At 61.7% G+C, this 56,888-nt stretch carries 46 protein-coding genes, 1 rRNA gene and 3 pseudogenes (1 of these 50 running past the window's edge); 25 read left to right on the forward strand and 25 right to left on the reverse strand.

Going from position 1 to position 56,888, the window contains the following annotated elements; all coding sequences use genetic code 11:
• Positions 1 to 194: 194 nt before the first annotated feature.
• From rrf to ACP7E3_RS07360, 4 genes are all read left to right on the forward strand, one after another.
• Positions 195 to 310 (forward strand): 5S ribosomal RNA (gene rrf, locus ACP7E3_RS07345).
• A 169-nt stretch (positions 311 to 479) separates the two neighbouring features.
• Entirely contained in the window at positions 480 to 1,139 is a 660-nt protein-coding gene (locus ACP7E3_RS07350) for a paraquat-inducible protein A (RefSeq protein ID WP_046384830.1), read from the forward strand.
• Positions 1,126 to 1,749, forward strand: coding sequence for a paraquat-inducible protein A (locus ACP7E3_RS07355; protein WP_046384829.1), 624 nt, complete (start codon positions 1,126 to 1,128; stop codon positions 1,747 to 1,749). Before ACP7E3_RS07350 ends, ACP7E3_RS07355 begins: the two co-directional genes overlap by 14 nt.
• The gene (locus ACP7E3_RS07360; RefSeq protein WP_057005632.1) at positions 1,742 to 4,045 is read left to right on the forward strand and encodes a PqiB family protein; all 2,304 of its coding nucleotides are present in this window, start codon (positions 1,742 to 1,744) and stop codon (positions 4,043 to 4,045) included. Before ACP7E3_RS07355 ends, ACP7E3_RS07360 begins: the two co-directional genes overlap by 8 nt.
• A 186-nt stretch (positions 4,046 to 4,231) precedes the next feature.
• On the opposite strand, the gene mksF is transcribed toward ACP7E3_RS07360, so the two are convergent.
• Genes mksF through mksB form a run of 3 tightly spaced genes read right to left on the reverse strand, consistent with a single transcriptional unit; the run spans position 4,232 to position 9,043 of the window.
• Positions 4,232 to 7,072 carry an Mks condensin complex protein MksF gene (gene mksF / locus ACP7E3_RS07365; RefSeq protein WP_017844513.1) on the reverse strand — a complete coding sequence of 947 codons (2,841 nt, stop codon included), beginning with the start codon at positions 7,070 to 7,072 and terminating at the stop codon, positions 4,232 to 4,234.
• The gene (gene mksE / locus ACP7E3_RS07370; RefSeq protein WP_046384827.1) at positions 7,069 to 7,776 is read right to left on the reverse strand and encodes an Mks condensin complex protein MksE; all 708 of its coding nucleotides are present in this window, start codon (positions 7,774 to 7,776) and stop codon (positions 7,069 to 7,071) included. The genes mksF and mksE overlap by 4 nt, the downstream gene beginning before the upstream one ends.
• Positions 7,766 to 9,043 (reverse strand): Mks condensin complex protein MksB, encoded by a 1,278-nt coding sequence (mksB, locus tag ACP7E3_RS07375; RefSeq protein WP_017844511.1) that lies wholly within the window; start codon positions 9,041 to 9,043, stop codon positions 7,766 to 7,768. The genes mksE and mksB overlap by 11 nt, the downstream gene beginning before the upstream one ends.
• Positions 9,044 to 9,230: 187 nt before the next feature.
• Here mksB and ACP7E3_RS07380 point away from each other — a divergent pair, with 187 nt between their 5' ends.
• Both ACP7E3_RS07380 and rimI read left to right on the forward strand, forming a co-directional pair.
• Positions 9,231 to 9,974 (forward strand): energy transducer TonB, encoded by a 744-nt coding sequence (locus tag ACP7E3_RS07380; RefSeq protein WP_104904014.1) that lies wholly within the window; start codon positions 9,231 to 9,233, stop codon positions 9,972 to 9,974.
• Positions 9,967 to 10,419, forward strand: a complete 453-nt coding sequence (rimI, locus tag ACP7E3_RS07385) for a ribosomal protein S18-alanine N-acetyltransferase (RefSeq protein WP_046384825.1) — start codon at positions 9,967 to 9,969, stop codon at positions 10,417 to 10,419. Before ACP7E3_RS07380 ends, rimI begins: the two co-directional genes overlap by 8 nt.
• A gap of 53 nt (positions 10,420 to 10,472) precedes the next feature.
• Here rimI and ACP7E3_RS07390 read toward each other — a convergent pair whose 3' ends face one another.
• Positions 10,473 to 10,847, reverse strand: coding sequence for a hypothetical protein (locus tag ACP7E3_RS07390; protein ID WP_046384824.1), 375 nt, complete (start codon positions 10,845 to 10,847; stop codon positions 10,473 to 10,475).
• Positions 10,848 to 10,998: 151 nt separating this feature from the next.
• Here ACP7E3_RS07390 and can point away from each other — a divergent pair, with 151 nt between their 5' ends.
• Positions 10,999 to 11,643: a carbonate dehydratase gene (can, locus tag ACP7E3_RS07395; protein WP_017844507.1), complete on the forward strand. Its 645-nt coding sequence runs from the start codon at positions 10,999 to 11,001 to the stop codon at positions 11,641 to 11,643.
• On the opposite strand, the gene ACP7E3_RS07400 is transcribed toward can, so the two are convergent.
• From ACP7E3_RS07400 to ACP7E3_RS07415, 4 genes are all read right to left on the reverse strand, one after another.
• Complete coding sequence (locus ACP7E3_RS07400; RefSeq protein WP_177030647.1) at positions 11,640 to 12,164, reverse strand: SET domain-containing protein-lysine N-methyltransferase; 525 nt, start codon at positions 12,162 to 12,164, stop codon at positions 11,640 to 11,642. The genes can and ACP7E3_RS07400 overlap by 4 nt on opposite strands.
• A 147-nt stretch (positions 12,165 to 12,311) precedes the next feature.
• A complete protein-coding gene (locus ACP7E3_RS07405; protein WP_057005635.1) occupies positions 12,312 to 13,481 on the reverse strand; it encodes a hypothetical protein in 1,170 nt (389 codons plus the stop codon).
• Between the two features lie 122 nt (positions 13,482 to 13,603).
• On the reverse strand, positions 13,604 to 15,304 hold the full coding sequence (acpA, locus tag ACP7E3_RS07410) for an acid phosphatase (RefSeq protein ID WP_108525186.1): 1,701 nt from the start codon (positions 15,302 to 15,304) through the stop codon (positions 13,604 to 13,606).
• A 141-nt stretch (positions 15,305 to 15,445) separates the two neighbouring features.
• On the reverse strand, positions 15,446 to 16,864 hold the full coding sequence (locus ACP7E3_RS07415) for a short-chain fatty acid transporter (RefSeq protein WP_017844502.1): 1,419 nt from the start codon (positions 16,862 to 16,864) through the stop codon (positions 15,446 to 15,448).
• A 185-nt stretch (positions 16,865 to 17,049) separates the two neighbouring features.
• On the opposite strand from ACP7E3_RS07415, the gene ACP7E3_RS07420 reads away from it, so the two are divergent.
• From ACP7E3_RS07420 to ACP7E3_RS07450, 7 genes are all read left to right on the forward strand, one after another.
• Positions 17,050 to 18,354: an MFS transporter gene (locus ACP7E3_RS07420; RefSeq protein ID WP_046384821.1), complete on the forward strand. Its 1,305-nt coding sequence runs from the start codon at positions 17,050 to 17,052 to the stop codon at positions 18,352 to 18,354.
• 72 nt (positions 18,355 to 18,426) lie between these two features.
• Entirely contained in the window at positions 18,427 to 19,563 is a 1,137-nt protein-coding gene (locus ACP7E3_RS07425) for an XRE family transcriptional regulator (protein WP_046384820.1), read from the forward strand.
• Complete coding sequence (locus tag ACP7E3_RS07430) at positions 19,560 to 20,057, forward strand: DUF4411 family protein (protein ID WP_017844499.1); 498 nt, start codon at positions 19,560 to 19,562, stop codon at positions 20,055 to 20,057. The genes ACP7E3_RS07425 and ACP7E3_RS07430 overlap by 4 nt, the downstream gene beginning before the upstream one ends.
• A 137-nt stretch (positions 20,058 to 20,194) precedes the next feature.
• Positions 20,195 to 21,100, forward strand: a complete 906-nt coding sequence (locus ACP7E3_RS07435) for a cation diffusion facilitator family transporter (RefSeq protein WP_046384819.1) — start codon at positions 20,195 to 20,197, stop codon at positions 21,098 to 21,100.
• Positions 21,101 to 21,209: 109 nt separating this feature from the next.
• Positions 21,210 to 22,433, forward strand: a complete 1,224-nt coding sequence (locus ACP7E3_RS07440; protein ID WP_046384818.1) for a TolC family protein — start codon at positions 21,210 to 21,212, stop codon at positions 22,431 to 22,433.
• An 18-nt stretch (positions 22,434 to 22,451) separates the two neighbouring features.
• Positions 22,452 to 23,558 carry an efflux RND transporter periplasmic adaptor subunit gene (locus ACP7E3_RS07445; RefSeq protein WP_057005637.1) on the forward strand — a complete coding sequence of 369 codons (1,107 nt, stop codon included), beginning with the start codon at positions 22,452 to 22,454 and terminating at the stop codon, positions 23,556 to 23,558.
• Between the two features lie 18 nt (positions 23,559 to 23,576).
• Positions 23,577 to 26,723, forward strand: coding sequence for a CusA/CzcA family heavy metal efflux RND transporter (locus ACP7E3_RS07450; protein ID WP_057005638.1), 3,147 nt, complete (start codon positions 23,577 to 23,579; stop codon positions 26,721 to 26,723).
• Here the strand turns inward: ACP7E3_RS07450 and ACP7E3_RS07455 are convergent.
• The 3 genes from ACP7E3_RS07455 to ACP7E3_RS07465 form a co-directional block, all read right to left on the reverse strand.
• Positions 26,647 to 28,083, reverse strand: coding sequence for a heavy metal sensor histidine kinase (locus tag ACP7E3_RS07455; protein WP_426122735.1), 1,437 nt, complete (start codon positions 28,081 to 28,083; stop codon positions 26,647 to 26,649). The two genes, ACP7E3_RS07450 and ACP7E3_RS07455, sit on opposite strands and share 77 nt — an antisense overlap.
• The gene (locus ACP7E3_RS07460; RefSeq protein ID WP_046384814.1) at positions 28,080 to 28,754 is read right to left on the reverse strand and encodes a heavy metal response regulator transcription factor; all 675 of its coding nucleotides are present in this window, start codon (positions 28,752 to 28,754) and stop codon (positions 28,080 to 28,082) included. The genes ACP7E3_RS07455 and ACP7E3_RS07460 overlap by 4 nt, the downstream gene beginning before the upstream one ends.
• A 343-nt stretch (positions 28,755 to 29,097) precedes the next feature.
• Positions 29,098 to 30,417 carry an OprD family porin gene (locus tag ACP7E3_RS07465; protein WP_177031396.1) on the reverse strand — a complete coding sequence of 440 codons (1,320 nt, stop codon included), beginning with the start codon at positions 30,415 to 30,417 and terminating at the stop codon, positions 29,098 to 29,100.
• Between the two features lie 225 nt (positions 30,418 to 30,642).
• Here ACP7E3_RS07465 and ACP7E3_RS07470 point away from each other — a divergent pair, with 225 nt between their 5' ends.
• The 3 genes and pseudogenes from ACP7E3_RS07470 (at position 30,643) to ACP7E3_RS07480 (ending at position 31,930) form a co-directional block, all read left to right on the forward strand.
• Entirely contained in the window at positions 30,643 to 30,975 is a 333-nt protein-coding gene (locus ACP7E3_RS07470) for a DUF2790 domain-containing protein (protein ID WP_046384813.1), read from the forward strand.
• 151 nt (positions 30,976 to 31,126) lie between these two features.
• Positions 31,127 to 31,282, forward strand: a pseudogene (locus ACP7E3_RS07475) (chemotaxis protein); the annotation flags it as partial.
• 60 nt (positions 31,283 to 31,342) lie between these two features.
• Positions 31,343 to 31,930, forward strand: coding sequence for a flavin reductase family protein (locus ACP7E3_RS07480; RefSeq protein WP_426122737.1), 588 nt, complete (start codon positions 31,343 to 31,345; stop codon positions 31,928 to 31,930).
• Between the two features lie 6 nt (positions 31,931 to 31,936).
• Here ACP7E3_RS07480 and ACP7E3_RS07485 read toward each other — a convergent pair whose 3' ends face one another.
• The gene (locus ACP7E3_RS07485; protein ID WP_108525188.1) at positions 31,937 to 32,746 is read right to left on the reverse strand and encodes an AraC family transcriptional regulator; all 810 of its coding nucleotides are present in this window, start codon (positions 32,744 to 32,746) and stop codon (positions 31,937 to 31,939) included.
• A gap of 140 nt (positions 32,747 to 32,886) precedes the next feature.
• Between ACP7E3_RS07485 and ACP7E3_RS07490 the strand changes: the two genes are divergently transcribed.
• Positions 32,887 to 33,525: a LysE family transporter gene (locus ACP7E3_RS07490; RefSeq protein WP_426122740.1), complete on the forward strand. Its 639-nt coding sequence runs from the start codon at positions 32,887 to 32,889 to the stop codon at positions 33,523 to 33,525.
• Positions 33,526 to 33,569: 44 nt separating this feature from the next.
• On the forward strand, positions 33,570 to 34,664 hold the full coding sequence (gene ddlA, locus ACP7E3_RS07495) for a D-alanine--D-alanine ligase (RefSeq protein ID WP_017844486.1): 1,095 nt from the start codon (positions 33,570 to 33,572) through the stop codon (positions 34,662 to 34,664).
• Between the two features lie 27 nt (positions 34,665 to 34,691).
• Here ddlA and ACP7E3_RS07500 read toward each other — a convergent pair whose 3' ends face one another.
• The 9 genes from ACP7E3_RS07500 to ssuD all read right to left on the reverse strand — a co-directional run bounded on the left by ACP7E3_RS07500 (position 34,692) and on the right by ssuD (position 44,864).
• On the reverse strand, positions 34,692 to 35,006 hold the full coding sequence (locus ACP7E3_RS07500; protein ID WP_426122742.1) for a helix-turn-helix domain-containing protein: 315 nt from the start codon (positions 35,004 to 35,006) through the stop codon (positions 34,692 to 34,694).
• 124 nt (positions 35,007 to 35,130) lie between these two features.
• Positions 35,131 to 35,853, reverse strand: a complete 723-nt coding sequence (gene pgeF, locus ACP7E3_RS07505) for a peptidoglycan editing factor PgeF (protein WP_057005643.1) — start codon at positions 35,851 to 35,853, stop codon at positions 35,131 to 35,133.
• Positions 35,854 to 35,878: 25 nt separating this feature from the next.
• Positions 35,879 to 37,708: a gamma-glutamyltransferase gene (gene ggt / locus ACP7E3_RS07510; protein WP_169881867.1), complete on the reverse strand. Its 1,830-nt coding sequence runs from the start codon at positions 37,706 to 37,708 to the stop codon at positions 35,879 to 35,881.
• A gap of 34 nt (positions 37,709 to 37,742) precedes the next feature.
• Complete coding sequence (locus ACP7E3_RS07515; RefSeq protein WP_017844482.1) at positions 37,743 to 38,522, reverse strand: PhzF family phenazine biosynthesis protein; 780 nt, start codon at positions 38,520 to 38,522, stop codon at positions 37,743 to 37,745.
• Positions 38,523 to 38,715: 193 nt separating this feature from the next.
• Positions 38,716 to 39,966, reverse strand: coding sequence for an acyl-CoA dehydrogenase family protein (locus ACP7E3_RS07520; protein ID WP_426122745.1), 1,251 nt, complete (start codon positions 39,964 to 39,966; stop codon positions 38,716 to 38,718).
• A 31-nt stretch (positions 39,967 to 39,997) separates the two neighbouring features.
• Complete coding sequence (locus ACP7E3_RS07525; RefSeq protein WP_046384804.1) at positions 39,998 to 41,425, reverse strand: LLM class flavin-dependent oxidoreductase; 1,428 nt, start codon at positions 41,423 to 41,425, stop codon at positions 39,998 to 40,000.
• 200 nt (positions 41,426 to 41,625) lie between these two features.
• A complete protein-coding gene (locus ACP7E3_RS07530; RefSeq protein ID WP_426122747.1) occupies positions 41,626 to 42,798 on the reverse strand; it encodes an acyl-CoA dehydrogenase family protein in 1,173 nt (390 codons plus the stop codon).
• 78 nt (positions 42,799 to 42,876) lie between these two features.
• On the reverse strand, positions 42,877 to 43,722 hold the full coding sequence (locus ACP7E3_RS07535) for an amidohydrolase family protein (protein ID WP_201021779.1): 846 nt from the start codon (positions 43,720 to 43,722) through the stop codon (positions 42,877 to 42,879).
• Complete coding sequence (gene ssuD / locus ACP7E3_RS07540; protein WP_108525204.1) at positions 43,719 to 44,864, reverse strand: FMNH2-dependent alkanesulfonate monooxygenase; 1,146 nt, start codon at positions 44,862 to 44,864, stop codon at positions 43,719 to 43,721. Before ssuD ends, ACP7E3_RS07535 begins: the two co-directional genes overlap by 4 nt.
• A 433-nt stretch (positions 44,865 to 45,297) precedes the next feature.
• Between ssuD and ACP7E3_RS07545 the strand changes: the two genes are divergently transcribed.
• The 6 genes from ACP7E3_RS07545 to ACP7E3_RS07570 all read left to right on the forward strand — a co-directional run bounded on the left by ACP7E3_RS07545 (position 45,298) and on the right by ACP7E3_RS07570 (position 52,256).
• A complete protein-coding gene (locus ACP7E3_RS07545; RefSeq protein WP_046384800.1) occupies positions 45,298 to 46,389 on the forward strand; it encodes an AMP-binding protein in 1,092 nt (363 codons plus the stop codon).
• 8 nt (positions 46,390 to 46,397) lie between these two features.
• Positions 46,398 to 47,198: an ABC transporter ATP-binding protein gene (locus ACP7E3_RS07550; protein WP_046384799.1), complete on the forward strand. Its 801-nt coding sequence runs from the start codon at positions 46,398 to 46,400 to the stop codon at positions 47,196 to 47,198.
• 2 nt (positions 47,199 to 47,200) lie between these two features.
• The gene (locus tag ACP7E3_RS07555) at positions 47,201 to 48,082 is read left to right on the forward strand and encodes a branched-chain amino acid ABC transporter permease (protein ID WP_169865240.1); all 882 of its coding nucleotides are present in this window, start codon (positions 47,201 to 47,203) and stop codon (positions 48,080 to 48,082) included.
• Positions 48,083 to 48,104: 22 nt separating this feature from the next.
• Complete coding sequence (locus ACP7E3_RS07560) at positions 48,105 to 49,172, forward strand: branched-chain amino acid ABC transporter permease (RefSeq protein ID WP_046384797.1); 1,068 nt, start codon at positions 48,105 to 48,107, stop codon at positions 49,170 to 49,172.
• A gap of 48 nt (positions 49,173 to 49,220) precedes the next feature.
• Positions 49,221 to 50,552: an ABC transporter substrate-binding protein gene (locus tag ACP7E3_RS07565; protein WP_057005651.1), complete on the forward strand. Its 1,332-nt coding sequence runs from the start codon at positions 49,221 to 49,223 to the stop codon at positions 50,550 to 50,552.
• A 351-nt stretch (positions 50,553 to 50,903) separates the two neighbouring features.
• Positions 50,904 to 52,256, forward strand: coding sequence for an OprD family porin (locus tag ACP7E3_RS07570; protein WP_046384795.1), 1,353 nt, complete (start codon positions 50,904 to 50,906; stop codon positions 52,254 to 52,256).
• 104 nt (positions 52,257 to 52,360) lie between these two features.
• Here ACP7E3_RS07570 and ACP7E3_RS07575 read toward each other — a convergent pair whose 3' ends face one another.
• From ACP7E3_RS07575 to ACP7E3_RS07590, 4 genes and pseudogenes are all read right to left on the reverse strand, one after another.
• Positions 52,361 to 53,155: a methyl-accepting chemotaxis protein gene (locus tag ACP7E3_RS07575; protein WP_371928141.1), complete on the reverse strand. Its 795-nt coding sequence runs from the start codon at positions 53,153 to 53,155 to the stop codon at positions 52,361 to 52,363.
• A gap of 63 nt (positions 53,156 to 53,218) precedes the next feature.
• Positions 53,219 to 54,235, reverse strand: a pseudogene (locus ACP7E3_RS07580) (HAMP domain-containing protein); the annotation flags it as partial.
• Between the two features lie 446 nt (positions 54,236 to 54,681).
• On the reverse strand, positions 54,682 to 56,223 hold the full coding sequence (locus ACP7E3_RS07585) for an AAA family ATPase (protein ID WP_426122752.1): 1,542 nt from the start codon (positions 56,221 to 56,223) through the stop codon (positions 54,682 to 54,684).
• Positions 56,224 to 56,611: 388 nt separating this feature from the next.
• Positions 56,612 to 56,888: pseudogene (locus ACP7E3_RS07590) on the reverse strand (hypothetical protein); its annotated part runs 227 nt beyond the window's last position; the annotation flags it as partial.

Consider the following 56,888-nt stretch of genomic DNA (forward strand, 5'->3'; position numbering starts at 1 on the left):
GAGCTAACCAATACTAATTGCCCGTGAGGCTTGACCATATAACACCCAAGCAATTTGCGAACTCGAAAGAGACCAGATTGCGGTGTGTGAAGACGAAACGAACCGAAAGTTCGACTCTTACAAAACACCGAAAGCTATCACATACCCAATTTGCTGAAGCGAGGCCAACAGGCCACGACTCAGTACCCGAATTTCTTGACGACCATAGAGCATTGGAACCACCTGATCCCATCCCGAACTCAGCAGTGAAACGATGCATCGCCGATGGTAGTGTGGGGTTTCCCCATGTGAGAGTAGGTCATCGTCAAGATTAAATTCCGAAACCCCTGTTTGCTTACGCAGACAGGGGTTTTGTTTTGGGCGGTCGGAAAGGGTCAAGTGGCTCGCACCCCCTCGGTACTCGACAAAATTGCGCAGTTATTTCTGAACCAGACCACTAGAATAGGTACCTAACCTTTTTTAGCGTCCGAGCCCTATCTATGCCCGATCCGGTTGATGCCCCCAAGGTGTCGGATTTACCCCTGGACGACCTGGTGGCATGCCATGAGTGCGATTTATTGATGCGCAAACCTGTGCTCGCCCTCGGCGAAAAAGCCCAGTGCCCGCGCTGCGGTTACGAGCTGTACGCGCATCGCCACAACGTCGTCGAACGAAGCCTCGCCTTAGTCTTGGCAGCGCTATTGTTGTACATCCCCGCGAACTTTTTGCCCATCATGCAGCTCAATCTACTCGGGCAGTCCTCGGAGGACACCGTGTGGACCGGCGTCGTCGGCCTGTTCGACACCGGCATGCACGGCGTCGCTGCCGTCGTGTTCCTGTGCAGCATGGGTATTCCCCTGCTCAAGTTGCTCTGCCAATTGGCGGTGTTGCTCAGCATCCGCTGGAACATCGGTCGCAGTTACGGGCTGCTGCTCTACCGCATTTACCATCACCTGAGAGATTGGGGGATGTTGGAGGTGTACCTGATGGGCGTCCTGGTGGCGATCGTAAAGCTCGCCGACATGGCCTCCATCACGATTGGCCTGGGTCTGGTCTGCTTCGTCAGCCTATTAATGGTTCAGGTTCTGCTTGAGGTGGTGATGTCGCCCCACCAGATCTGGCAAGCACTGTCAGGAGAGGATGATCATGCGGGCGATTGATGCAGGCATTCTGATTTGTACCGAATGCCACGAATTGAACAAGCAAGAACCGGACACCGATGAGCAAACCTGCACCCGTTGCGGTGCGCTGGTCCATGCCCGTCGTCCCAACAGCCTGACGCGCACCTGGGCCTTGCTGATCACCGCTGCGATTCTCTATATCCCGGCCAACCTGTTACCGATTATGACCGTCAATTCCCTCGGCCAGGGCGATCCCAGTACCATCATGTCCGGCGTGATCCAACTGGTGCAGCACGGCATGTTCCCCATCGCCGCCGTGGTGTTCATCGCCAGCATCCTGGTGCCGACGTTCAAGCTCGTAGGTATTGGTCTGCTACTGTTCTCGGTGCAGCGTCACCAACCGCTGTCCGCGCAACAACGGATTATCATGTACCGCTTTATCGAATTCATCGGCCGCTGGTCCATGCTGGATATCTTCGTGATCGCCATCCTGGTGGCGGTTGTAAACTTTGGACGGCTTGCCAGTGTCGAGGCCAACCTCGGCGCGGCGGCGTTCGCCAGTGTGGTGATCTTGACGATGCTTGCCGCAGTAACTTTTGATCCCCGACTGATTTGGGATAACACGGAGTCGGACGACGACCATGAGTGATTTGCCTAAAGCTAAAACCCGCCCGGCTTCCAACTGGTCGGCTATTTGGGTACTGCCCCTGATCGCCCTGATCATCGGCGGTTGGTTGGGCTGGCGTGCCTATTCTCAGCAAGGCATCGAGATCCAGGTACGCTTCGAAAGCGGCGAAGGCATCCAGGTCAACAAGACCGAAGTAGTCTACAAAGGCATGCCCGTGGGCAAGGTCAAGACCCTGGCCCTGGACGACGAAGGCAACAATCGCGGGGTGATTGCCACCATCGAGATGAACAAGGACGTCGAGCAATACCTCAAGACCAACACGCGCTTCTGGCTGGTCAAACCCAGCGTCAGCCTCGCCGGCATCACCGGCCTGGAGACCCTTGTGTCGGGGAACTACATTGCCGCCAGCCCCGGCGACGGTGAGCCCACACGCAAATTCAAGGCGCTGTCCGAAGAACCGCCCTTGTCCGACGCCAAGCCAGGCCTGCACCTGACCATCAAGGCCGACCGCCTTGGCTCGCTCAACCGCGGCAGCCCGGTGTTCTACAAGCAGATCCAGGTCGGCCAGGTCAAAAGCTACCTGTTGTCCGAGGACCAGAGCACCGTCGAGATCAAGGTCTACATCGAACCGACCTACGCCAGCCTGGTGCGCAAACACACGCGTTTCTGGAACGCCAGCGGCATCAGCATCGACGCCAACCTCTCCGGCGTGAAGGTGCGCAGCGAATCGCTCTCCAGCATCGTCGCCGGCGGTATCGCCTTCGCCACCCCGGAGAATCGCAAGGACAGCCCGCCGACCGACTCGAGCCTGCCCTTCCGTCTGTATGAAGACTTCGACGCCGCCGCCGCCGGCATCAAGGTCAAGGTCAAACTCACCGATTTCGAAGGCCTGCAGGCCGGGCGCACCCCGGTGATGTACAAAGGCATCCAGGTCGGCAGCCTGAAAACCCTGAAGATCGATCCGGACCTGTCCAGCGCCAACGCCGAGCTGACCCTCGACCCATTGGCCGAAGACTACCTGGTACAGGACACCCAGTTCTGGGTGGTCAAGCCGTCGATTTCCCTGGCCGGTATCACTGGGCTCGAGGCGTTGGTCAAAGGTAACTACATCGCGGTTCGTCCCGGTGACAAAGGTTCTCCGCCCCAACGGGAATACGTGGCTCGAGCCAAGGCGCCGCCCTTGGACCTGCGTTCCCCTGGCCTGCACATGGTGCTGTTCACCGACAGCCTCGGCTCCTTGGATGTCGGCAGCCCGATCCTCTACAAGCAGGTCAAGGTCGGCTCGGTGCAGAGCTATCAGTTCTCGCGCAAGAACAAACAGCTGGTGATCGGCGTCCATATCGAGAAGGAGTACGCCAACCTGGTCAATGGTTCGACGCGTTTCTGGAACGCCAGCGGCGTGACCCTGACCGGCGGCCTCACCGGCGGTATCCAGGTGAAAAGCGAATCCCTGGCCAGCCTGATGTCCGGCGGTATCGCCTTTGAAACGCCGGAACCGAACGTGCCGCTGAAAAAACGTATCCCGCGTTTCCGCCTGTTCGCCGATCGTGAAGCGGCCAATCAGAGTGGCACCCTGGTGACCATCAAAGTCGACCGCGCCGACGGCCTGCGCCCCGGCACCCCGGTGCGTTTCAAAGGCCTGGACGTCGGTAAGATCGAGAGCGTCGACCTCAGCGCCGATCTGCAATCGGTGCTGCTCGGTGCGCGCATCACCCAGGTGACGGATCGCATCGCACGCGTCGGCAGCCAGTTCTGGGTGGTCAAGCCGGAATTGGGCCTGATGAAAACCTCGAACCTGGAAACCCTGGTCACCGGCCAATACATCGAAGTGCTGCCCGCGCTGAAAAACGCCGGGCCGCAGAAGAGCTTCGTCGCGTTGGACCAGCCGCCCGAAGCCGTCCACCAGGAGGCTGGCCTGAGCCTGGTACTGAGTGCCGCACGCCGTGGTTCGCTCAAAGAAGGCGTGCCCGTCACTTACCGCGAAGTCACCGTGGGCAAAGTCACCGGCTACGAATTGGGCCAGACCGCCGACCGCGTGCTGATCCACATCCTGATCGAGCCCAAGTACGCGGCGTTGGTGCGCAGCGGCAGCCGCTTCTGGAACAGCAGCGGTTTTGGTCTCGACTTCGGCCTGTTCAAAGGCGCGACGGTACGCACCGAGTCCCTGGAAACCCTGGTTGCCGGCGGCATCGCCTTCGCCACGCCCGATGGCGAACGCATGGGCAGCGCCGCGCGGCCGCAGCAAACCTTCCCGCTGTTCGACAAGTTTGAGGATGAGTGGCTGACCTGGGCGCCTAAGATTCCGCTGGGCAAGTAGACCGAGGCGCGGCTATCGCGGGCAAGCCCCCTCCCACAGATGAGCGCATTCCTACAGGATAAACGCGGTCACTTGTGGGAGGGGGCTTGCCCGCGATGAGGCCCTCAAAAACACCACCAAACCCCAGCCCACAAAAAAGGCCGCGATCCATAAGATCGCGGCCTTTTGGCATTTCACCGCCGAACGTCAGACCTCATCCAACTCCGGCTCATCCGCCTGCACCGTCACCGTTGCCTTCACCGCATCATGGCGCCGGATGTACTTCCAGTCCGCCTCATCGATGTAGATCCCGTTCGGCCCGCTGCCGCCTTCCAGGTCGATCGCCACCTGGGCCGACACCTGCGGCTTCACGCTCGCCAGGATCGGCACGAAGCCCAATTGCAGGCTGGTCTCCAGCAGCGCCGCCTGGTTCTTCTCATCGATGTCGGCCGCTTCGTCGAGGTAGTACGGCAAGCGCACGCGCCCGGCCTGGTCGCGGTCCATCAAGTGCAGCAACAAATACATGTTGGTCAGCGCCTTGATGGTCATGGTGGTGCCGTTGGACGCCGCGCCATCGATGTCGGTGTGAATCACCGGCTGGCCATGCACCTTGGTGATCTCGAACGCCAGTTCGAACAAGTCCTTGAGGCCCAACTGGTTGTGGTTGGCCGCCACCAGGCGCGCCAGGTATTCCTTGGCCTCTTCGTTCTTGTTGTCCTGCTCGGCGCTCTGGCTCAAGTCGAACACCGACAGGGTTTCGCCTTCTTCGTACTGACCGGCGCTGTGGATGATCTGGTCGATATGCTTGAGCGCTTCCTTGTTCGGTGCCAGCACGATGCGGAAACTCTGCAGGTTCGACACCTGGCGCTTGTTGATCTCACGGTTGAACAAGGCCAGTTGGTGTTCCAGGCTGTCGTAGTCGCTGCGGATATTGCGCAAGGTCCGTGCGATATCGGTGACCGCCGCGCGCCGTGCCTTGCCCAGGGTCAGGGCTTCGTCGGTACGGTGAGCATAGGCGTTGATCAGCAGTTGCAGACGCCGCTCCACGTCATCCTCGCTGTCGAATTTGGCCACGCCCTTGAGGCGAACCTGGGCGTACAGCGCTTCGATCTGGCCATCAGCGCGCAGCAAGCCTTGCCAACTGTCCTGATAGTCATTGAGCAGCGGCAGCAGGTTGTCCATGGAATCGTCGACCGGGTCCATGAACGGCGTGCCGAACGGCAAGTCCGCCGGCAGCAACTGGCGACGGCGCAAAGCGTCATCCAGGGTGCGTTGCTTGGCTTCCATATCGCCGATCTGGCGACCGACCAGTTGCAGCTTGGCCGACAGTTGCTGGACACGTTCGGTGAACGCATCGCTGGAGCGTTTCAATTCATCCTGGGCGGCTTCCATCTGCGCCAGCTGTTCCAGCTTCTCGCCTTCTTCGGCGCTCAGGGTTTGCGCACGGCGGAAATCTTCCAGGGCCTTTTGCGCGTCCAGCACTTGCTGGTACAGCGCTTCGGTCTGGGTTTTACTCGCGGCGCGGTCAGAGGCCACCGCCTGCTGCGTCTTGAGCTGCTTGAGTTCTTTTTCCAGGCGCTCTTTCTGGTCGCGCAACGCCGCACGATCCGCCAGGGCCTGCAAGGCGGGCGGCTCGATGTGGGAGATGTCGATCGACAGCCCCGGCACTTCAAAGCGCTCACCCTTGAAACCATCAAGGATCAGTTCCAGGGATTTGACCCACTGGCCGTCCTCATCCAGCGTGATGCCATGCTCACCCAGCGGCAGGCTGAACAGCGAACTGTTGAACAGACGCATCAGACGCTCGACATCTTGCTGTGAGAATTCTTCGCGCAGCTTGGCGTAGCTGTTGTTGTCTGCGTGATCGAGCTGTTGCTTGACCGACTTCAGGCGTTTTTCCAGCTCGCGCAGGCGCTCGTCCAAGTCCTCGGCGCTGAACTGCCGCGACTGCGCCAGCGCGCCGGCGAGTTCATCGTGGGCATCCTTGGCTGCCAGCAGTTGCTGTTCCAGCACCCTGACATCATCGACCAGCGCAAAGCGATGCTTGAGCACCGACAGCTCGCCCAGCCAACGCTGGATACCGCTGATTTCGCGCTCCAGGCGCATCAGCTCCTGGGTGCCGCCACGTTGGTCGTGCTGCAGCGCGTCCTGCTCGTTGCGGTAGTGCTCGGCCTGGATGGTCAGCTCTTCCTTGCGCGCACTGGCGTAGTCCGACCAGGTGCCCAGCAGCGAGTCCAACAGCGGCGACAGGCGATGCAATTTACCGCGCAGGATGTCGCGTTGTTTCACGCCATTGGCCAGGGCCTCGACCAGCGGGCCGGCGGCGACCAGGGAGTTGTAGTCCTGCTCCATGCGTCGCACGTCGCGGAAGGCTTCTTCACACGCGGCGATGTAATCGACACTGCCGGAGCGCAGGCTGTGCTCGAACGCATCGAGGAACAATTGCTTGAGCTTGGCTGCGGTGATTTCGCGCATGTGCAACAGGTTGATAAACAGCGCGCGGAAGGTCTTCAGGCTCTGTTCGCTGGTGGAACGCAGCGGGATCAGCGTCAGGTCCAGTGGGATCGACGTGTGGCCGCCGACCAGCAAACGACGTAGTTCATCGGGCTTGAGTTCGTAGGCTTTCAGGCCCTCGCGCTCCAGGTTGGTGAACAGCTCTTTCTGGCGCAGGCAGGTGTCGTTTTTCTGGTAGTGGGCCAGGTCGAGCTTGCCGGCGTAGGCAAAGAACTGGTGACCGAAACCACCGCCCGGGCCGCGCCCGACCACGCCGATCACATGCGGGCCGTGGGGCAGGGAGACTTCCACGAGGATGTAGCTGGTGTCGGTGGCGAAGTAGAAGCGCCGCGATTGTTCCAGGGTGTACTTGCCGAAACTCATGTCCGACATGCGCGCCAGGATCGGGAACTGCAAGGCGTTGATCGATGCGGATTTACCCAGGTTGTTCGCGCCGTACACCGACAGCGGCTCTTCGAGCGGGAACAAACCGAGGCTGTAGCCGGCGGTATTCAATAGGGCGAAGCGGCGGATGCCGTAGCGTTCCTTGCTCATGCGTCGGTCTCCTGTTCTTCGGCAATGGCGCGGGCCAGGGCGTCTTCTTCGCTTTCGTCGGCAAAGTCGCTCAAGTCCAGCGGGTCATCGGTCTTCAGCAGTTTTTCATCGCTGTCTTCATCGATGAGCACCGGTGTCGGCAATGGCAGCACGCTGTGGATGCTGGCCGCGAGGTCGCGGTCCTGTTGCACCGACAGGCACACATCGAGGAAGCGATGCATCGGCGGCAGAAAGCGATAGATGCCGTTTTCTTCGCTGGCAAAACCCAGTTGGGTCATGCGGCGCATGATTTTCTCTTCGAGCTCTTCCTGGGTTTGCACTTCGGCCTGGATAAACAGGTCGCGGTATTTTTCCAGCAGTGACGGCAGTTCATCGCGGCCGAGGCTGCCGCCGTCGAGCACGGCAATCGGGTCGCGGCCCTGGTCGGCCAGGTGCTCGACGATGATAAAGGTGAACAGCGCCAGGCGCTGCGCGGTCTTGTTCACCTGCGCGCTGGCGATGGCCGAATCCGGCACGAAGTAATAGAAACCACGGGTATCGCACACCAGTTCAAAGCCCAGGGCCTTGAACAGCGTGCGGTACTGGTCCTGGAAATTCGACAGTTGCGCGTACAGCTCCGGGTCGCGGCGGCTGACGTGGTAACCCTTGAACAGCTCGCGAAAGATCGGCGCCAGCTGGGACAGTTCGGATAGATCAAGATGCATAAGGGGTGCTCGCAGAATTCTCGGCGGCGTCGGGCGTGGCCGGGAGCAGGGCGAATGAGCGCAGGCTGACCTGATGCTCGTGTGTGTGGTAATCGCGGCGTTCCAGGCGCTCGCGCTTGAAGCGTTTTTCGCGGGACAGGCGCGAGAACCAGTAGAGCAATTCGTCGGTGGCGCCGTCCGGTTCCTGTTCCAGCAGCCAGGTCATCAGGTCCGGCATCGGCAGCGCGTCTTCGCAGCGTTCGAGCATTTCCTTGACCGTGCGCGGTGCGCGCTGGGCTTCGCCTTTATGGGACTTGTGCGCCTTGGGGAAGCGCGCCGGTTTCGGCTCGAAGTTCGCCAGGGCGTACACGTAGGCCTCGACCTGACTCGCACTGCCGAGGAAGGTGCTTTGCGGCCGGGTGAACATCGGCATCGCGGCCTGCGGCACCGCGTCCAGGCCTTTACGGCGAATGGCCGACAGCGCCAGCGCGGCGCCACGGGTCACGGCGTTGTGCCGACGCGCTTCTTCACGCAGCGGCAGCAGCAGCTCGCGGGCGTGACGCAGGGTCAACTGGGCGCTGGTCTGCATTTCGAGGATGCGCGCGTGGGTGCGCAACAGCATGTCGTCGTCGACCAGATGGCCGAGGCGCTGCTGCTCGGTGAGCAGGCGCAGCAGCACGTTTTCGACCTTGCGCACGCCTTGTTCGAAGGCGCCGTCGGCGTTCACCAGTTGGATCATCGGTTCGACGTATTCGTCCCAGGTCGCCAGCACTTCGGCGTAGCGCTGACGCAACGGGATCTGCCGGTCGCTGGTCTTGGCGCGGTCGGCCACGGCGGCGAGGGCTTGTTCGTCGTTGGCGAGTTTTTTCAGCACGTCGCGCACGCGCATGTCGAGCAAGCGCAGTTGCCGGGCCAGGTCGTGGCCGTCACGGATGTCGAAGGCGTCCTGGATATACCCGGCCAGGCGCTCGAGGTGGCGCAGGTAGGCTTCGATTTCCAGGCACAGGCCAAGCCGGTGCTCCTTGCGAAGATAGGCGAGGAAGTCGTGGATCTGCGCATTGAGCTCGAAACGGTTCGGGCTCTTGGCGACAGGCACCAGGATATCCAGGCGAATCCACACGTCCAGCAGGCTGGTGATGTCCTGGGGCGTGCTGTCCAGTTGTTGGGCGGCCAGTTGTGCGCGCAGCTCGCCGAGGCTCAGGGTGCCTTGGTCGAAGTGTTCGCACAGTGGCTCAAGTAAGGCCCAGTGTTCGGCGAGGGCGCGCAGGACGCGCTTGGGTTCGATCATGGGAATGGCCGGCTGGTTGGCGATTAAAAGTCGCGATTGTACTGCATCAGGCGCGGGATTTATCCACAGCCGGTCAGTGCGCAGTGGGCGATTGTTACCGAACAGCGGTAGAATCCCCGCTCTTTACTTATCCACAAGTGGCCGAGCTGTGCTTATCGAGTCCCGACGTCGCGCTTACTTGACTGCCATGCAGGTGGTCAACTGGCTGCCCCGCACCGAACTGCCGTTTGCCGCCCCGTCGCGGCCCGAGCTGCTGCAGGCGCTCGAGCCCGATGACGGATTGGAAATGTCGGGCGAGGAGGCGGCTGCGCCCGTGGCGGTGGTCAAGCCTGAGCCGCCGACGCGGCCGGTGGTCGAACGCGCCAAGGTCGAGGTGCCACGCCCGTCGCCGATGGCCAAGCCTGCGGTGGCTGAAGAGGCGGCCCCGGTGGTCAAGGCGCCTGTCGTCCCACCGCCGCGGTTTGCCCTGCAATTGCTGCGGGCCGGGCGTTGCCTGTTGCTGGTCGAGCTGCCTACCGGCGAGCGCTTCCAGACCCGCGATCCGGCCTACATGTTGCTCAAGGACATGCTGCGCGCCGCCGGCCTGCCCGACAGCCCGCAAATCGTCGGCGACCCGGTGCGCTGGCCGTTGCTGGTGCGCGGCACCATGGACCAGGGCCCGGACGCCGCGCGGGATTTTGTGCAAGGTTTTGTGTCGGCACGCCTGGAAGACGAACCCTGCGTGTGCCTGTGGCTGATCGGCCTGCCCGCCGTGCGGTTTGCAGGCGAAGCCGATGCCGAAGTCTGGTACCGCGAGCTGCAGGTCGAAGGCCTGGGCTCGGTATGGGCCCTGCCGGGCCTGGAATTATTAATGGAAGAGCCACAGCGTAAGGCTGATGTCTGGCAAGCCATGCGCCGGCTGATGGCGCGCTGGAAAACAATCGATGAGTGAGGCTTTATCCTTCCGCCCGATGACCGAGGCCGACCTCGACGCCGTGCTGAAAATCGAATACGCGGCATACAGCCACCCCTGGACCCGTGGGATCTTTCTCGACGGGCTGGGCAAGTACCAGATCTGGCTGATGTTCGAAGGTGAGCAGCAAGTGGGCCACGGGGTGGTGCAGATCATCCTCGATGAAGCGCATTTGCTGAACATCACCGTCAAACCGGAAAACCAGGGCCGCGGTCTCGGCCTAGCGCTGCTCGAGCACCTGATGTCCCGCGCCTATGCCGCCAGCGCACGGGAATGTTTCCTCGAAGTGCGTGACAGCAATGCCGGCGCGTTCCGGCTGTATGAACGCTATGGCTTCAATGAAATCGGCCGTCGGCGCGATTACTACCCAGCCGTCGGCGGTCGCGAAGATGCGGTCGTGATGGCCTGCACCCTCGTCGACTGAACACGCAACCCATGTGGGAGCCAGCTCCCTCCCACATTTGGAACTACAGGGTGTCAGCGGTTGCCGTCGACAGGATCTCGCTCGGCCAATTCGGCCTCATCCAACCCGTTGCCGCCGCCGATGTCATCTTCATTCACGATGCTCAGGTCCCAATCGGCCTGTTCGCCTTCGCCTTCTTCCTGTGCATCCCGTGCGCCGTCCTCGCGGATCAGGTTCTCCGGGCTCATCTCGTCATCGGTCGTCTCGGCCTCGCCCACCCGTTTATCGCGCATCCGGTGTTTGCGCTCGACAAGCGGCAGTTCATCGCCGATTTGCGCCGTCGGCTCTTGATCGTCAAAGTCCAGCTCGCGCACCGAGCCCATGCGATCCTCATTGTCATCAATCGGTTCCGGCTGTGTAGCGCCGTATGGACGTCGTGATTCAGTCATGGCCAATCCTCATACTGTGGGGCTTATAGTGTGTGGACAGGCCTGGCGCACCAAGATTCAAGTCATCGCCTGCCGTCTATCTTTATTCCGGGCGTGACCCGGACGGGCGGTCGTCTGTCAAAGCTGCGCATCATTCCTGAGGCTTTCCCTGATGAACGAACTACAAGAGCTGCTTGATAACAACGAACGCTGGGCGGATGCGATCAAACAGGAAGATCCCGAATTCTTCGCCAAACTGGCCCGCCAGCAAGCACCGGAATACCTGTGGATCGGCTGTTCCGACGCCCGCGTACCGGCCAACGAAATCGTCGGCATGCTGCCGGGTGATCTGTTCGTACACCGTAATGTGGCCAACGTGGTGCTGCACACCGACCTTAACTGCCTGTCGGTGATTCAGTACGCCGTCGATGTGCTCAAGGTCAAACATATCCTGGTCACCGGCCACTATGGCTGCGGCGGTGTGCGGGCGTCGATGCAGGACCGTCAGTTCGGCCTGATCGACGGCTGGCTGCGCACCATTCGCGACCTTTACTACGAAAACCGCGATCTGCTGGCCAAGTTGCCGACTGAGGAAGAGCGCGTCGACCGCCTCTGCGAATTGAACGTGGTTCAGCAGGTGGCCAACGTCGGTCATACCAGCATCGTGCAAAACGCCTGGCACCGGGGGCAGAGCCTGTCGATCCACGGTTGCATCTACGGCATCAAGGATGGCCGCTGGAAGAGCTTGAACACCACCATCACTGGTTTTGAGCAGTTGCCGCCGCAGTATCGCTTGCGCCCGCTGGGTGAAGCCTAAGGGCGCTTGCGCTCGCGCCACAGGGTCATGAACGTCTGCCCTTCGGCGTTCAGTGGCTCCTGGCTGCCGGTGATCCAGCCCCGGCAGTTCAGCTCGCCGCATTGGCACGCGAACTGCCGGAACAGCGCGTCCTCGGTGCTGGCGTAATCCAGGGTCAACAGGGCGCCGGCCGCGATGGGCTGCACGGTCCAGAGCTCCAGGTAGGTGGTGTCCAAAAATACATTCGGGTTGCAGGAGTGGCGCAGCAGGCCGCAGAACCAACAGTCGTACAAGTGGATGCGCGGCGACAGTTGCAAGGTGTGCGGGCGTCGCTCGTTCACCGCGTAGCCGGAGACCTTGGCAATGCGTATGCGACTCTCAAAGGTGATGCGTGCCTTGACCCTGGCCCCGGCGCCGTCCCTGGCGTGGGTGACCTGGAAGTGTTTGGACGAAGGGTAGCCCTGCCCGACGAACAGTGTCTTGAACGGGTAAAGGCAGTCATTCACAGGGTTTACAGCCTTATCCATGGCGCGAGTTTTCATAACTCTCCTGGGTTGGGCTGCATCGACCTGCGGGTGGTGTCTGACTGCCAGTCTTGCAGCGGATGGGCCCGGATCAAGACTCGCTGAACATAACGCCGATTTCTACTGTCAACTTTGACAGTAGAAATCGGTTTTTTTTTTGCGCTTTTACAGCGCCGGGGCGCTGATCGTCGGGGTGGGCGCGGCGTCTTTCAGTTGTTTGAGCTGGGCTTTGATCGCGGACGTGGCGCATTTGGCGTTGGCCTGTTCCGGGGTCAGGTTGCGCACCGAGGTGTAGAACAATTCGCAGGTCTGTTCTTTACGCGTGACCTGCCAGGTGTTCATGCACGCCTTGAGCAGCACATTCGCATCGCTCGCCGGTTTCTGGCCCATTCCGGCTTGCCAGCAGGCGGCGCTCAAATCCTGGCCCATCACTTTCAAACCGGCCTCGTCGGCCTTCTGCTCGTTACCGTCATACGTGTCGGGGCTTGCCGCATACCAGATGTAACTGGGGTGGTTGGCGCCCAGGACCGAGACGGTTTTGCCGGGGATCGGGCTGATCTGCGCCAGGCCCAGCACACCCACGGTTTGCCCGTATTGTTGCTTGATCCAACTGCGCACCGGTGCGCCGAACGCGACCATCGGCAACGCACCTTTGGGCGGCAGGCTCAGTTCCTTGACCATGCGTGTCTGGTAGTCGGTGAAGTAGCTGTAGACGTTTTCCAGGTCTTTTCCGGCGTTGGACGGCGCGGCGATCGGGGCGATGTCGATGATGGTCTGGTAGGCCGGGGTTTCGGTGGCCGGAATGCCATTGTCGACGAGCAGGGCGGCCCAGCGGTCGGTGGTGGCCGATTCCAGGTAATCCTGGGCCTGGGTCAGTGAGTAATCTGGCGGAAAGTGCAGCAGTTCGATGCTTTTGCGGTTTTCCAGGGCCATGCCCAGCGGCAGGAACAAGTACCAGTTGTAGGCCCACTTGCCATCGCTGTTAAGCCGGCTCGCGCCCTGGTAGGCCAGGTCGGCGGTAGCGAGCAAGCTCGTCAGCGGCTGGCCATAGTTGTCGGGCACGCCGCTGAAGGTCGCCGCGACCTGGCCGTCATGCTTTCTGACGCTGACCTTGGCGCGGCTGTAACCGTCGCGCTGCAGGCTCTGGTTGAGGTAGTGCTCGACGGTCTGCTCCAGCGTCCACGGCCGGAAGCAGATCACGTTGCAGTTATTGGGGTAAGCGAACAACTGGGTAACCCGTTGCGTGCTGCCCAGCGGTACGTCGATGTCGGCCTGTACGACCGCACTCGCGATCAGTGCGGCCAAGGTGAAGGACAACCTGGTCGGTTTAAACATAGATGATTCCTTGTCAGCGAGAGCCCGTCTGCGCGGGGTGAAAGCCCACCTCCACACAGTAGCGGCTGACCAGGAAAACCGCGTGCAAAATCGCCGGGCGTGTCGCTATTGGATAAGCCGTCCTACATCTCGAACTGCAACGCATTGCTCAAGTCGCCCATCGGTTTCTGGCCGCGGGCGATCATGGCGTCGTCGCGCCGCTTGAGCCCGTCCAGTGTCTCCAACTGGAAGACGCGGGTGATCAGGCGCAGGATCGACGCGGTGTCGTACACCGTATGGTCCACCGTGCCTTTGCGCGCGAACGGCGACACCACCAGGGTCGGAACCCGTGTGCCAGGGCCCCAGCGGTCGCCTTTGGGCGGTGCCACGTGGTCCCACCAGCCGCCGTTTTCATCGACGGTCACCACCACCACCATGTTTTTCCACTGCGGGCTTTCCTGCAGCACCTTCAGGGCGCGGGTGATATGGCGGTCGCCCGAGGCTACGTCGGCATAACCGGCGTGCATGTTGAGGTTGCCCTGGGGTTTGTAGAAGGTCACGGCGGGCAGCTTGCCCGCCTGCGCGTCGGCAAAGAACTTGTTGGTGCTCGACTCATCGCCCAGGCCCGCGTCGCGCAGGCGCTTGTCACGCTCCGCGCGGTTTTCCGGGCCCTGTTGCTTGAAGTAGTTGAACGGCTGGTGGTGGTACTGGAAGTTGGGGATCTTCGGAATGCCGCCCGAGTCCTTGAACTGTTCCAGCGTCGCTTGCCAGGCCCCGGCGTACCAGGCCCAGTCGATGTTCTTTTTCGACAGCTTGTCGCCGATGTGTTCGTGGGTCTGCGGCACCAGCACGTTGGGCAGGTCGGGCTTGGCGTAGTCCGGGTTTTGCGGGTCGCGAATCCAGGTCGGCCAGTAGGGCGGGGCCAGGGTGTTCACGGCGTAACCGTCCGGGGTCAGCGCGCTCGGGCCGAACTGCGGCGGGCCGCTCATGGCGCTGGCCGGGGATTTGTCCAGGGGCTTGAGGCGTGGGTCGGTGGGATCGTCGCTTTGCAGCGTGGCGATCTGCGCCTTGGCCACCGACTGCGCGGCGTTCGGATAAACCGGCGCGGTCGCGCTGATCAGGTATTGGTGGTTGAGGAACGAGCCGCCAAATGCGCCCTGGAAGAAGTTATCGCAGAGCACAAACTCCTTGGCCACGTCCCACAGGCGCAGGGAATAACGGCTCTGGGCGTAATGCCCCATCACCAGGCCGCCGGAATCGGCCCAGGCGACGAAATTGTCGTTCTTGCCGCCGTTGATCTGCATCTGGTTCTGGTAGAACACGTGCCACAAATCCCGGGTGACCAGGCTCAAGGGCAGGTCTTCGGCGTTCGGGCCCTTGAGGGCGAACGGGGCGTTGGGCAGGTTTTCCTGGAATTGCACTTCGCTGGGGTAGGTCACCCCGTCGACGCTTTGCGAGCCGACTTGCAACACACCACCCCACACCGGGGGCAGGGTGGTCAATACGCTGGCGTCGCGGTCGCGCTGCTGATAGTCGGCGGGAGACAATGCCGACAGCGGTTTCTCCAGCCCGGGGAAATCGGCAAACAGGTTGTTGAAGCTGCGGTTTTCGGCGTAGATCACCACGACGGTTTTCACTTGGTCGTGTAATGCCTTATCCAACTCTTGCGGCGTGAGCGGCCGAGGCAGCGGTTTGCCCGGCGCGTCGCCGGGATTGCCGCAGGCACTCAAGGTCGCGCCCACCCCCAGCACCGCTGCGCCGCCGAGGAAGCGCCGCCGGCTGGTGTCTACCGGCGGTTGATCGATGGAATCGGGGGCCGGGCGGTCTTCGTGCTCGTCACTCATTGCGGGAGTCCTTGCTGGCGGTTTGTTGCAAGATATTTCGCCAGGACGGTAGCAGTGGAATGTGACGCAGGGAAGACAGCTTGAAGTTACACGCTTTAAGCGGAAAGCCTGGAGCTACAAACCTCAAGCTTGCCGCTGCGTTTAAGGCATCACCGGCGGCAAATACTTCAACGTCGTCCCCAACGCCCACAACAGAAACAACACCAACGGCGCGTGTACCAGCAACTGCACGAACGAAAACCCGATCAGATCCCGCGCCTTCAGCCCCAACACGCCCAGCAGCGGCAGCATATAAAACGGGTTGATCAAATTCGGCAGCGCCTCGGCCGCGTTGTAGATCTGCACGGCCCAGCCCAGGTGGTATTGCAGGTCAGTGGCCACTTGCATCACGTAGGGCGCTTCGATGATCCACTTGCCGCCGCCCGACGGGATGAAGAAACCCAGCACCGCCGAGTACACGCCCATCAACAGGGCATAGGTGTCGTGGGAGGCGATGGAGGTGAAGAAGGTCGAGATATGGTGAGCCAGGGTCTGGCCGTCGCCGCCCTTGACCACCGTCATCAGCGCGGCAATCGAGCCGTACAGCGGGAACTGGATCAGCACGCCGGTGGTGGTCGGCACCGCGCGGGCGACCGCGTCCAGAAAGCTGCGCGGGCGCCAGTGCAGCAACGCACCGACCATGATGAACAGGAAGTTATAGGTGTTCAGCCCGGAAATCGCGCTGATCGCCGGTTTGGTCGAGAACTCGTGGAACAACCAACCCGCCGCCAGCACCGCCAGCAGGATCGTCAGCACCGGGCTGTGTTCCAGCCATTCGCCCGGGCGTGTCGGGGCCTGCGGCGTGGGCAGGTTGAAGGCCGGGTCGACCCCGCAGGCCTTGGCGTCACGGGCGCTGTTCGGGCCGGGCGCGGTGGCGTAGGCGATGATCAGCGAGACCACGATCAGCGCCAGCAGCAGCACGCCGGATTGCCACAGGAAGATGGTGTCGGTGAACGGGATCACCCCGGTGATCGACAGGATCGACGGCGGCAAACTGGCCGGGTTGGCCTGCAACTGCGCGGCCGACGACGACAGCCCCAGCGCCCATACCGCGCCGAGCCCCAGGTAGGCCGCGGCACCGGCAGCGCGGTAGTCCATGCGCAAGTCCGTGCGCCGCGCCAATGCGCGCACCAGTAAACCGCCGAACACCAGGGACAGCCCCCAGTTGAGCAACGAGGCAACCATGGAAATCAACGCCACCCAAGCCACGGCCGAGCGGCCGTTCTTCGGGATGCGCGCCAGGCGGTCGATCAGTTTCACCGCCGGTGGCGAACTGGCGACCACGTAACCGCCGATCACCACGAAGGCCATCTGCATGGTGAACGGGATCAGGCTCCAGAACCCATCGCCAAACGCCTTGGCGGCTTCGGTCGGCGCGGCGCCCATGCCCAGGGTCGCCACGGCGACAATGATCACGGCGAGGGCGGCAAACACCCAGGAGTCGGGAAACCAGCGTTCGGCGAAATTGGAGCAGCGCAGGGCAAATCGGGCATAGCGGCTTTCTTCGATAGCATCGGCCACGAGTCATTCCTCTTGTAATTGTTATGGTTTTGGCAGTTTTACGGCATGTTCCGCTACGGCCATTGATATGGGAATGCAGTTATCTTCATCGATCATTGAGGAAAACAAATATATCCGCCGCGATTGCCATCATCCGGCGCAGCTCATAACCTGCACGCCATTTTGTTTGTCTGCCGAGCCTCAACATGACTGCCACCTCGCTTGCCCAGGCGCAGCGTTTTTCCCGCTCCGACTACAAAACCCTGGGCCTGGCCGCCCTCGGCGGTGCCCTGGAAATCTACGACTTCATCATTTTCGTGTTTTTCGCGCTGACCCTCAGCCAACTGTTCTTCCCGCCGGAAATGCCCGAGTGGCTGCGCCTGCTGCAAAGTTTCGGGATCTTCGTCACCGGCTACCTCGCCCGCCCGCTGGGCGGCATCCTGATGGCGCACTTCGCCGATCACCTGGGGCGCAAGCGCGTGTTCAGCCTGAGCATCCTGATGATGGCCTTGCCCTGCCTGCTGATCGGGATCATGCCGACCTACGCGCAAATCGGCTATTTCGCACCGCTGATCCTGCTGGTGCTGCGCGTGCTGCAAGGTGCGGCGGTGGGTGGTGAAGTGCCCAGCGCCTGGACCTTTGTCGCTGAGCACGCGCCGCCCCATCACCGCGGTTATGCCTTGGGCTTCTTGCAGGCCGGCCTGACCTTCGGCTACCTGCTCGGCGCACTGACCGCCACGCTGCTGGCGCAAATCTTTACCCCGGCGGAGATCCTCGACTACGCCTGGCGCTTCCCCTTCCTGCTCGGCGGCGTTTTCGGCGTGATCGGCGTGTGGCTGCGCCGCTGGCTCAACGAAACCCCGGTATTCCTCGACATGCAGGCGCGCCGCCAAGCCGCCGCCGAACTGCCGCTGCGCACCGTATTGCGCGACCATCGCCGCGTGTTGCTGCCGGCGATGATCCTCACCTGCGTGCTCACCTCCGCCGTGGTGGTGCTGGTGGTCATCACCCCGACCATGATGCAGAAAACCTTCGGCATGACGCCCAGCCACACCTTCGCCCTGAGCGCACTGGGCATTGTGTTCCTGAACATCGGTTGCGTACTTGCCGGCCTGCTGGTGGACCGCATCGGCGCCTGGCGCGCGGTGCTGGTCTACAGCCTGTTGCTGCCACTGGGGATCGCGGTGTTATACGCCAGCCTGATCGCCGGTGGCGTCTGGCTCGGCGCGGCATATGCCGTGGCAGGCTTGAGCTGCGGCGTGGTCGGCGCAGTGCCGTCGGTGATGGTCGGACTGTTCCCGGCGCCGGTGCGGGTGTCAGGCATTTCCTTCACCTACAACATTGCCTACGCGCTGTGGGCGAGCACCACGCCCTTGATGCTGATCGCACTGATGCCGACCAGCCCGTGGATTTGCGTGGGTTATTGCGTGGTGATGGGCGCGGTGGGGGTGGTGAGTGTGGTGCTGTTCAGCAAGCGCCACGCAGTGGATGCAGGCGCTCGCGGAGCCTAAGGGCCACCAATTGACGGGTATTGCGGCCGCTCCTATAGTCAGGTCCACCCCCCGATCAGCACATAGCCCTTCATGACCCAGACGGCCCTTATCAACCCCGCCATTCTGTCCTGGTCTCGCCAGCGGGCGGGGTTGTCTGAGGCTCAGGTCGCCAAGGGGCTTACGGTCAAGACGCAAAGGGTCATGGAGTGGGAGAGCGGCCGGAGCCTTCCCACCTTTAACCAGGCGCAAAAGTGGGCTGCCATCGCGCATGTTCCTTTTGGTTTTCTCTTTCTCCAGGCGCCTCCACAGGAGCATCTGCCACTTCCGGACCTGCGCACGGTAGGCGGCGAATTACCCGATAAACCCAGCCTGGATTTGATGGACACCGTCAGGGATGTGCTACGCAAACAGGCCTGGTACCTGGAGTATTTGCAGGATCACGAACGAGCGCCGCTTTCCTTTGTCGGGAGCTTCAACAGTCGCTCGCCGATCAAGGACGTCGTTGCCGATATCCGTCGTGTCCTGGGCGTAACCGATGCCCCGGCCCGTATGAGTTATGAAGACTATATGCGGGCATTGGTGAGTGGCGCGGAAGACGCCGGCATTCTCGTTATGCGCAGCGGTGTTGCCTTGGGCAATACCCGCAGGAAACTTGATGTCAGCGAGTTTCGAGGATTTGCGATCAGCAACGTGATGGCCCCCGTTGTGTTTATCAACAGTGCGGATGCACCCTCGGCACGGCTTTTTACCCTGGTGCATGAGCTTGCCCATCTCTGGATCGGCAGTACGGGCGTATCCGATGGGGGCAGTCAGGGGCCTGGTCAAGAAGAAGCCTTCTGCAATGCGGTGGCGGGCGAGTTTCTTGCGCCGGGAATCGCCTTCAGCGCGTACTGGGACAGCGATCTTTACTGGGAAGACAACCTGGCGCCTTTGGCGGGGCGCTTTCATGTCAGCACACTCGTCATTGCCCGCCGTGCGCGTGACCTTGGTTACATCAGCGGCGATCAATACGGCGCCTACTACCGACGGATCTTGCAGGCATATCGAGATAAGGACGGCGGTGGAGGGGACTACTACCGTACCGCTGCGACCAGGAACAGTACCCGGTTGAGCAAGGCTGTTCTGGCGCAAGCCCAGAGCGGTCAGATTTTGCTACGCGACGCGGGAAAACTGCTGGGTGTGCAGCCTGCCAAGTTGAAGACGTATGGAATGAAGCTCTCGGCATGAAGCATCTATTGGATTCGAATACGCTGATCGAGGCCAAAAATCGCTATTACGGGATGACGATTTGTCCGGGCTATTGGGCATGGATACTTCAACAACACCAGGCTTTGGAGATTGCCAGTATCGTACCGGTAAGGGACGAGCTGGCTAAAGGCAATGACGATCTGACCCAGTGGGTCAAGAGCAATGCCCAGCTCTTTGAAGACGCCAGCGATGAACGGACTCAAGTGGCATTTGGGTATATCGTCGCCAAAATTGCCGAGCAGGCGCCGCTGATGAAGGTTGGCGCGCTTGAGGAGTTTCTTGAAGGGGCAGACCCGTGGCTGATTGCCAAGGCGATGACGACGGGAGCGGTGGTTGTAACCCATGAAGTGTATAACCCCGATATCAAGCGTAAATACACCATTCCCAATGTGTGCTCACTGGTCGGCGTCTCTTATATGAATACGTTTGAGTTGCTCGGTAAGCTGGACGCACGTTTCGTTTTGCACCGCTGACCCATTGGGGCAAAGAGGTTTTGGTGTCATCAAAGGTAACCGCCTGCTGGCGTGCGGATGACAATTTTGTAACCCGTGCCAGCGTATTTAGCCGATAGCTCTATGATTCATCCAACCACACCCCACGAGGATGTTTCATGAGCGCAGGACACAACCACGCCCAGGTACGCGCCGGCCACGAACGGCAGTTGTGGATGGCCCTCGGGCTGACCAGCAGTTTCATGATTGCCGAGGTGATCGGTGCCTTTATCACCGGCAGCCTGGCGCTGTTGTCCGACGCCGCGCACATGATGACCGACGCCCTGGCCATGGCGATTTCCCTGGTGGCGATCCAGATCGCCAAGCGCCCCGCCGACCGCAAGCGCACGTTCGGCTATGCCCGCTTTGAAATCCTGGCGGCGGCGTTCAATGCCTTGCTGCTGTTTGCGGTGGCGTTCTACATCCTTTATGAGGCCTATCAACGCCTGCAGGCACCCGCCGAAATCCAGTCGACCGGCATGCTGGTGATCGCCGTGCTGGGGCTGCTCGTCAACCTGATCTCCATGCGCCTGCTCAGCGCCGGCAGTGGCGAAAGCCTGAATGTCAAAGGCGCGTACCTGGAGGTCTGGAGCGACATGCTCGGCTCTATCGGCGTGATCATCGCAGCCGTCGTGATCATGTTGACCGGCTGGGCTTGGGTCGACTCCGTGGTGGCGGCGGCGATTGGTTTCTGGGTGTTGCCGCGCACCTGGGTGCTGCTCAAGGACAGCATGAATGTGTTGCTGCAAGGCGTGCCCGACGGCGTCGATATCGACAGCGTGGAGCAGGCCATGCGTGGCGTGCCCGGCGTGAAGGACGTACACGACCTGCATATCTGGGCGCTCACCAGTGGCAAGAACGTGCTGAGCAGCCATCTGGTGGCGGATGCGATGCCGGGCACCGAACAGCAGGTCCTCGCTCAAGTGACGCAATTGCTGCATGAACAATTCGATATTTCCCACGTCACGCTGCAGGTCGAGGGCGAGGGTTTTCATCGTGACGGGCCCGAAGACGCCCATGCTTGAGCCTTGCTAACGGATTTGTAATGTTCGCCCCACCGCCCTGATAAGTACCGAAAGTTACAGTGCCCCGGCTTGGATTTATCCGCCATTTCATGGGCCTGGAACTCTCGTTATGCCAACTCGTGCAAGAACTCTACTGTGCTCGATCATCGTGTTGCTGGCGACGGCGCAAGGGGTCGGCGCCCAAACCCTGACCCTCGACGCCGCCCTGCAAACCGCCTTCGCCAACAACCCCGACCTGGCCGCCGCGCAATGGGAGATCGACATCGCCAGCGGCGGCCGCCAGCAGGCGGGGCTGATCCCCAACCCGGTGGCCTCGTGGGATGCCGAAGACACCCGCCGCGACACCCGCACCACCACGCTCAAGTTAAGCCAGACCCTGGAACTGGGCGGCAAGCGCGGCGCGCGCATCGAGCTGGCCACGCGCGGCCAGGACGTCGCGGCGCTGACCCTCGAACAGCGCCGCAACGGCTTGCGCGCCGAGGTGATCGACAGTTATTACGGCGCCCTTCGCGCCCAGGAGCGCCTCGACCTGGCGCAACGCTCCCTGGCGTTGGCCGAGCGCGGCCTGGTGATCGCCAATGGCCGCGTCAACGCCGGTAAATCGTCGCCAGTGGAAGCCACCCGCGCCCAGGTGCAGTTGTCGGAAATCCGCCTGGAACTCAACCGCGCCCAGATGGGTGTCAGCGATGCCTATCGCCGCCTGGCCGCCAGCACCGGCAGCGCCGCGCCCGACTTCGCCGCCGTCGCCACGCCAAGCAGCGTCCCGGCGACGTTGCCGCCCGCCGCGCAACTGCTGGCGCGTCTTGAACAGACCGCCGAGCTGCGCCTGGCCGAACTGCAAATCCTGCAGAACGAAGCCAGCGTGGGCCTGGAAAAAGCCCAGCGCATCCCCGACCTCGATGTGTCGATTGGCAGCCAGTACGACGCCAGCGTGCGCGAGCGAGTGAACCTGGTGGGCGTGTCGATGCCGATCCCGCTGTTCAACCGCAACCAGGGCAACGTGCTCGCCGCCACCCGCCGCGCCGACCAGGCCCGTGACCTGCGCAACGCCGCCGAACTGCGCCTGCGCACCGAAACCCGCCAGGCCCTGGACCTGTGGCAAACCGCGAACACCGAAGTGCGCGCGTTCAACCAGCAGATCCTGCCCGCCGCCCAGAGCGCGGTGGACAGCGCCACCCGTGGCTTCGAAATGGGCAAGTTCAACTTCCTCGACGTCCTCGACGCCCAGCGCACCTTGATCGCGGCCCGCACCCAATACCTCACGGCGACCGCCCAGGCCACCGACGCCTGGGTACGCATCGAACGGATCTACGGCGACCTCGCCCGTTTCTGATTTTTTTTGGAGTCCTCTATGCAGACTAAACATGGCGTGGCGCTAGCCCTTGTCCTGGGCCTGATGCTGTCCGGCCTGGCAAACGCCGAGGAAGAAGAAGGCACACTCGAACTCACCGAGCAGCAGATCGAGGCCGCCGGTATTCAACTGGCCCAGGCCCAGCCGCGGCCGATCAGCACGGTGCTGTCGTTGCCGGGTGAAGTGCGCTTCGATGAAGACCGCACGTCGCACATCGTGCCGCGTGCGGCGGGGGTGGTGGAGGCAGTGAAGGTCAACCTCGGCCAGACGGTCAAGCAAGGCGAGTTGCTGGCGGTGATCGCCAGCCAGCAGATTTCCGATCAGCGCAGCGAGCTGGCCGCCAGCCAGCGCCGCCTCGAACTGGCGCGCACCACCTTCCAGCGCGAGCGCCAACTGTGGCAGGACAAGATCTCCGCCGAGCAGGATTACCTGCTGGCGCGCCAGGCCTTGCAGGAAGCCGAAATCGCCCTGAACAACGCCCGCCAGAAGATGACCGCCCTCAGCGGCAGCGCCGTGCCGGCCGGCGGCAATCGCTATGAATTGCGCGCACCGTTCGCCGGCGTGGTGGTGGAGAAACACCTGGGCGTCGGCGAGGTGGTCAGCGAGACCAGCAACGCCTTCACCTTGTCGGACCTGTCGCAGGTGTGGGTCACGTTCGGCGTCTTTCCCAAGGACTTGAACAAGGTCCGCGTCGGCAAGCCGGTGAAAGTCAGCTCCACCGAAATGGGCACCGAAGTACTCGGTACCGTGGCCTATGTGGGCAACTTGCTGGGCGAGCAGACGCGCACCGCTACCGTGCGCGTGACCGTGCCCAACCCCGATGACGCCTGGCGCCCGGGGTTGTTCGTCGCCGTACAGATCGCCACCGACACCTACCAGGCCAAGGTCACCGTGCCCGAGGCCGCGATCCAGACCGTCGAGGACAAGCCCTCGGTGTTCGTTCGCACGGCGGACGGGTTCGTCACCCGCCATCTGGAACTGGGCGTCAGCGAAAACGGCTACGTCGAAGTGCGCCGGGGCCTCGACGCCGGGGCACAGGTGGCCACGGTTGGCAGCTTCATCCTCAAGTCCGAACTGGGCAAAGGCTCGGCCGAACACGCCCATTGATCCTGCGAGTGATTTCCCATGTTTGAGCGCCTTATCCAATTCGCCATCGAGCAGCGCATCATCGTGCTGTTGGCGGTGCTGTTGATGGCCGGTGTCGGCGTCGCCAGCTATCAGAAACTGCCCATCGACGCGGTGCCCGACATCACCAATGTGCAGGTGCAGATCAACTCGGCGGCGCCCGGTTTTTCGCCGCTGGAAACCGAACAGCGCATCACCTTTCCCATTGAAACCGCGATGGCCGGGTTGCCGGGGTTGCAGCAGACCCGTTCGCTGTCGCGCTCCGGTTTGTCCCAGGTCACGGTGATCTTCAAGGACGGCACCGACCTGTTCTTTGCCCGCCAATTGGTCAACGAACGCCTGCAAGTCGCCCGTGAACAATTGCCCGTCGGCATCGAAACGGCGATGGGGCCGATTTCCACCGGTCTTGGGGAAATTTTCCTATGGACCGTGGAAGCCGAAGAGGGCGCGCGCAAGGACGACGGCACGCCCTACACGCCGACCGACCTGCGCGTGATCCAGGACTGGATCATCAAGCCGCAACTGCGCAACGTGCCCGGCGTGGCCGAGATCAACACCATCGGTGGTTTTGCCAAGGAATACCAGATCGCCCCCGACCCCAAGCGCCTGGCGGCCTACAACCTGACCTTGAGCGATCTGGTCACCGCCCTGGAACGCAACAACGCCAACGTCGGTGCCGGCTACATCGAGCGCAGCGGCGAGCAGTTGCTGATCCGCGCACCGGGGCAAGTGGCGTCGATCGACGATATCGCCAACATCGTCATCACCACCTCGGACGGCACGCCGATCCGCGTGCGCAATGTGGCCCAGGTCGAGATCGGCCGTGAGCTGCGTACCGGCGCCGCCACCGAAAACGGCCGTGAAGTGGTGCTGGGCACGGTGTTCATGCTGATCGGCGAAAACAGCCGCACCGTGTCCCAGGCCGTGGCTGCGCGACTCGAACAGATCAACCGCTCGCTGCCCGAGGGCGTGGTCGCCGTGACCGTCTACGACCGCACCAACCTCGTCGAAAAAGCCATCGCCACCGTGAAGAAAAACCTTTTCGAAGGCGCGCTGCTGGTGGTCGCGGTGTTGTTCCTGTTCCTCGGCAACATCCGCGCGGCGCTGATCACCGCGATGGTGATCCCGCTGGCGATGCTGTTCACCTTTACCGGCATGTTCACCAACAAAGTCAGCGCCAACCTGATGAGCCTCGGCGCGCTGGACTTCGGCATCATCGTCGACGGCGCGGTGGTGATCGTCGAGAACGCGATCCGTCGCCTGGCCCATGCGCAACAGCGACACGGCCGCCTGTTGACCCGCAGCGAGCGCCTGCACGAAGTGTTCGCGGCGGCCAAGGAGGCGCGGCGCGCGCTGATCTTCGGGCAACTGATCATCATGGTGGTGTACCTGCCGATCTTCGCCCTCACCGGCGTGGCCGGGAAAATGTTCCACCCCATGGCCTTCACCGTGGTGATTGCCCTGTTCGGCGCGATGATCCTCTCGGTGACCTTTGTGCCGGCGGCGATTGCGCTGTTTGTCACCGGCAAGGTCAAGGAAGAAGAAAACCTGGTGATGCGCAGTGCGCGCCGGGTCTATGCGCCGGTGCTCGATGGGGTGATGGCGCGGCGCCCGCTGGTGTTCGGTTTGGCGCTGTTGACCATCGTCGCCTCGGGGCTGGTGGCCAGCCGCATGGGCAGCGAATTCATCCCCAGCCTCAGCGAAGGCGACTTCGCCCAGCAAGCCCTGCGCGTGCCCGGCACCAGCCTGACGCAGTCGGTGCAGATGCAACAGCAGTTGGAAAAAACCTTGATGGCCCAGGTGCCGGAAATCGAACGGGTCTTCGCCCGCACCGGCACCGCGGAGATTGCCTCCGACCCGATGCCACCGAACATTTCCGACAGCTACGTGATGCTCAAGCCCAAGGATCAGTGGCCTGATCCGCAGAAGTCCCGCGAAACGCTGATCGCCGATATCCAGCGCGCCAGTGCGATTGTGCCGGGCAGTGCGTATGAACTGTCGCAACCGATCCAGCTGCGCTTCAACGAGCTGATTTCCGGAGTGCGCAGCGACGTGGCGGTGAAGGTATTCGGCGACGACATGGCGGTGCTCAACGCCACCGCCGGGGAAATCGCCGAGACCTTGCAAGGCCTGAACGGCGCCTCGGAAGTGAAGGTCGAACAGACCTCCGGCCTGCCGGTACTGACCATCAATATCGACCGCGACAAGGCCGCGCGGTTTGGCCTGAACGTCGGCGATGTGCAGGACACGATTGCCGTCGCAGTCGGTGGGCGCCAGGCCGGAACGTTGTACGAAGGTGACCGACGTTTCGACATGGTCGTGCGTTTGTCCGACGCATTGCGCACCGATATCGACGGCTTGTCGCGGCTGCTGATCCCGGTGCCGGCGCTGGCCGGTAACGCCTCCGGGCAACTGGGTTTTATCGCCTTGTCCCAGGTCGCCAGCCTCGACCTGGTGCTGGGCCCGAACCAGATCAGCCGCGAGAACGGCAAGCGCCTGGTGATTGTCAGCGCCAACGTGCGGGGGCGTGATATCGGCTCGTTTGTCCAAGAGGCCGAAGCCGCCATCGGCGCGCAGGTCAAAGTGCCGGTTGGTTACTGGACCACCTGGGGCGGGCAGTTCGAACAGTTGAAGGAGGCCTCCGACCGCCTGCGCATCGTGGTGCCGGTGGCGCTGCTGCTGGTGTTCGGGCTGTTGTTCATGATGTTCAACAACCTCAAGGACGGGCTGTTGGTGTTCACCGGGATTCCGTTCGCCTTGACCGGTGGGATCATGGCGCTGTGGCTGCGCGATATTCCGCTGTCGATCTCGGCCGGGGTGGGCTTTATCGCCTTGTCCGGCGTGGCGGTGCTCAACGGCCTGGTGATGATCGCGTTTATCCGCAACCTGCGCGAGGAAGGGCGCTCGCTGTCGATGGCCATCAACGAGGGCGCGCTGACCCGGCTGCGTCCGGTGTTGATGACGGCGCTGGTGGCCTCCCTCGGGTTTATCCCCATGGCCCTGGCCACCGGCACCGGCGCCGAGGTGCAGCGGCCGCTGGCGACGGTGGTGATCGGCGGGATCATTTCCTCTACGTTGCTGACCTTGCTGGTGCTGCCGGCGTTGTATCACTGGGCGCATCGCAAGGACGAGGAAACACCAGGCTGAAGCGCGTAAAACGCCCCGGCTGGCTGCTGACATCGGCGTGGCCCTGATGCAGGTGCATGATCGACTGCACGATGGCCAGCCCCAGGCCGGTGCCGCCCTCGGCGCGGGTACGGCTGCTGTCGGCGCGGTAGAAGCGTTCGAACAAGTGCGGCAGGTGGTGCGCTTCGATGCCGCGCCCGGGGTTGCCGACCGACAGCGATACACGCTGGCCGTAGGTTTCCACCAGCAACAACACGGTAGACGCGGTTGGCGTGTGGCGGATGGCATTGGACAGCAAGTTGGAGATGGCCCGCTGGATCATCAGGCGATCGCCCATCACCCAGGCGTCGCCGCGCAGGTTCAGGGTCACCTGCTTGTCCTCGGCGCTCAAGGCAAACAGCTCCATCACCCGCTGCGCTTCGTCACCCAGCGACACCCGGGCAAACCCGGCCCGCGCCGCCGGATGGCTGACCTGGGCCAGAAACAGCATGTCGGAGACGATGCGCGACAGGCGTTCCATTTCCTCGACGCAGGATTCCAGGCCCGCTTGGTATTCCTGCGAAGGCCGCTCGCGGGACAACGTCACCTGCGCCTTGCCCATCAGGTTGGTCAATGGCGCGCGCAGTTCGTGGGCCAGGTCATCGGAGAACTGCGACAGTTGCCGCACACCGTCGTCCAGGCGGTGCAGCATGAAGTTGATGCCCTGGGCCAACTCGCCCAGCTCCTTGGGCAGGTTGTCCAGCGCCAGGCGATGGGTCAGGTCCTGGGTGCTGACCTGCGCCGCCACACGGCTGAACTGCTGCAACGGCGCCAGCCCGCGCTGCACCAGCCACCAGGCGCCCATGCCGATCAGGATCAGCAGCAGCGGCAGGGCGATCACCGTGGAGCGCAGGTAGGCACTGAGCAACGCTTCATCGTCGGAGCGGTCCAGCGAGAGCAGCACGCGCACGTTCTCGCCATTGCGCAGCGCCACCGTGCGCGAGGCGCTGAGGATGCGGTTGCCATGCCCGTCCACCCAGTTCAGGTAGGCCAGGGTCTTGCCGGCCGGTACGTCGAGCAACAACGGCTGCTGGGGTTTTGCGCCCACGCTGAGGAGCACCGGCGTATTGGCCTGGGTGCTCATGATGGTCAGGTAGATATTGTCGTGGCCCATCACCAGGTCCAGCAGCGAGTGGGGGCGGCTGCTGATGTCGCGGGGGGCGAGGCTCTGGCTCAGGCTGTGTTCCAACTGATCCAGCTTGTTTTCCAGGCCCTTGCGCGCGAGTTTGTCCAGCTCGTGGGTCAAGGCCAGGTAAGCCAGGGTCGCCAGCAGCACGACCAGTCCGGCGCCCATCAGGCTGACCGTCAGGCCCAGGCGCATCGACAGGCTGCTGGTCCTCATTGACGCGCCTCCAGCACGTAACCGACGCCGCGAATGGTGTGGATCAGCTTGACCTCGCTCTGGTCGTCGACCTTGCCGCGCAGGCGGCTGATGGAGACTTCGACGACGTTGGTGTCGCAGTCGAAGTTCATGTCCCACACCAGCGAGATGATTTGCGTGCGGGTCATCACCTCGCCGGCCTGGCGCATTAATACGTGCAGCAGGGCGAACTCCTTGGTGGTCAGGTCGATGCGTCGTGTGCCGCGGTAGGCGCGGTGGCGGCGCGGGTCCAGCTCCAGGTCGGCGACGCGCAACACGTCCGGCAACGGAATGTGCTCGCTGCGGCGCAACAGCGTGCGGACGCGAGCCAGCAGTTCGGGGAATTCGAAGGGTTTGACCAGGTAATCATCGGCGCCCATGTCCAGGCCCTTGATCTTGTCGGCCAGCCGGCCGCGGGCGGTCAGCATCATCACCCGCTGGTTGCCGTCGCGGCGCAGGTGTTCCAGCACTTCCCAACCGTCGGTGTTGGGCAGGTTCACGTCGAGGATCACCAGTTCATAGGTGTGTTGCCGGGCCAGGTGCAGGCCGTCGACGCCACTGGCGGCGCAATCGACGACATAGCCGCTTTCGGTCAGGCCCTGCTGCAAGTAATCGGCGGTTTTCTGCTCGTCCTCAACCACAAGGATACGCATGGGGATTTACCTTCAAAGGAAACGGAGAGGGGGCATGGCCTCATAGAGGCGCTGAATTTGGCTGTAGGAAAACTCTGAGCCGTGAAGTCGCTATAGGGTCAAGCCACGTCAGGTAGCTGCGACGATTCGCCGCTGTGCGAGTGAACAAAAAAACGCCCCAAGCGGGGCGTAAAAAGTTCATCTCCGTTCCAAAGGAGCTACACAAAAGCCGCAGAGATGAATAGTGCTCGATGCGCAGTATAAAAACTGCAACTTAACGCGAAGGTGAGGCCGATATTACAGTTCTGACAGATTTGAACCTGTGAAGAGATGTACTTCATCGGCAAGTAAATGTAAGCGTTGCTTAGAGCACCGCCAGTGGATATTCGATAATGACCCTTACTTCTTCCAGGTCCGACTCAAATGCACTTGAGCGCACGCTCGCCTGGCGCAGGCGCAGGGATAAGTCCTTCAGCGTGCCGGCCTGCACCACGTACTTGGCTTCGATATTGCGTTCCCAGCGGCGCTGATCGGTGAGCGGATTACCGGCGGCATCGCGGCGCATATACACCGCGTTGGCGTTGCTGTAGTCGGCCCCGCTGCCTTTGGCGTAGCGGGTCATGAACGTCAGGCCGGGAATGCCGAAGGCCTGCATGTCCAGGTCGTAGCGCACCATCCATGAGCGTTCCTTGGGCGAGTTGAAGTCGCTGTACTGGATCGAGTTGTTGAGGAAGATCGAGTCCGACTGGCGCAGGTAATCGAAGTCGTCGTCGCCATTGTTGCGCTGGTGCGACACGGCAACGCTGTGGGCACCGACTTTCACCCCGAGCCGGGCGCTCCAGATGTTGTTGTCGAATGTGCCCAGGCGCTTTTTGCCCTCGTCCACGGCCTTGTAGTAATTGACGTCGCCGAACAGCGAAACGTCTTCGGTGAGCGGGTAACTGGCGGTGCTGCCGACGTAGTATTGGTCCCAGGCGTCTTTCAGGCGGCTGCTGTACAGGCTGAAACCGAGGTGCTTGTTGAGTTGATAGTCACCGCCGAAATAGCCGATCCAGGGCGAGTCGACCGGGCCCGCATAAAACGTCGCGAAGCCTTTGTTCATGCCGCTTTCATTGGGCTGGCTCATGCCGCTCAAGCGTCCGCCCTGCAGGCTCAGGCCGGCGAGGCTGGTGTTTTGCACGGTGACGCCACGGAAACTTTCCGGCAATACACGGGAGTCGCCGTAGGCCACCACCGGCGTCAGCGGGAACACGTCGCCGGCCTTGATCACTGTGTCCAGCACGCGCAATTTCGCGGCGCCGCCGACCTTGCTGTAGCTGTCTTCGGGGCGGTTGTCGCGGTCCACCGGCAACATGCCGAACGAGCCTTTGCCGCCGCTGCGGCCGGTGCCCGAATCGAGTTTCACGCCGACCATGGCAAACGCATCCAGGCCAAAGCCCACGGTGCCTTGGGTGAAGCCGGATTCGAACTTGCCGATCAACCCCTGTGCCCAGGCTTCTGAATAGCCGTTGCCGGTCGGGCTGGATTGGCCTTTGCGATCATCGCGGTTGAAGTAAAAATTACGTGCCAGCACGTTCAGGCGGCTGCCTTCGATAAAACCGTCGGGCTGGTCTTCCACGGCCAGCGCTGCCAGGGGCAAGGCGGCGACGAGTGAGAGGGGAAGGGTGTAATAACGGATATGCATGTTTCGCTCCTCGGTATTGGCAGTGATCAGCTTCTTATGGAGGCGGGCGTTCTTATTGATTTGGCCCGGGCTGATAGTTGCAAACCGTGGATAACGGCTGTGTTGCGCGAACATTACAATTCTGGAACCTTAGTGCCACCTAACAAATACGTAATCTTCTGGTGAACATCGCGTCAGGGTTGTTTGGTTAGTCTCGACACTGAACTTTCAGTCGAGGAATGAACAATGAACTTTTATAAAACCAGCCTGGGTATATTGACGGCCATCCTGTCCTTCGGCGCATTGGCCGAAGGCGGCGGCGATCGCACGTTTGCGCTGATGATGGAGCGCAATGAACAAGCCATGACCGAATACGCGGCCAGAGAGGGCAAAGCGGCCCCGGTGGTGCAGACCTATCGCTATGGCATGACCCTGGACATCGCCAAGGTGGTCAACGTGACACCACCGATCCGCTCATGCAGCCCCGTGCCCTCGCGCATGACCTACGAAGACACCAGCGGCAAGCTCAATACCCTGGAATATCAAGTGATGGGTATCTGCCGGAACAATGGCAGCTGACCGCTGTAAAAAAGAGTGACGCCGGGCATTGAAGCGCTCTTCAGAAAACGCCGGCCACACCGATGAAGGCCGGGTGGAATGGGCGAATGCCAACTTCCTGCAGGAACTGGCTTACTCGATGTCGCAACTGCTGGCGCGCGGCGAACACGTTGCCGGTGCGGTGCGCCTGATGAGCGACGGCCGCTAGCAAGCCGAGCAGGGCCTGGCCCTGGCCGCCGAAGCCGGCACGGTGATCGTGGACATCCAGGACGGCGCACAAAAGGTCGTCAGCGCAGTCGGACAGTTCGCCAACCAGCTCTCGAACTGACCCGTAGGGCTTGTGCTTGAGGTATCGTAGGTTTTTTCACTATTGAAGAGCCGATCCTTCATGAGCCCCGACCACTGCCGCCCCGTTCCGCTGTCCAAGGCCTACCGCTTGCTCAACCACGGCCCGACCGTGCTGGTCAGCGCCGCGCATGACGGTCAGCGCAACATCATGGCTGCCGCCTGGGCCATGCCGTTGGATTTCGAACCGCCGAAAGTCGCGGTCGTGCTGGACAAGGCCACCTGGACCCGGCAACTGCTGGAACGCGCCGGCACCTTCGTGCTGCAGGTGCCCTGCGCGGCCCAGGCCGATCTCGTACAGACGGTGGGCACTATCAGCGGCGCGGAACTCGACAAATTCGCCGCCTATGGCCTGCGCACCTTCAACGGTGAACACACTGAGGCGCCTTTGCTCGAAGGCTGCGTCGCCTGGCTGGAATGCCGCCTGTTGCCTGAGCCGCACACCCAGCAGACCTACGACCTGTTCCTCGGCGAAGTGGTCGCGGCGTATGCCGACGAGCGCGTGTTCAGCGAAGGGCACTGGCACTTCGAAGGCGTTGATCAACTGCGCACCTTGCACCATGTGGCGGGCGGGCATTTCCTCACGATCGGCCAGCCGATTGACGGGCAGCAGCTGACGCCCGCCGGTTGAGCGCGTTCAGCGCCCGAGCATCTTCACCCAGCGCGCCGGCGGCATGCCGTAGGTGCTGTGAAATTGCCGGGTCATGTGGCTCTGGTCGGTGAAGCCGGCGATCATCGCTGCGTCCACCAGCGTTTTGCCCTGGGCCAGCAGGCTGCGTACCAGATCCAGCCGGCGCATGGTCAGGTAGCGGTAAGGGCTGGTGCCGAACAACAAACGAAAATCCCGCGACAAGGCCCAGCGGTCGCGGCCGGCGTGTTCGGCCATTTCATCCAGGGTGATGCTGCGGCCCAGGGCGCTGTGGATAAATTCCCGGGCGCGTTCGGCGGCGACGTAATCGAAGGTCTTGCGGGTGGTGATCGCTCCCGAGGCGTTGTTCAAGGCTTGGGCCAGGTCGAACAGGGCGTCCTGCTCCTGCAGCCGGTCGATCGGGCAGTCCAGGCTTTGCAGCAACACTTCGCTGGCGCGAAACAGCCACGGGTCGATGGACACCCCGCCGGGGATAAACGGCAACGGCTTGCCGCCGAGGATCTGTTGGACCAGCGCCGGCTCCACATAGATCATGCGGTACTTGAAGCCTTCCTCGCTGCCGGCGCGGCCGTCATGGGTCTCGTCGGGATGAATCACCATGGTGGTGCCGGGCAGGCCATGGGTCATGCCGCCGCGATAATGAAAACTCTGCACGCCGAACAAGGTGCGACCGATGGCATAGGTGTCATGGCGATGCAGGTCGAACGCGATGCCGGCGAAGTACGCCTCGATACGGTCCAGGCCACTGGCATGCGGCGCGCGGTGGACCCAGTCGAGGGTGGGGGTGGGTTTACCCATGGTGACTTGTCACAAGAAGAGGTGGAAACACGTTAACCGAGTCTGAGGCCCTTGTCTGCCGGGGTCTTGTACGATTGTGCAGGGGGGCAGGCGAGGCCTATGATCGCTGTTCGTGCCCTGTGCTGATGGAGTTGCCCGCCATGGATTTGCTCAACCCCGCCTACGTGACGCCCCTGATCTCGCTGGCCCTGCTGTGGACGGTGGCGGTGGTCACGCCCGGGCCCAATTTCTTCAACACCGCGCAACTGGCCGCCAGCTGTTCGCGCCGCCATGGCGTGGTGGCCTCGGCGGGTGTCGCGACTGGGACGATCCTGTGGGGGCTGGCCGGTGGGCTGGGCATAAAGTCGCTGTTTACCGCCGCCCCCATGCTGTACCTGGCGTTCAAGATCATCGGTGGCTGCTACTTGATCTACCTGGGGTTGAAGCTGTTCAAACGCTCGGCGCCGGTGATGGGGCAGAGCCGCTTGCCGGACGGGGCTAGGCGCTCGTTGTTTTCCGCCTGGCGCCTGGGGTTGCTGGGCAATCTGTCCAATCCCAAGGCCGCGCTGTTCGTCGCCACCATCTTCGCGTCCACCATGCCGCCGTCGCCATCGCCGATGCTGTTGACCCTGGCGGTGATCATCATGGCCACCTTGTCGTTCAGCTGGTATTCCAGCGTGGCCCTGGTGTTTTCCAGTGCGCGCATGGCCGACCTCTACAGCCGCTCGCGTAAATGGCTCGACCGTTTTGCCGGGAGTTGCTACATGCTGTTTGGTGCACATCTGGTAGCGAATCGCTGACCGCTTATGGTAAGAAGCCTTACTTTCAACAGTGAGGTTGGGTCATGAGCAAGGTGCGCGTAGGGATTATTTTTGGTGGCCGTTCGGCCGAGCACGAAGTCTCGCTGCAATCGGCGCGCAATATTGTCGATGCCCTCGACCGCTCGCGCTTCGAGCCGGTGCTGATCGGCATCGACAAGGCCGGTCACTGGCACCTTAACGACACCTCGAACTTCCTGATCAACCAGGAAAACCCGGCGCTGATCGCCCTCAACCAGTCCAACCGCGAACTGGCGGTGGTGCCGGGCAAGGCCAGCCAGCAAGTGGTGGAAACCGCCGGCAGCGGCCTGCTCGCGCATATCGATGTGATCTTCCCCATCGTCCACGGCACCCTCGGCGAGGACGGTTGCCTGCAAGGCCTGCTGCGCATGGCCGACCTGCCTTTCGTCGGCTCCGACGTGCTCGGCTCGGCGGTGTGCATGGACAAGGACATCAGCAAACGCTTGCTGCGCGACGCCGGCATTGCCGTCACGCCGTTTATCACCCTCAACCGCAACAACGCGGCGCGCACGTCGTTCGACATGGCGGTGGGCAAGCTCGGCCTGCCGATGTTCGTCAAACCCGCCAACCAAGGCTCTTCGGTGGGCGTGAGCAAAGTGAACGACGAGGCCGAATACCACGCCGCCGTCGAACTGGCCCTGGGCTTTGACGAGAAAGTGCTGGTGGAGTCCGCCGTCCACGGCCGCGAAATCGAATGCGCCGTGCTGGGCAACGAACATCCCATCGCCAGCGGTTGCGGCGAGATCGTGGTGAGCAGCGGCTTCTATTCCTACGACAGCAAGTACATCGACGACCAGGCGGCCCAAGTGGTAGTGCCGGCCGATATCAGTGTGCAAGCCAGCGAGCGGATTCGCCGCCTGGCCGTCGAAGCGTTCGAGGTGTTGGGGTGCGCAGGGCTGGCGCGGGTCGATGTGTTCCTCACCGAGGACGGCGAAGTGCTGATCAACGAAATCAACTCGTTGCCGGGTTTTACCCGGATCAGCATGTACCCCAAGCTGTGGCAGGCGGCGGGGATGAGCTACAGCGAGTTGGTCAGCCGCTTGATTGAACTGGCGTTGGAGCGGCATGCGGGGCGCAAGGGGTTGAAGATCAGCCGATAGTCATCGCCCGGCGCGTCAGTAACGCCATCAGGCGTTACTGAGGACTTCCCGGAAAACGTCCGGTCTTATAGCCGCAATATGCAGCAGCGAACGTGCTGCGCCGGAGGGGGAGCGACGCCCTTGTTCCCACTCTTGAAGGGTTCTTATCGACACCCCCAATAGCTCGGCAAATTTGGCTTGCGACAACCCAGTCTTACTTCTTGCGTCCGCGGCTTGAGTGATTTCAACCTGGTAGACTGCGCCGTAAAGCCCCGCTTTGACATCCTGAATGGCTGCCAGTAATTCTTCGCCGATAGCGCGCTTGGCGTCACGTTCCTTCAGCTGTTTCTCAGTGAGTGGCATGGTTCATGTCCTTCGCGATTTTGTACAGGATATGCGCTGGAATAGGCTCGGTAGCGCCCTTGCCGTAAATCAGCAGGGCTACTACTGCTCCACACGACAATTGTGTGGTGTAGGCCTTTGTTAATCAGCTTGTACGAGCAATCCACGAATACAACAACGTCTTCGCCTCTTGCGGTTGATGCGTGCGTCGGCGGTAGCTGGCAAACGTCGGTGATGTGCAGTAGGTACACACCTCACTCACTTCAATCTGCTCGCGCCGAATGCCCGCCGCTTGCAGCAGCATCAGCCCATACCCGCTCAAGTCAAACCATGCGCTGCCCGCTTGTCTCGCCTGGGGCGGTGCAATTTCCGGCGTCAGCAGCGGTGCCGGTTGCTCAGCGCTCCATGGCGCCTGGCGGTGTGGCCACAGGTGCCCTTGGTCCGACTGGAACTCGGCAATAAACGCCGCGCTCACCTCATAACAACAGGGCTTGATCGACGGCCCGATTGCCACCTGCAATTGATCGACAGCCACTCCTTCAGCGGCAAAGCGCTGCACGGCGCTGGCGATGATCCCGCGTTGCAGGCCCTTCCAGCCACCGTGCACAGCGGCCACCCAGTCACCGTTGTTCGAGGCGAACAGAATGGGCAGGCAGTCGGCGGTGATCACCGCGATCGGGTGGTGATGGCGCGTCAACACGCCATCGGCTTCGACCGTATTGGCCACCCGATCTGCCTGCCATTCCATCACCGACGCACTGTGTATCTGCTTGCAGATGAATACCTCTTCCGGCCGCTGCGGGTCATTGATCGAACAAAAACCGTGGTCGACACCAGGAACGGAACCGAGATTGTTTGCCTTGCGCACTGTGCTGTTCTCCGTGCATTAACGATCAATCGCCCAACGCCTCTCCCTCCCGCCGAGGGTCGGCACCGCCGCTCAGCAGCACCTTGCCCTGCGCATCCCGCGTGCGAACGATGGCCTGGATGCCACTGGTCATCTCGATCTCGCTCAGCGCATGGCCCTTGTCCCTGAGCGCCTGTTTCAACGCCGGGCTGAACAGGCCGGTTTCCAGTTCGGTAGCGCCATTGCGGCTGCCGAAGTTGGGCAGGCTGATCGCGGCTTGCGGGTCGAGTTGCCAGTCGAGCATCGCCACCAGGGATTTGCTCACGTATTCGATGATCTGCGAGCCGCCCGGCGAACCCAGGGCGGCCAGCAACTCACCGCTGTGGCGGTCGAACACCAGGGTCGGCGCCATGGCCGAGCGCGGGCGTTTGCCGGGTTGCACGCGGTTGGCCACCGGCTGGCCGTTTTCTTCGGGAATGAACGAGAAGTCGGTCATCTGGTTGTTGAGCACAAAGCCCTGGACCATCAGGTGCGAGCCAAATGCGGACTCCACCGTGGTGGTCATCGACACGGCGCCACCCTGGTCATCCACCGCCACCACTTGTGAGGTGGAGATGCGCAGCGGCGAGCGGTCCGGGGCATACGCCACTTGAATGCCCGCCGGTTGGCCCGGCTGCGCGATGCCCAGGCTGCGTTCACCGATCAGCGCGGCGCGTCGGGCCAGGTAATCCGGGGCGACCAGGCCGGCGACCGGCACCGGCACAAAGTCGGCATCGGCCACATACAGGGCGCGGTCGGCAAAGGCCAGGCGCCCGGCTTCGGCGATCAGGTGAACCGCTTCGGGCGTGGGCTCAAGGCCGGCGGGGGAGGCGCTCTTGAGCGGTGTCATGGGCGCGATGGCCAGGCGTGGGTCGCGGGCTTGCAGGGCCTGCAACGTGCCGAGGATCTGTGCGATGGCAATCCCGCCCGACGACGGCGGCGGCATGCCACAGATTTTCCAGCGCTTGTAATCGGTACACAGTGGCGCGCGCTCCTTGGCCGCGTAGCCTGCAAGGTCGGCCTCGGACAGGCTGCCCGCGTTGCGGTGGCCCTGCACCTTGCGCGCAATCTCGTCGGCGATCGGGCCGTGGTACAGCGCGTCCGGGCCTTCCTCGGCGATGCGCTTGAACACGGCGGCCAGCGCCGGGTTTTTCAATAGGGTGCCGGTGGCTTTGGGCGTGCCATCGGCGTTCAGAAAGTAGGCCGCCATCTCCGGCGACTGTGGGATAAAACGGTCAGCGGCAATCAGGCTGTGCAAGCGCGGCGAGATGGCGAAGCCGTGTTCCGACAGCCGGATCGCCGGCTCGAACAACCGGGCCCAGGGCAGATGCCCGGTCTTTTTGTGCGCCAGCTCCAGCGCTCGCAACACCCCCGGGGTGCCCACCGAACGCCCGCCGATCTGCGCTGCGGTGAACGCCATCGGCTGCCCGTCGGGCTTGAGGAACAAGCGCTCGGTCGCCCCGGCCGGTGCGGTTTCCCGGCCGTCATACGCCTGCACGCGGTTCCCGTCCCACAGCATGATGAACGCGCCGCCGCCAATCCCCGACGACTGCGGCTCCACCAGCGTCAACACCGCCTGCATGGCAATCGCCGCGTCGATCGCCGAACCGCCCTGGCGCAACATCTCGCGCCCGGCTTCGGCGGCCAGCGGGTTGGCCGCTGCCGCCATATGCTGCGCGGCGTGGCGCGGGCTGAGGTCGGTGCGATAGCCCGAGCCCAACTCCGGCGCCGCTGGCGGTTCGTTGACCGGGGAGTGGCAGGCCACCAGGGCCAGGGCTGCGGCAATGACCGTCAGGTGACGGCGGGCAATCGAAAACACGCGTTGAACTCCGTTCATTTTGCGAATGATCTGTCGTTCTTGGGGAGTGCGTTTACAGGTAGATCGAGCCCTGCATATACAGCACAGCCTTGCCGGAAATAATCACCCGGTCGCCCTTGAGGGCACAGCGCAACTGGCCCTTGCGCGTGCCGCCCTGTTCGGCGCTCAGGCTTGTCTTGCCCAGGCGCTCGGCCCAGAACGGCGCCAGCGAGGTGTGCGCCGAACCGGTGACCGGGTCTTCATTGACCCCCACATTCGGGCCGAACCAACGGGAAATGAAATCGAACCGCGCACTCTTGGCCGTCACCGCAATCCCGCGTTTGGGCAGGCCCTTGAGCCGGGCGAAATCCGGGGTGAGCGCGGCGACCTGGGCTTCGTCGTCGAGCAACACGATGTAGTCATCGGTGCCGAACACCTCGGCGCGTTCAATCCCCAGCGCGCTCAACATTCCGGCAGGCGGCTCGCACGCTTGTGGCGCTTTCGCCGGGAAATCCATCGCCAGTTCATCGCCCTCGCGGGTTACCCGGAGCTCGCCGCTGCGCGTTGCAAACCGCAGCACGTCAGGCGCATCCGCCAACGCATTGATCAACACCCACGCCGCTGCAAGCGTGGCATGGCCGCACAGGTCGACTTCGACGGTCGGGGTGAACCAGCGCAACTCATAAAAATCGTCACGCGGTACGAAGTAGGCGGTTTCGGACAGGTTGTTTTCGGCGGCGATGTTTTGCAGTTGCGCGTCGCTCAGCCACTCGGTCAGCGGGCACACCGCAGCGGGGTTGCCGCCGAAAGGGTGTTGGCTGAAGGCGTCGACTTGGTAGATGTCCAGTTTCACCGTGGTGTACTCCATGTGCGAGGGGGAGGCTGGACACTAACAGCGGGCTGCGGGGAGCGTCAAAATACAGATGGGCTGTTTTTTTGCGCGCATGCACGAGGCCGCGAGGGACGCGGCGCAGCTTTTTCGGCGGCTCGGAAAAAAATGCCCCGACGGGCCGGGGCATTTCAGGTCGCGGTTTTACGTGCTGGCGCTATTTCGCTGCTTGGTTTTGCGGGCCGCCACTGCCGATCTGCCACACGTAGGGCGGTTCGGTGCCGTTGATTTCCCAATCACCGATGATCCGCTCTTTATAGATCAATGGATTATGCGAGGCCGCGGTGCGCGCATTGCGCCAGTGGCGGTCGAGTTGCAGGCTCGTGCGTGCGGCGGAAGCGCCCAGGGCGTTGAACAGGTCGCTGGTGGCGCGAAGCACCAGCTCGGCAATCACCACTTGCGCTTGGGCCGACTCCAGCTCCGCAGCGATGTTGGCCTCGCGTTCGACCTGCGCATCCTTGGCGAAGTGCGCCACGTAGGCGCGTTGCGACGCCGCGGCGGCGCGCAGGGCGGCCGCTTCGGCGGTGTAGACCTGCGCCGAGGCTTTGCCGACCACCTGCTGCACCTGGGCATCGTCACGCACCGCTGCCGCATTGCCATGGCTGAACACCCGGGCGCGAACACGTACCTGTTGGGCCACCTCTCGCACGGCCGCCTGCCCCGACCCGACCAGGACAGCCAGCAGGGTCAGTTGGTAAAACGCCGTCTGGTATTTAAAGCGCGTGGAGAAGTCGATCAGGTGGTCGTCTTCGACCACTGCGTTTTCAAACACTGACGTGCCGCTGCCGGTGGTGCGCTGCCCAAAGCCATCCCAATCGTCGCTTTGCCGCACACCCGGTTGCTGCACGCGGACCGCCGCGATCACGTCGGCACCGGTGTCGTCCCGTTGGGCGTACAGGTCGATCCAGTCGGCGAACAGGCTACCGGTGCTGTAGAACTTGGTGCCGTTGGCGACCCATTGCTCGCCCTGGCGGCTGATGCGGGTAATCACCTGGCCGATCTTCACGTCGCCGACTTCGGTCCAGGCATTGCCGACCAGTTCCCCGGCCACAAACCGCTCGAACCAGGCGTTCTGGGCGCTGAATGCCTGAGCGTTGAGGCGGTCTTCGACAAACGCAAAATGCCCGCGCAGGGCTTGTGTCACGTTGGAGTCGGCGGCCGCCAGTTCAATCAACAGTTGGAACAGTTGCGGCAGCGAGGCGCCGGCCCCGCCGAATTCGACCGGGACGCGCACGGCGCCGAACCCGGCCTGCTTGAGCCATTGGATCGGTTCGAACGGCAGCGTGCGGCTGCGTTCGCGCTCGACCGCCCCTTCGGCGATCCGCGCAAAGATCGGCCGAAAACGCGCGGCGAGCGCTTCGTAATCGGTGCCGACAGACAATGTGTTCAGCGTGGTGAAACTGGACATAGGATGGATTCCTCTTCAGCGCAGTCAAGCGTCAAGTCAGGTCGGAGAATCTGGACGGTTTGGTGTGGTCGGTGGCGTTGGCGCCGGTTTTGAACGCTCCGCGATAACGCGCCGCCGGATGGTCATCGGCGGCATACGGCGAAGTGCCGTCGAGGAGGTTTTCGCGCAGGGTGTCGCCCTCATAGGCGGTGCGGACACGGCCCCGGCGTTGCAGCTCCGGAACGATGAACTCGACGAGGTCTTCGAAGGTGCCCGGGGTGATCGCATAGGCCAGGTTGAACCCGTCGATACCGCCGACGTCCACCCAGCGCTCCATCTCGTCGGCCACCGTTTTCGGGCCGCCCACCAGCACTGGGCCCAAGCCGCCGATGCTGCGGTGTTTGATGATGTCGCGCGGCGTCCACTTGCGGTCGGGGTCGGCGGTGGCGAGCAGTTCCAGCACCGAGCGGATGCTGTCGTTGTCGATCGCTTCCAGGGGTTGGTCCGGGTCGTATTCGGAGAAATCGATACCGGTCCAGCCGCCGTAAAACGACAACATGCCTTCGCCGTTGGCATAGCTCAGGTAGTCGCGGTATTTGGCTTGCGCGGCTTCATCGCTTTCACCGGTGATCACCGTCAGCAGCGTGAACACCTTGACCGAGTCACGGCTGCGGCCGGCTGCCACGGCGCGGTTGCGGATGTCATCGGAGACCTCGCGCGCCTGTTCGGCGGTGGCCGGGCTGATGAACACCCCTTCGGCGTGCTTGGCGGCAAAGGCGCGGCCACGGCTGGAAGCGCCGGCCTGGAAAATCACCGGGGTGCGCTGTGGCGACGGCTCGGACAGATGGATGCCCGGCACATCGTAGTATTTGCCCTTGTGGCCGATCGGATGGACTTTGCTCGGGTCGGTAAAGATCCCGCGCTCGCGGTCACGCAGCACCGCGTCTTCATCCCAGGAGCCTTCCCACAGCTTGTAGGTCACGTCCAGAAACTCATCGGCGATGTCATAGCGTTCGTCGTGGGAAATCTGCTGCTTAAGGCCCAGGTTGACCGCCGCGCTGTTGAGGTACGAGGTCACCACGTTCCACGCCACGCGGCCTTTGGTCAGGTGGTCGAGGGTCGAGAACTTTCGCGCCAGGGCGTAAGGCTGTTCGTAGGTCAGCGCCGAGGTCACGCCAAAGCCCAAGTGCTTGGTGACGGTGGCCATGGCCGGCACTTGAAAGAACGGATCGTTGACCGGCACCTGGTCGGCGTCGAGCAGGGAGGTTTCCACCGAGCCGCGATAGATGTCATAGACGCCGACGACGTCGGCGATAAATACCGAGTCGAAATAGCCGCGCTCAAGCAGCTTGGCCAACTCGACCCAGTAATCGAGATCCTTGTATTTCCATGCCTGGCTGTCCGGGTGACGCCAGGTGCCCGCGGCCTGATGACTCACGCAGGTCATTTCAAACGCATTGAGGATAATGCGGGAAGCCATAGTCGATTAACTCCAGTTGTCTTGATTCATGGGGCACGCAGGGCCGTTCACTCGTGGTTTGAGGGGGTGATTGCATGGTTCATGCCGAGTGCCAAAGGCCCGTAATGCCTGGGTTTTGTCGGTTCCTGGGGCTGGCGGCCTATCACTGGAGCAACACTTTGTTGTTCTGGTGAACGGTGGCGAACACCCGGCGCGTGTGGTCAGGAATAGAAACTCGGTGTCGGCGGTTTTTGCTTCAACGCCCATTCGCCGAGTTCGCGGATGCGGTAGTCCACCGGGTCGTGCAGGGTCTGGGTCCGCAGGTTGCGCCAGTAGCGGTCGAAGCGCCGCGAGGCTTGGGTGGCGCGGGCGCCTGTCACCTCGAACAGCCTCGAACTGAGGTCCAGGCCCACTCGTGTGGCGTGGACCTTGGCGCTGCCGATGGCCAGGGCCAGGTTCGCCCGTTCCTCGGCGCGCAGTTGTTCGCCGCGGTTCCAGGCCTTGTCGAACAACGCATTGGCCCGTTCGGCCAGGGCGCGGACTGCCTCCAGGCCGGCCCAGAACTCGCCGTAGTGGGCCAGTACATACGGGTCGTCGACCGCCCGCTCGACCTCGGACTTGAACCAGGCGTGTGCTTCGTGGGTGGTGTAGTGCTGCGCCTGCTCAAAGGCGCCTTCGGCAATGCCGAGGAACAGGTTGACGAAGGTCAGTTGCGCCAACAGCGGTCGCAGCCCGGAAAACACCGTGCTCAGCGGGCCCGGGTCCAGCAGCAGTTCATCTTCGGCGACCCGCACGCGTTCGAAACGGGCGCTGCCGCTGTCGGTCTGGCGTTGGCCCATGTTGTTCCAGTCGTTGAGCAGGGTAATGCCGGCGCGGTCGGTGGGGATCGCGGCGATCAGCAGTTTGCCTGTGCCACTGTCCTCCAGCGCCGATGCGATCAGGCGGTCGGAGTCGCTGGCCCCGGAACAGAAGCTTTTCATCCCGGTGAACTCGCGCCCGCCGTCCACGCGCGTGGCCACGGTGCGGGTGTCCAGCGGGTTGAGCGCGTTGCCCCAGAACCAACGCTGGCGGACGGTCTGTTCCAGCCAGGGCTGCCACTGATCGGGCCGCGAGAACAGGCGCACGGTGGCGAGCATCAAATGTTGGAAACCGAACACGTGGGCCATCGAACTGTCGACCTTGGCGAACTCGCGCACGATGTTCAGGGTGTCGCTCCAGCTGGCGCCGAGGCCGCCGAATTCATGGGGAATACTCAGGGTCAGCAGGCCGCTGTCGCGCAGGGCATCACGCTCGCGCTTGGGTGTGCCGCCGCGTTCGTCGCGCTCGACAGCCGTACTCGCCCAGTCGGCCGCCAGACGGCGGGCGACCTGCACAGGATCGTTGGGGGTGGTCACAGGGGAACTCCTTGCAATGGAAAACAACGCCGGGCCGGCCTGGGTGGCGGTCGGTCCCGGCGTGTGGCGCGACGTGTTCTACAACCCGAACAGGCGGGCGGCGTTGCCATAGAGGACGTTGTCGAGCACCTCGGGTCGCAACCCCAGGCGCAGGACATCCTCGATGGATTGGCGAATCGGGCGGAACGGATAGGACGAGCCGAACAACAGCTGCTCTGCCAGAAAGCCGTTGGCCGCTTGCACGTAGGCTTCGCTGCCGGGCTGGAACAGGTACATGTCCGGCACCAGGTAGATGTTCGGGTAGCGAAAGGCCACGCCGAGTGCTTGCTGCACGTTGGGCCAGTAGCCGTGGTAGCAGACGATCGCCAACTGCGGGAATGCCCGGGCGACCTTGGCCAGGCGTTCGGGGTTGTTGAAGGCGGGGTCCGGGGTGGTTGGCCCGCTCATCAGAAACAGCGGAATGCCGCGTGCCTGCAAATGCTCGTAGATCGGCCAGTACAGCGGGTCATCCGCCTGCCTGGCCGGTTCGCCAAACCCCGGCTCCAGGTCGATTCCGGCCAGGCCCAGCGCCGAGATGGCGCGCTCGATTTCGCCCAGCGCGCCGTCGATACCCTGCAGCGCCGGGTCGATGCTGGCGATGCCGAGCAGCTCAGCGTGGTCGCGCACGATGCTGTGAATCAGGTCGTTGGGCAGATGCTGGCCGGGGGTGTGCCGACCGACCACCACCGCCCGGCTCAACCCGGCGTCGCGCACTTCATCGAGAAACCCCTGGGGTGTGCGCGAACGGGCGAAGTGCTCGTCGTCGCCACGCGTGCCCACCCGCCGGTTCAGCCAGCGGGCAGTGGCGGTCTCGGCGCTGCCTGGGGTGGCGCCGAAAAAATCGTGCAGGTACGCCGGGCGGCAGCGCATATCAATCACGTTCATGCCGTGGCCTCTTCCTTGGCCGAGGTGTGGCCGGCGCGCACGTCGAACGCGCCGCCGGTGAGTACTTGGTCGCGGACCGTGACAGGCTGTTTGCCCAACAGCGGGAACACCAGTTCGGCAAAGCGGAAAGCCTCTTCCAGGTGCGGGTAGCCGGACAGTACAAAGCGGTCTACGCCGAGGTCGGCATATTCCTGCAGACGCTTGGCCACGGTCTGAGGGTCGCCCACCAGCGCCGTACCGGCGCCGCCGCGCACCAGGCCGACACCGGCCCACAGGTTGGGCGAAACCTCGAGTTTGTCGCGCTGTCCGCCATGCAAGGCGGCCATGCGGCGCTGACCTTCGGAGTCCATCTTGGCGTAGTTCTCTTGGGCGTCGGCGATCACATCGTCGTCGAGGTGGCTGATCAGCTCTTCGGCCGCCGCCCAGGCCTGCTCGTTGGTTTCACGCACGATCACATGCAGGCGCACGCCGAAATGCAGGGTGCGGCCATATTTTTTCGCGCGCTCGCGCACATCGGCGATCTTCGCGGCCACGGCCGCCGGTGGTTCGCCCCAGGTCAGGTAGGCGTCGACCTGTTGCGCCGCCAGCTCATGGGCGGCCGGGGACGACCCGCCAAAATACAGGGGCGGGTGCGGTTGCTGCACGGGTTTGAAGAAGTTCTGCGCGCCTTCGACGCGCACATGCTTACCGGTGAAATCCACCACCTCGCCACTGAGCAAGCGACGCCAAACGCTCAGGAATTCGCCGGCGGCTTCGTAGCGTTGGTCGTGGTCGAGGAAAATACCGTCGGCGGCCAACTCGGTGGCATCACCACCGGGCACCACGTTGAGTAACAGGCGGCCGTTGCTGGCCTGGTCCAGTGTGGCCGCTTGACGGGCCGACGCCGTGGGGTTGCCCAGCGAGGTGCGCAGCGCCACCAGCAACTTCAGGCGATGGGTGACCGGTACCAGGCTGGCGGCGGTAATCCATGGGTCCAGGCAACTGCTGCCGGTGGGAATCAACACTCCGTCATAGCCCAGGCTCTCGGCGGCGACCGCGATTTGCTGCATGTACTTATTGGTGGCCGGGCGGCCGCTGTCGGATCGCCCCAGGTAACGGGTGTCGCCGGAGGTGGGCAGAAACCAAAAAATATCAAGACTCATCAACATGCTCCTCGCTGCAAAAATAAGAAGCCCGCTGCCTTGGGTAAGGTAAGACGGCAGCAGGTTGTGCAACGCAGGGCCGGCACGGCTCTAGGGAGGCGCTTGTTGGAACAAGTCTGTGGCTGTGGCCGATGGTTCTGAAGGAGCAAGCATCGTACCAATCCATCAACTTATTGATTTGTAAGGCTATTGTTGTTTTTTGGTGAGACGCTGAGTGTCGCTGGAGGAGAGGAAGTGTTGAACCCCTGTTGCCTGGCAGACAGTTGTGCGCAAAGCGGGAAGTGTTCGCAGGGCAACAGGTGTTAAGCAGGCTGTGCCGAATCAATACATGATTGTTCTCGAGGTTCTTATATAAGTGATTGATAAGTAACGATTTAAACCTTGGCATGGAGACTGCAAAAGGGCCTGTATAGCACTCTGAAGGAGAGTCCCCATGGCCCAGACACTGCCTCTGGCGTTGTTACAGCAAGCCCAGGCCCGAGGTGCGGCGATTGCTCTGCGCTACAAGCGCCTGGGCATCTGGCATGCGCGCACTTGGAGCGAGTTGGCGCAGGAGGTCAGCCGCCTGGCGGCAGCCCTGCATCAGCGCGGGTTCAGTCGCCACGACGATTTACTGATCATCAGCCAGGCCCGTTCCGAAGCCTTGTTACTGGCCCTGGCCGCGCAGTGGCTGGGCGGCAGCGTCACCCTGCTGGACCCCGAACGCGACAACCGCGCATTGCTGGCCCGGCTGCGCCCGAGCTTCGTGCTGGCCGAAACCCTGGAGGCGGTGCAACAGGTCGGTCATGCCGATCGTGCGCCTCCGGTATTGCTGTTCCTCGACGGGCGCGGTCTGAATGCCGGTGACGGGAAGGGGTTGAGCGCTTACGCCGATTTGTCCGCTGGCGTGGCGGCGGAACCGCCGGCCTGCGCCACTGATTCCGCAGCCGTCGCCTTCGTGTTCCATGCCGATACGCACGGGCCTTCCCTGCGGTTGAGCCATGCGCAATTGCTGGGGGGCGCACGCAAGCTGGTGGCGCGCGAGCAACTGAGCGGCGCTGAAGAAGCCTTGGCGGCCCGCGTGTTCGCCGCCAGCGGTCAGGCGCGTTACTTGCTGGCGCCCTGGCTCTGCGCCGGGTTCTGCCTGAATTTCCCGGAGGCCATGGCCACGCGCGACACCGATCGCCGTGAATTGGGGCCAACCCTGGTGCTGGGCACGCGTGAGTCCTATGCCCGTCTGGAGCTGTGGGCCCGAGAGCGCCTGCCGTTGCCCGGCACGCTCGCGCATCGGGTGTACCGCTGGGCAATGACGCCGGATGCCCAGGGTTTGCGCCGCTGGCTCGGCTACTGGCTGGTCCGCAGACCCTTGCTCGATGTGTTGGGCATGAGCCGCCTGCGCGTGCCGTTGCTGGTCGGGCCCGCGCTGAGCCAAGAGAGCGCCGCTTTCTTTGGTGCTTTGGGCATCCATCCGGGCGCCTGGCAGGAACCTTCCGCCCGGCCGGAACGTGCCGAGGCTCACACCCACCTGATTTCTCACTCCGTCTGACGAGCCCCATGAGCGCAACCACTGAATCCGAATTACTGCGGCTCGATGACATCTCCCTGTCGTTCAAGGGCGTCAAGGCCATCACCTCCATCAGCTTCGCCGTGAAGGCCGGGGAAATCTGTGCATTGATCGGCCCCAACGGCGCGGGCAAAAGTTCGCTGCTCAACGTGATCAATGGCGTCTACCAGGCCCAGAGCGGCAGCATCACCTATGCCGGACAGGCCCGGCGGCGCATGCGCCCGCACCAGGCCGCCGAGCGCGGTATTGCGCGGACCTTTCAAAACATCGCGCTGTTCAAGGGCATGAGCGTGCTCGACAACGTGCTGACCGGCCGCAACCTCAAGCGCCGCAGCAGTTGGGTCGAGCAGATGCTGCGCCTGGGCCGTGCGCCTCGCGAGGACGACGAGCAGCGCCTTCACGCCGAACACATCATCGAGTTTCTGCGCATCCACCCCTGGCGCCATGTGCTGGTGGGCACGCTGCCTTACGGTTTGCAGAAACGCGTCGAGCTGGCCCGCGCCCTGGCTGCGCAGCCCCGGTTGCTGCTGCTGGATGAACCCATGGCCGGCATGAACGCTGAAGAGAAGGGCCAGATGAGCCAATTCATCCGCGACATCAACCGCGAGTTCGGCACCACCGTGGTGTTGATCGAGCACGACATCGGGGTGGTCATGGGCTTGTGCGACCACGTGGTGGTGCTCGATTACGGCCGCAAAATCGGCGATGGCACGCCCGAGCAAGTGCGCGCCAACCCCGATGTGATCGCTGCTTACCTGGGCACGCGGCGTTCCCGTGCGGAGAGCCACTGAACATGCAATTTTTCTTCGAAGTGCTGATTGGCGGGCTGCTGGCGGGCGTCATGTACTCCCTGGTGGCGATTGGTTTTGTCCTGATCTACAAGGCCTCCGGGGTGTTCAATTTCGCCCAGGGGGCGATGGTGCTGTTCGCCGCGCTGACCTTTGTCAGCCTGCTCGAACGCGGTTTCCCGTTCGTGTGGGCCTTTGTCATCACCCTGGCGAGCATGGTGGTCCTGGCGCTGCTGATCGAAAAAATGGTGCTGCGGCCGTTGGTCAATCGCGCACCGATCATCCTGTTCATGGCCACGCTTGGGCTGTCCTACCTGATCGAAGGGTTTGCGCAGTTTCTTTGGGGCGCTCAAGTCCATGGTCTGGAATTGGGCATTGCCGACGAGCCGCTGGAAATCCGCGGCATGCTGCTTTCGCAGTTCGACCTGTTCGCCGCCGGAACGGCCGCCACGCTGGTGATCGCCCTGTCGCTGCTGTTCAACCGGACCCGCATCGGTCTGTCGCTGCGCGCGGTTGCCGACGATCCGTTGGCGTCCCTGGCGATTGGCATCCGCCTGCCACGCATCTGGGCGCTGGTCTGGGCGGTGGCGGGTTTTGTCGGGCTGGTGGCCGGGTTGCTCTGGGGCGCTCGCCTCGGGGTGCAGTTCTCCTTGTCATTGGTGGTGCTCAAGGCCTTGCCGGTGTTGATCATCGGCGGTTTTTCCTCCATCGGCGGGGCGATTGTCGGCGGGCTGATCATCGGCGCGGCGGAAAAAATCGCGGAGATTTACCTCGGCCCGATCATCGGCAGCGGCATCGAAAACTGGGTGCCTTACGTCCTCGCCTTGCTGTTTCTGTTGGTGCGGCCTGCCGGGTTGTTCGGCGAGCGGGCGATCGAACGGGTCTGATTTTCTTTCAAGGAATGCCTCCATGCTTTATCGAGAAGCCGGTCAACTGAGCACCTCTTATGCGATGGAACGGCGCACGTTCCGCTTGCGCCAGGACCGCGTGGGCTTGTGGCTGCTGCTAGGGTTTGCCTTCATTGCAGTGCCCTGGCTGGGCAATGACTATTGGTTCAGCGCGATTCTGCTGCCGCTGCTGGTGTTGTCCCTGGCGGGGCTGGGGCTGAACCTGTTGACCGGTTATGCCGGGCAGTTGTCCCTCGGGTCGGCGGCGTTCATGGCGGTGGGTGCGTTCGCGGCCTACAACCTGCAATTGCGCGTGCCGGGTTTGCCGTTGCTGGTGAGTTTCGCGCTGGGCGGGGTAATAGCTGCGCTGGTGGCCGTGGCCTTCGGGCTGCCGAGCCTGCGGATCAAGGGTTTTTACCTGCTGGTGGCGACCCTGGCCGCGCAGTTCGTGGTGGAGTGGGTGCTGACCCGGTTCAGTTGGTTCACCAACGACAACGCTTCCGGGGTCATCACCTCGCCACCGCTGCTGATCGCGGGGCTGGATTTCAGTTCGCCCCGTGGGCGTTATCTGTTGACCCTGACGGTGGTCGTGGTGCTGTTCTGGCTGGGCAAAAACCTGGTGCGCAGCGAGTTGGGCCGCAACTGGATGGCCGTGCGCGACATGGACACCGCAGCCTCTGTGATCGGCATCCGCCTGTTCAAGGCCAAGCTGCTGGCGTTTGCCATCAGTGGCTTCTACCTGGGGGTTGCCGGTTCGCTGTGGGCGTTTGCCTACCTGGGCACGGTGGAGCCCCACGGCTTCGATCTCAGCCGCTCGTTTCAAGTGCTCTTCATCATCATTATCGGCGGCCTGGGCAGTGTGCTCGGCAATGTCCTGGGCGCCGCTTTCATCGTGCTGTTCCCGATTCTGCTGGCCAACCTCTTCGGGCTGTTGCCCGGTGGGCTGATCGATTCCGGCCAGTTGGAAAACCTGCAGAAAATGCTCTTTGGCGCGTTGATCATCGCTTTTCTGATCAAGGAACCCGAGGGCCTGGCCCGACTGTGGCAACGCTTTCGCCAACGGGCGCGGATCTGGCCGCTGCGTTACTGATTGTTCTCATCCCTGACCCCCATCCTTCGTTCACGAGGAACTGCCTTCATGACTCACCGCACACCGCTGCGCCGCCTGCTATTGGGCCTGGCCTTGATCACCGCCGGGCTCAGTGCCGGCGCTCACGCCGACAACGAACAGTACTTCCCCTTGCAGAGCTATCGGGTCGGCCCCTACGCCGCCGGTGGCACCGGCTTCTTCGGCGGGTTTATCGACTACCTGCAATACATCAACGCAAAGGGTGGGGTGAACGGCGTCAAGCTGACCTGGAGCGAGTGCGAAACCGAGTATGTGGTGGAGAAGGGCGTCGAATGCTACGAGCGCCTCAAAGGCGGCCTCAACGGCGCGCCAGCCGCCGCGACCAACCCGCTGTCGGTGGGCATCGCCTACGCGACGCTGGACCGTTCGACGGCCGACAAATTGCCGCTGATCACCATCAACCACGGCCGCACCGATTCCACCGACGGTAGCGTGTTCCCTTACGTGTTCCCGCTGCAGCTCAACCCGTATTCGGAAGTCTCGGCGATCATCAACTACATCGGCACGCGCGAAGGTGGGGCGGACAAACTCAAAGACAAGAAAATCGCCGTGCTGTACCACGGCTCGCCGTATGGCAAGGAAACCAATGGCGTCTTGGAAACCCTAGCGAAAAACGCCGGTTTCGAACTGACCCTGCTGGAAGTGCCGCACCCCGGCAACGAGCAGCAATCGCAGTGGCTCAATATCCGTCGCCTCAAGCCGGACTGGGTGATCCTGCGCGGTTGGGGGGTGATGAATCCGGTGGCGCTGAAGTCGGCGCAAAAGGTCGGTTACCCGGTGGATCACATCATCGGCAACATCTGGAGCAACTCGGAAGAGGACGTGGTGCCGGCAGGCGCGGCCGCCAAGGGCTTCATTTCCATCACCACGCACCCTTCCGGGACGGATTTCCCGGTGCTGCAGGGCATCAAGCAAAGCGTGGTGGACGCCGGCAAGGGCAACCTGGCCGATCCGAAGCGTTTCGGTACGGTGTACTACAACCTCGGTGTGGTGAACGGCATTCTCAACGTCGAAGCCGTGCGCCTTGCGCAGGCCAAATACGGCGCCAAGCCGTTGACCGGCGAGCAGGTGCGTTGGGGCTTCGAACACCTGAACCTCGACGATGCGCGGTTGCAGGCATTGGGCGCCAAGGGCCTGGTGCAACCGTTGAAGTTGTCGTGCGCCGATCATGAAGGCGGCGGCGCGGTGCGCTTTCAGCAATGGGACGGCCAGCGCTGGAACCTGATCAGCGACTGGGTCCAGGCCGACCGTGCGTTGCTGCGGCCGATCATCGAGGCTTCCGCGGCCCAGTACGCCAAGGAAAAAGGCATCAGCCCGCGCAATTGCAGCCAGGAGCAATAAGGTCCGTTAAGCCAGAGTCTGCAAGCCAACCCTCCCTTGTCGAGGGGCGAGCGGGTCGTTGTTTTCTACGAACAGTCGATCCCCGCCTTGCGCGGCGTAACACAAAGGAAAGGCCACAAGCCTTTCCTTTTTTTTTTGTATAGGCGACAGCACAAGTTCAACTTGTGCCAAGTGTTTGCAGTGCAACAGCGGACGCGCAAAGTGCGGATTAATACATGCGATAAATAGTGGATAACTTTATTTAACTAATTGAAATATAAGTATTTGTTGTATTGGCATGATTTTCGGAATGTTAAGGCAGGATCAGCATTTTTTGCCGCCCTCCCTCCTTAACAGTTTGAAGAGAACAACATGCGTAAAGTAGCTGCTTTGTCTGCGTTTTTTGCCGTTACCGCGCCCGGTTATTCATGGGCCGCCAGTGATAAAAATGAAAATGGATTTATTGAAGATAGCCATTTGAACATTCTCAACCGGGACTTCTATTTCAGTCAGGATTTCCGTAATGGCAGCAGTGCAACCAACCCTCACACGGGGGCGCGCCAGAGCCGCCGGGCGGAATGGGCCCATTCGGTCATCGGGCGCTTCGAATCCGGCTTTACCCAGGGCCCCGTGGGGTTCGGGGTCGATGCTTACGGGCAGTTCGGGGTCAAGCTCGACGGCGGTGATGGCGTGGTGGGCAACGGTGTCGGCGGGCCGGGGTTGATTCCGCGCAAAGGCGATAACAACGGCGAGCCCAAGGATGAGTGGGGCAAGGCCGGTGGCGCGGTCAAGGTGCGGGCGTTCGATACGGTGGTCAAATACGGCGATGTGTCCCCGACCAGCCCGGTACTCCATGCCGGTGATATCCGCCTGTTGCCGCAAACCCTGACCGGTCTGATCTTCGACAACACCTCCATCGCCGGCTTGAAGATCGAGGGCGGCAAATTGACGGCGTCCAGCGATCGCAGCGGCGTCAACCATAGCGGTGACCTGGGCACGGTCTACGGTGGTCGCTTGACCGGGGCGGATAATGTGCAGTACATCGGTGCGGATTATCGCTTCAACGACAACTGGAGTTTCAAACTGCACACCAGCCGCCTGGATAACGTCTGGAACCAGTCCTTCGCCCGGGTCGACTTCAAGCAACGGCTGACCCCCACCATCACTTGGGATACGGGGCTCAATTACTATCGCACCCGCGACAGTGGCGACGCCCTGCTGGGTAAGATCGATAACGACAGCTGGAGCACGCACCTGGGGCTGAATGTCGGATTCAACCGTTTTCTGCTGGCATACGAGCAAGTGCGCGGTGACTCGCCGTTCGACTATGTGTGGAACACCTACGACCTGGAACTCGACAACGCTTCCCAATGGTCAGACTTCAACAACCCCAACGAACGCTCTTGGCAGGCCAGTTATACCTATGACTTCGCCGGGTTAGGGCTGCCGGGGCTCAGCCTCACGGGCCGTTACCTGCGTGGTGACAACATTGATGGCACGCGAGCAACGGGCGGCTACACGGCATTCAACAGCGTCAGTGACGGCAAGCACTGGGAGCGTGATTTCTGGGCGAGCTACATCGTTCAGAGCGGCCCGGCAAAGGACCTGAAGCTCCAAGTACTGCAAGCGACGCACCGGGTGGGAGGCGATTTCGGTAACTACGACGCCAACGTTGACGAGCTGCGGGTCATCGTCGAATACCCGCTGGATTTGCGCATGCTGTAACCGCGCCATCGGTGGCATGGCAGCAACAAAAAGCCCGCGCGAGGCGGGCTTCTTGGGGATTCATAGGCGGCCGTGGACGTCTATGGATCGGTGCCTGGAACCGGTCAGATACGGAAACTGCCCACCAGATGCTTCAAGCGTGCCGCCTGCTGTTCCAGGTCGGCGCAGGCGCGCAGGGTCGACTGCAGGTTTTCCACGCCTTCCTGATTGAGCGTGTTGATTTCGGTGATGTCCATGTTGATCGACTCCACCACCGAGGTCTGCTCCTCGGTGGCGGTGGCGACCGACTGGTTCATCCCATCGATCTCGCCGATGCGCTGGGTCACGCTGCTCAAGCGTTCGCCGACCTGGTTGGCGATCTCTACGCTTTCGAGGCTGTGGCGCTGGCTTTCGCCCATGGTGCTGACCGAATCCCGGGCGCCGACTTGCAGCTCCTCGATCATCGTTTGCACCTGTTGCGCCGACTCCTGGGTGCGGTGCGCCAGGTTGCGCACTTCATCGGCCACCACGGCAAACCCACGCCCGGCGTCACCCGCCCGGGCGGCTTCGATGGCCGCGTTGAGCGCCAGCAGGTTGGTTTGCTGGGAGATGCTGGTGATCACTTCGAGGATCTGCCCGATATTCACCGTTTTGCTGTTCAGCGACTCGATATTCGTACTTGAGGCGCTGAGCATTTCCGACAGCTGATTCATTGCACCGATGTTGCGCTCCACCACTTGCTGACCTTGCTCGGCCATCCCGCGCGCGTCGCTGGCCTGGTGCGAGGCCTCAGCCGCATTACGGGCTATTTCCTGAGCCGCGGCCCCCAGTTCGTTGATGGCGGCGGCCACACTGTTGGTTCGGCTAGCCTGTTCGTCGGAGTTGAGCATGGATGAGTTGGAGGCGCTGACCACGCGCATTGCCACTTCGTTGACGTGCTCGGTCGCCGACGAGACCTCTCGGATCGAGGTGTGAATACGTTCGACAAAACGGTTGAACGCATTGCCCAGCATGCCGAACTCGTCATGCGTGTGGATGACCAGGCGTTTGGTGAGGTCACCTTCGCCTTGGGCAATGTCCTCCATTGCGCGGGTCATCGCGTGCAGCGGTTGGAGCAATACGCGGATCAGCAGACTCAGCAGGACGATGATGATGACCACCGCAACGATGGTGGCAATCACCGCCGAATAGCGGAACTTGCTCAGCGTTGCGTAAGCCTTGTCTTTATCAATAGACAGGCCGATGTACCAGTTGGCCGAAGGTAGACCTTTGATCGGTGCGAAGGTCAGCAAGCGGGCTTGCCCGTTGAACTGGACCTCGGTCAGCTCGCCGGAAAGTTTCGGTGTGTGTGTAGGGTACAAATCTGAAAGCGACTTCATGACCAGCGCTTTGTCCGGATGGACCAGGATCTTGCCCTGATCGTTGACCAGGAAGGCATAGCCCATGCCGCCAAAGTTCAACGAGTTGATGATTTCCACCAGGCCATCCAGCGCCAGATCGCCGCCGACCACACCGATGTTGCTGGAAACCTTGCTGATGACACCAATGACCATCTTGTTGGTGGCCATATCAATATAAGGCTCAGTCAGCATGGCGCCGCTGGCGTTCATACCGTCCTTGTACCAAGCCCGGGAGCGCGGGTCATAGCCATCGGGCATCTTGGTGTCCGGACGAATACTGAAGCTGCCGTCGACCTTGCCTAGGTAGTCGGTGAGAAAATTTGAGGTCAGGACGCTTTCATCCATCAGCGTCTCGGCATTGGCAGGCTCCCTGGCAATGTTCTGCGCCAGGTTCGTCACCAGATTGATCCGCCCCTCCAGCAGGTTGCGAATATTGGTGGAGGTCGACTCACCCATTTCAGCCAAATAGTTTTCCAGGCTGGTGCGGGTGGCATTGCGTTGTAGATAGTCGTTGTACAGCGTGAACAGGGTGAAGGCGAGCATCACTATCAGCGACACGGCCAAAAGAATTTTATGACTGAAACGAAGGCTTTTATTCATGGCGTATTGAGTTCGCTAGGTCTTTTGCGGGGACTGTGGAAGCGTATCGGCTGGAGCCGAGCAAACCTTGAGATGCGAAGAGCCCGATTACTGCGACGGAGGAAGGTAAAGGGGGCAAGGAGCGACCGCCAGAAACAACAAAGCCCGCAGGAGGCGGGCTTCTTGAGGGGCGTCATAGACTGCTGCACAGCGGCGGGGGATTTCCGCTCATTCGGTTTTTAATTGTGCGTCCAGAAAATCTGTGGCGTCTTACCTTGTGAGGCTTTGCTTACCCAGCGACGCACCTTAACCCATCTAGCCTCGAGCAGGGTATGAATTAAGGCCAAATGCCACCACACAGAATTTCCTAACGTTGTCATTTGGGCTGCTCTAATCACCTGCTTTTATTCCATGCATCCAATCGCCTCTCGCTAAGACCAAACCTGGCTAGTCCTCAGTTCAGCATCTCAAGGTAGCATGAGTGAGATCGTATTTTTTAAGCCATCGAATTCGTTAGGGAAGTTTTTATATACAATGCCGCACACCAATATGAGGCATCGCTCCGGATCTAGATTTACTTGCTCACCAACTTCGGCAAACTCCTCATGCTTACCTGCTTGCAATGCATATTCGATAATTGTGGACGCGCGCTCTGGATCAACGCCTAGTTCGATGCCGAGCTTTTGAGGTATTTCGCTGCACTTTTGCAGAAGCCAAGCTTCAGGCCATGTATCGCCTGGGAGATAGGTTGTTCGTGCAAGCAGCCATTTGTTTATTTCATCATCTTTTCGCTCTGCCATATTTTTGGCATGTTCGATATTTTTAGCTTGGAGTTTTCTCTGATCAGCATCGTATATAGCAAGTATATTTGCGTGCTCGTTTCTCAAATAGTTGGCTGCTAACTGGCGAGCCACTGCGGCGGCAGAGCCTATACGTGTGACATTTACTCTGCTGCGGGTATTTCCATCTAACACAGTTTCGATCATTACTTTTGCAACTGGATCCTCAACAAATATTTCGAGTTCTTTCTCGCCAATGGCCCCCATTTTTGAGAACGCAAACTCTGCTGAAACTCCGGGAGTGATCTTCGTTTTCGCCCCGCTTGTCTCAATATAAAACCTAGCGTCGTCAGGTAGGCATTGAAATATTTGCTTTGAATGTGTTGTGCATATAACTTGAGTGCCTGTACTCATGCAAACTTCTTTTAAACGCTCAATAAATAGCCTTTGAGCCTTCGCATGGAGGCCAAGCTCAATTTCGTCGAGAACTAATAAGGCCCCCTCACCGGAAGCATAAATTGTGGAAAATATATCAAATAGCGCGTTTTCACCTGCGCCCATATTAAAACCTGAGTAGATAACATCTCCAACCTTCACAATTGGAAGGCCGTACTTCCTGTATTCCAGCTGCCGATAATCATCGTATCTTTTACCAAGGACATAACCGACCGCATCCTTCACCTTTTGCTCCCAGCCATGAACTCTCAAGTCTTTAAATGCTCGGGAGTAAGATCGTGACTGACTGCGCTCAGCATGAGGAACAATACGCTCAATCCCCAAAAATACCACCGTCCGCTTGATTCTGGTGTCATAGTCATTCCACTTGCCGCCAGCCTTCTTTTTTCGTACTTGTGATGCAATTCCTTCAGGTGCGCTTTTCCAATTGTTATGAGCGAAGCTATACCAAATCTCTACTCCAGGAGGAGCAATTTCTTCTGAGTGCTGCACGAAAAAATCGGAAAACGTGTAATAGCTTCTAGTGCGTTTCGGAAGTTTGAAACCGTCCAATTTATTGTGATAGGCGCAGGCGGCGAGCGCCAACATAGTTGACTTTCCAGATCCATTAACTCCGGCAAATGCGGTGATCGGATAGTCGAGTTTTACCTTGAATGACGTTAGCCCGCGAATGCCGCCAGTTGAGATTTGAATGCTTCGAAGTAGAGCCTTGGTATTGTCATTGCAAAACCACTTTCGTAATTTCTTATCTAGATTACTTTCCCTGTACTTCATCGGCTTTCCCAACATTGACTTAGCACTGGCCGAAAGGCCATGTGGCGATTTGCTATACGTATCACAAATTTCGGAAACTATCGAGCAGGCCTTGATACTTTTCCATGACTCCTTGGGCCTTTAGGCGATCTGCAAAAGATTGCTTCACAACCCCTCGCTCGGGTGGGCTGATAGGCTGCGCCGGGCTTAATGCTCTCGCGTCTTCCAAGCTCCGCCATGAGCGTGTTGAACTACCTGCCAGCCGCTGAGCTGAGAAAGATTCAATAGGCGCATTGGACACTATGTGCCTCAAGCTTGGCTATTCTTCTCCATTATAGAATCAGTTGAGGCATTCACAGGGCTGTACCCAGATTCATTCTCGGTGATACCAATGGACGTGCTGAGCTCGTACGTCGCGTAGGTAATCCCCACAGAGTTGGTTCTCAAGTCGCTCGAAATGCTCGGAACCGCTCCAGTTTTGCGAAAGCTTTAGTTCGACAGGTACGGGCGCGTGGGGCTGGCTGTTCTGGAATCGATAATCCGGACGTATGTCATCGGCAAGCTGCTCTTCCTGAGGAACGACGTAATATCCTGCTGCATGATTTCTCAACCATTTACCGATGAACTTCCGAATGGACGCCTCCTGATTGGTCTGGAGTAAAATCTCAGCATAGCTCGAGTCGCTA

The organism is Pseudomonas sp. PSPC2-3, assembly GCF_049898265.1.
In the GTDB taxonomy this organism is placed as follows: domain Bacteria; phylum Pseudomonadota; class Gammaproteobacteria; order Pseudomonadales; family Pseudomonadaceae; genus Aquipseudomonas; species Aquipseudomonas veronii.

Bases quoted from the DNA above. Each gene is read 5' to 3' on its own strand.
- ACP7E3_RS07350 (WP_046384830.1), top strand. From the start codon at position 480: ATGCCCGATCCGGTTGATGCCCCCAAGGTGTCGGATTTACCCCTGGAC.
- ACP7E3_RS07355 (WP_046384829.1), top strand. From the start codon at position 1,126: ATGCGGGCGATTGATGCAGGCATTCTGATTTGTACCGAATGCCACGAA.
- ACP7E3_RS07360 (WP_057005632.1), top strand. From the start codon at position 1,742: ATGAGTGATTTGCCTAAAGCTAAAACCCGCCCGGCTTCCAACTGGTCG.
- mksF (WP_017844513.1), bottom strand. From the start codon at position 7,072: ATGAGCAAGGAACGCTACGGCATCCGCCGCTTCGCCCTATTGAATACC.
- mksE (WP_046384827.1), bottom strand. From the start codon at position 7,776: ATGCATCTTGATCTATCCGAACTGTCCCAGCTGGCGCCGATCTTTCGC.
- mksB (WP_017844511.1), bottom strand. From the start codon at position 9,043: ATGATCGAACCCAAGCGCGTCCTGCGCGCCCTCGCCGAACACTGGGCC.
- ACP7E3_RS07380 (WP_104904014.1), top strand. From the start codon at position 9,231: ATGCAGGTGGTCAACTGGCTGCCCCGCACCGAACTGCCGTTTGCCGCC.
- rimI (WP_046384825.1), top strand. From the start codon at position 9,967: ATGAGTGAGGCTTTATCCTTCCGCCCGATGACCGAGGCCGACCTCGAC.
- ACP7E3_RS07390 (WP_046384824.1), bottom strand. From the start codon at position 10,847: ATGACTGAATCACGACGTCCATACGGCGCTACACAGCCGGAACCGATT.
- can (WP_017844507.1), top strand. From the start codon at position 10,999: ATGAACGAACTACAAGAGCTGCTTGATAACAACGAACGCTGGGCGGAT.
- ACP7E3_RS07400 (WP_177030647.1), bottom strand. From the start codon at position 12,164: ATGAAAACTCGCGCCATGGATAAGGCTGTAAACCCTGTGAATGACTGC.
- ACP7E3_RS07405 (WP_057005635.1), bottom strand. From the start codon at position 13,481: ATGTTTAAACCGACCAGGTTGTCCTTCACCTTGGCCGCACTGATCGCG.
- acpA (WP_108525186.1), bottom strand. From the start codon at position 15,304: ATGAGTGACGAGCACGAAGACCGCCCGGCCCCCGATTCCATCGATCAA.
- ACP7E3_RS07420 (WP_046384821.1), top strand. From the start codon at position 17,050: ATGACTGCCACCTCGCTTGCCCAGGCGCAGCGTTTTTCCCGCTCCGAC.
- ACP7E3_RS07425 (WP_046384820.1), top strand. From the start codon at position 18,427: ATGACCCAGACGGCCCTTATCAACCCCGCCATTCTGTCCTGGTCTCGC.
- ACP7E3_RS07430 (WP_017844499.1), top strand. From the start codon at position 19,560: ATGAAGCATCTATTGGATTCGAATACGCTGATCGAGGCCAAAAATCGC.
- ACP7E3_RS07435 (WP_046384819.1), top strand. From the start codon at position 20,195: ATGAGCGCAGGACACAACCACGCCCAGGTACGCGCCGGCCACGAACGG.
- ACP7E3_RS07440 (WP_046384818.1), top strand. From the start codon at position 21,210: ATGCCAACTCGTGCAAGAACTCTACTGTGCTCGATCATCGTGTTGCTG.
- ACP7E3_RS07445 (WP_057005637.1), top strand. From the start codon at position 22,452: ATGCAGACTAAACATGGCGTGGCGCTAGCCCTTGTCCTGGGCCTGATG.
- ACP7E3_RS07450 (WP_057005638.1), top strand. From the start codon at position 23,577: ATGTTTGAGCGCCTTATCCAATTCGCCATCGAGCAGCGCATCATCGTG.
- ACP7E3_RS07455 (WP_426122735.1), bottom strand. From the start codon at position 28,083: ATGAGGACCAGCAGCCTGTCGATGCGCCTGGGCCTGACGGTCAGCCTG.
- ACP7E3_RS07460 (WP_046384814.1), bottom strand. From the start codon at position 28,754: ATGCGTATCCTTGTGGTTGAGGACGAGCAGAAAACCGCCGATTACTTG.
- ACP7E3_RS07465 (WP_177031396.1), bottom strand. From the start codon at position 30,417: ATGCATATCCGTTATTACACCCTTCCCCTCTCACTCGTCGCCGCCTTG.
- ACP7E3_RS07470 (WP_046384813.1), top strand. From the start codon at position 30,643: ATGAACTTTTATAAAACCAGCCTGGGTATATTGACGGCCATCCTGTCC.
- ACP7E3_RS07480 (WP_426122737.1), top strand. From the start codon at position 31,343: ATGAGCCCCGACCACTGCCGCCCCGTTCCGCTGTCCAAGGCCTACCGC.
- ACP7E3_RS07485 (WP_108525188.1), bottom strand. From the start codon at position 32,746: ATGGGTAAACCCACCCCCACCCTCGACTGGGTCCACCGCGCGCCGCAT.
- ACP7E3_RS07490 (WP_426122740.1), top strand. From the start codon at position 32,887: ATGGATTTGCTCAACCCCGCCTACGTGACGCCCCTGATCTCGCTGGCC.
- ddlA (WP_017844486.1), top strand. From the start codon at position 33,570: ATGAGCAAGGTGCGCGTAGGGATTATTTTTGGTGGCCGTTCGGCCGAG.
- ACP7E3_RS07500 (WP_426122742.1), bottom strand. From the start codon at position 35,006: ATGCCACTCACTGAGAAACAGCTGAAGGAACGTGACGCCAAGCGCGCT.
- ggt (WP_169881867.1), bottom strand. From the start codon at position 37,708: ATGAACGGAGTTCAACGCGTGTTTTCGATTGCCCGCCGTCACCTGACG.
- ACP7E3_RS07520 (WP_426122745.1), bottom strand. From the start codon at position 39,966: ATGTCCAGTTTCACCACGCTGAACACATTGTCTGTCGGCACCGATTAC.
- ACP7E3_RS07525 (WP_046384804.1), bottom strand. From the start codon at position 41,425: ATGGCTTCCCGCATTATCCTCAATGCGTTTGAAATGACCTGCGTGAGT.
- ACP7E3_RS07535 (WP_201021779.1), bottom strand. From the start codon at position 43,722: ATGAACGTGATTGATATGCGCTGCCGCCCGGCGTACCTGCACGATTTT.
- ssuD (WP_108525204.1), bottom strand. From the start codon at position 44,864: ATGAGTCTTGATATTTTTTGGTTTCTGCCCACCTCCGGCGACACCCGT.
- ACP7E3_RS07545 (WP_046384800.1), top strand. From the start codon at position 45,298: ATGGCCCAGACACTGCCTCTGGCGTTGTTACAGCAAGCCCAGGCCCGA.
- ACP7E3_RS07550 (WP_046384799.1), top strand. From the start codon at position 46,398: ATGAGCGCAACCACTGAATCCGAATTACTGCGGCTCGATGACATCTCC.
- ACP7E3_RS07555 (WP_169865240.1), top strand. From the start codon at position 47,201: ATGCAATTTTTCTTCGAAGTGCTGATTGGCGGGCTGCTGGCGGGCGTC.
- ACP7E3_RS07560 (WP_046384797.1), top strand. From the start codon at position 48,105: ATGCTTTATCGAGAAGCCGGTCAACTGAGCACCTCTTATGCGATGGAA.
- ACP7E3_RS07565 (WP_057005651.1), top strand. From the start codon at position 49,221: ATGACTCACCGCACACCGCTGCGCCGCCTGCTATTGGGCCTGGCCTTG.
- ACP7E3_RS07570 (WP_046384795.1), top strand. From the start codon at position 50,904: ATGCGTAAAGTAGCTGCTTTGTCTGCGTTTTTTGCCGTTACCGCGCCC.
- ACP7E3_RS07575 (WP_371928141.1), bottom strand. From the start codon at position 53,155: ATGCGCGTGGTCAGCGCCTCCAACTCATCCATGCTCAACTCCGACGAA.
- ACP7E3_RS07585 (WP_426122752.1), bottom strand. From the start codon at position 56,223: ATGAAGTACAGGGAAAGTAATCTAGATAAGAAATTACGAAAGTGGTTT.